The sequence below is a fragment of the Blautia sp. AF32-4BH genome (assembly GCF_003460565.1).
GTDB classification, from domain to species: domain Bacteria; phylum Bacillota; class Clostridia; order Lachnospirales; family Lachnospiraceae; genus Fusicatenibacter; species Fusicatenibacter saccharivorans.
On record NZ_QTVL01000016.1, the window covers coordinates 1 to 57,671 of the forward strand.

A 57,671-nucleotide genomic window follows, 5' to 3' on the forward strand; every position below is an offset into this window, starting at 1 on the left:
GTCTGGGAAGTATACAAATTCATACATGTTAATACAGTTGCTCCGTTCGGAACCTTTAGAACCAAGATTAGAAAATGGAAAAAGATTGCACTATAACTTCAAGTTTACAGAACTGAATCAAAAGAGCTCGAAGGAGCTCTTTTTCCTTTTTTATAATAGTATCATTATGGTATAATAGAGACATTAAAATCGGAATTTGAAGCGGAGGTATGTATTATGAATATAGGATTTTGGTCGTGTATAATTTTGGTAATACCATTTCTGATTATAGGTGTGTTATTTGCGATTTTTAAGGAAAAAGCAACAAAATTTGTTTCGGGATTTAATTCATTTTCTAAAGAAGAACAGGCATTGTATGATAAAGCTTATATCTCTCGTGATATAAGAAATCAGTGCTTTATGTGGGCTATTATAATGTTGGCAGGAGCATTATTATCCTGCTTTTTAACCCCATATATAGCTATACCAACCTATATTATTTGGTTAGTTCTGTTTTTTAGAGAAGTCCACTTTGATAATCATAAAGCGTTTGAAAAATATTTATTAAAGTAAATTCTAGTTTGTTGAACTGAATCCGAAAAGCATTAGGGCGCAGAGGAGATAGAATCCTTTGCGTAAAAGACTAACGAACATATTTAATGAAACATCGGAACCATCTTCTTTTTGTTGTTTACCTATAATAACGATTGGAGTAGTCGATTATAAACACTGCAATAAAAAAATCTGAAAATATATTTATCAACATTACATAAAAGTGTGTAGATGCACATAAAATGGGAATACATATTGAAATTCAGGTCGTTCTGTGATGGAATCTCATTACTAAAAAGTGTGCAGATGCACGGAAATGGGGAGTATAACAATGGAGATTAAAAGAGACGTTTACCTACTCTGCATTTAAGCCGATATGTTCTGCAATTACTTCTTCGTCCAATGGAAAAGAGAACCAGTCCCCGACCAGTTCTTCCTCATTGTACTTGCCAAGATTGGCTATATAGACTTGCATATCATCAATCATAAGCGGTCACTTCCTTTCACTCATCGTATTCATAAAATCTGCCATAAGCAATACCCACCATCAGAGCTTGAACATACCATTGTTGCAGACCGCATAACGTCCTTTTTCTTCCGGTTCATGGACGTAGGCTTCCAGATTAAAATATTTCTTTCCCTTTTCGGAGAGAGCAAAAAAATCAATGTTATGTTCCAAGCGGTAACGGGCAACGTCCATGATGTTGTGGCACTCTGGATAAAACAGAAATTCTTCTGATTTCTGCAATAAATCCTCTACACCGCCACAATAGGAAATCAACTCTTTATAAGCCAGCTGAACTTCTGGCGATAAATCCGTGTAAGCAAAGTACAGCTTGTTTAACCGTCTGACAGATGTTGTCCTTACAATGTCGCCAGCAAAGGGGAGCTTCATATCAATGATTTGATAATCGCCACTGTCAGCTTCCACGCCGAGCAGGTCACGGAACAGCTCATAATCAATGGGTAAATCGAACCAGCGAGAGGTTTTATCCTCTGCTGATTTGGTCGTTTCAATCAATACGCTACATTCTTCCATCGTAATTCAGCCCTTTCTTTTTAATTTTGAATATGAAAAAAGCAGTCGATCATAAATGAAAGGCTGCTTTAAATCATATCCTTTATTGCTTTGTGTGGAGATTTAACTGATTGTCTATGTCCCGTCCGGCATACATTACTCTAAGTATTGTTACAACTTTTTTATCGCTGTCTGGAATATAAAGTACCACATAATTGTCTACTGGTAATACACGAAGTCCACGACTTTTCCACGGTTCTTTTTCATATTTTCGATAACGCTCCGGCATCGTATCCAGACTTAATATCTGTTCTTCCAGACGGTCAAGCTGTCCGCTTGCATTTTCCGGCGATTGTAATTCAAAAGAAATATATTCAAAAATCCCTCTCAAATCACTGTCAGCCTGTTCGGATAATTCTACTTCATATATCATAAGCCATAATCCTTGCGAATGTCAGCAAATGCTTTCTTCGCATTTTTTGTCCGTCCAGCCTGCATATCCGCATATCCTTTCTCCAATTCTTCATTGAACTCTGCTTCTGATAATGTGCTGATATCAACAGGTCTGTCAGATGGTATTTTTACTTCAAACGGAAGTCCTCTCTGTAAGATAATCTGTTTATAAAACATATTGATAGCACTGGAAGCAGGGATACCAAGTGTAGACAGGATACTTTCTGCTTTTTCTTTGACATCTGGTTCAATCCTTGCATATAAATTTGCTGATTTTGTAGCCATATAAAACATCTCCTTTCGTGAGTAGTATTTCCATCTATCTTTATTATATGCAAATGTCCGCACAATAGCAATACTAATTTTATGCTCCAATAATCTTATTGAATAACTGTAACAATACATCTTTTACGCCGGACGCATTGAATACAAGACCAACGGCTACTAAGGCAACTACCAAGAATCCGATAAGTTTGGAAAACTCACGCTTACAGGATAATCGAACTACTGCATACTAACCGCCACAGGGAACTCCTAATCCCTTGCTCATGAGGGGAAGAATAGTTTATCATATTGTAAAAAAATATAAAAAAATATAAAAAGTTTTTGTGTTTTTAAATGATTTGTTAAGGTTAGTTGTTTATATATAGAGAAGAATAATTAAGAGAAAAGTGATGGATATGATACAAGACTGGATGATAATAAACAAAATTAAGATGGGAGATCCTGATGCATGGGATATTTTAGTACATAAATATTATGATAGTGTGTATTTTTATTGTGTTCGCAGATGTTATGGAGACTGCGATATAGCTTCTGATTTAACACAGGATATTTTTTTAAAATTGGTAGAAAGTTTACCTAGATACCGATTCATAGGAAAATTTCAAAATTATCTATACACTATGGCTGTCAATACTTGCAATAATTATTTGAAAAAAAGACATATTGAGCAAATAGAACTCACAGATAATTTTACAACTGATTTAGACACTTCATTGATTGATGAAATATTACATGATGAGAGAAAAGAAACGGTTCAAAAAGCACTTGATTTACTTCCTGAAATACAACGAGAGGTTGTGATACTACGGTATTATCACGATTTAAAGGTAAAAGATATTGCGACAATTACTGGCGTGGGGGTATCTACTGTACAGTCACGTATTTATCAAGGCCTTAGAAAATTAGAAAAAGTTTTAGAAAGAGAGGAATTTTATGATGGATAAAAAAGATATTATATCGAAATTGGCTGGTTATAAATTAGAAGGTGATATAGAAGGACGTGAAAAAACCATCGAATTAGGATATGAAATAATGATTAGACTTGGAATGTGTCGACATTCTTACTTTGAGCTATTCCTGTCAACTTTTCGCTTCATACATGTTCATACTTGGATAATTCAATTATTCATCTTTCTATCAGGGATAACTATGGCATTAAATTTTAAAAATTTACAGCCGATAAGTGAAATAATGTTATGCATTACAGGTGTAATATTCATTTCGGCTTTATTTTTTTTAGATGAATTATTCAAAAGTTTTACTACAGGAATGTGGGAATTGGAACAGACATTCAAATATGATTTGCGACAACATATTATGATGAAATTATTGATTTTTGGCATTATTGATATGGTAATTGTTATTTTGCTTTCTCTTATGACTAAATCTATAGTATCTTTGCCTTTGTATCAGATATTAGTCTATGTACTTGTTCCATACAATATTGTTTGCATTATTTTATTTTCGCTTATAACTATATGGAGAAAGCAATTACATAATTATTTCCTATGGTGTATATCGGGAAGTATTTGTGTCGCAGTTATTTTAATTGCAAATATCTTTAAAATATATGAAATCCGAATGCTTTATTGGGGAATAGCATATTTCATTACAACGACAATATTAGGGATTATCTTATATTCTCAAACTAAAATAATCAAATGGGAGGTAGCTTCAGTATGGAATTAACTATTAATAATATAACAAAACAATATGGGAATGTAACTGTGCTTGATGATGTGTCGTATCGATTTACTCCTGGAATTTACGGAATATTAGGTGCTAATGGGGCGGGTAAAACAACTTTATTTCGTATTATTTGTGGACTGATGAGAGCAAATTGTGGAAATATACAATATGACCATAAAGATATTGCTCTGCAAGCAGAATATTATCGCTCGATTCTTGGATTCTTACCACAAGATTTTCGATACTATCCTGATTTTACAGGATTAAATTTTATGATGTATATCGCTTCATTGAAAGGCTTAAATGGGAAAATAGCAAAAAAGAGATGTTTAGATTTATTGATTCAGGTTGGCTTAGATGATGTGAAAAATAAAAAAATCAGAAAGTATTCTGGCGGAATGAAACAGAGACTAGGTATCGCTCAAGCAATGATTAATAATCCGGAAATTTTAATATTAGATGAACCTACGGTAGGGCTCGATCCCAAAGAGCGAGTTAAATTTAGAAAACTGATAAGTTCGTTTGCATCAGAAAAAATAGTATTATTGTCTACACATATTGTATCAGATATAGAATATATAGCAGATGAAATCATTATTCTAAAAAAAGGTAGAATTGAAAATACAGGCACAATAAGATATTTGTTGAAAGATATTAACAAGTGTGTATGGGAATGCCTGGTTCCAGAAAAAGAAGTAAATCGAATTGAGCAAGTATATACAGTAAGTAATCGTAAATATGGAGAAGACGGAGTTGTTCTTCGACTTATTTCAAGGGAAAAACCTTTTGCAAATGCGAAACAAGTTGATCCGGTTTTAGAAGATTTGTATTTGTTTTATTTTAGAGAGGGGGAATGAGAGTATGACATCGCTAATTAAGTTTGAACTTGGGAAAATATTGAGAAACCGAACTGTATTTGGTGGGATTGTTGTAGGATGCTTAGTCCTTCTGGGGATTTTTTTTGTTGGGTATCACTATTCACAGCTATCAATGAGTGAAGCGAGTAATAAGAAAAAGGGGTTTGAAAAGAGCCTCGATGTAATAATAGATGAAAAATATTCTGGAGAGTTTACAGATGAAAAAGTTAAAATGATTCTGTCTGATTCTATGAATAATTTCCAAGAGAATGAAGAGCAAAAAGTTGTTAATAAGCCTTTTTATCCATTTTATTGGGAAATGGGAGATACTTTTTTTTCAAAAGATGCCGAAAATGTTTATTCAGAAATGATTGAACAGGTTAATAAAGGCCAAAGATTAACAATAGAAGACGTGGATTTATATTCATTGGACGAGGTTGGATTTAAAAAATTTGATACTCCTTTGACATTAGGAAATTATGTTCCATGGACAGACTTATATCGAGTACTTGGATATATATATGCTCTTTTGTCCATAATTACAATATTGGTATCTTCCATAGTGTTTTCAGATGATAATTCTAAAAATATCAATCAGATTCTGTTAGTTACAAAATATGGAAGAAACAAAATGATATTTGCTAAATTGATTGCGACAAGTATTATTACAGTGAGTTTATTTATTATTTTTCAATTGGTCAACATAGGTGTTTTCTCTACAATGTATGATATGAGCGGATGGAATTCAGACATACAAACAAATTTGTCGTTGGGATTATTTGACTTCCCTTTGCAATATAACCATATTCAAATATACTTTTTAATTCTTGTCATGCAATTAGTTGGTATTGGATTTGTTGAGAGTGTAACATTGTTAATATCAGCTCTTATGCATTCATCTATGTCAGTATTAGCTGTTTCATTAGGGGTATATATATTACCATTATTGCTGGTGCAAATGATAAAAACAGGGGTAGGTAACAAAATTTTGTATTTGTTTCCAATAAATAATTTGAATGTACAAAATATATTAGGTATTCTATATTCAAAAGATGCTTTTTTCTTCCATTCCTTCTTCATTAATATAGGATTTATATTTATTTTTCAGCTCTTAATACGAGTAGGGATGCAACTATATTGCTTTATTTATATTAAACATTGGAAGTTTTAATGATTTTTTCAATGAAAATGCAATTGAAGAAAAAATATGATATCATGTGAGTAACAAATCGGAATTTATAAAGGAGAATATTGATGAAACTATTTTTATGTTCGCACTTTTCAAGTGTGGGAAGTCTGATAAAGGAAGAAATTGAAAATAAGAAAGTCGCATTTATTCCAACAGCTTCGCTGCGTGAAGGCTACACCGGTTATGTCGGCTCGGCTCGAAAATTATTCAAAAAGTTGGGAGCAATCGTAACTGAAATTGATATTTCAACGGAGGCTTATTCAACGATACAGTCTGTTTTTGAAGAAGCAGATGTGATATATTTTACCGGCGGAAATTCTTTCTTTCTTATGGACCAGCTCCGTAAAACGGGAGCTGATGGGCTACTGAAAAAGGAATTGGCAAATGGAAAATTGATGATCGGCGAGTCGGCAGGCGCAATTATATGCGCTCCAAGCATCCAATATATCGAGCAAATGGATAAAAAGCCAGAGGACTACTCACAAGAAGATGATGCAGGGCTTGATTTGATTGATTTCTATGTTCTTCCGCATTATCTTACAGCACCATTTAAGAAAGTTACCGAGAAAATAATGACTGAGTTTTCGGATTTGAATCTATGCCCAATTAACAACCGTCAGGGAATTGTAATTGATGGTGAAGGTTCAAAGGTTATTTGCAAAGACTAATTTGAAAATTCAAGTTTGTAGAATTAAGAAAATCGAAACTTGCACAATTCTTGAACTCAACACAAACTGCCGTCAGTGTTGTTCCGTTACTCGTTCTTTGCTGGTATCATAGAACCATCAAATGAAGGAGGAAACAAGCCATGAATACAGATAAAATCTATGCAGAACAACTCGCAAACGAATATGCACCCAAGGACACTTCCAAGGTGGTCGCTCTTCGCAAGCTGGATGCAAAAGCCAAGCTTCCCGCAAACGTTTTTACCTACACCTTCGGTATTATCACAGCGTTGGTAGCCGGTGTCGGGATGTGCCTTTCCATGAAGGTTATCGGCAACGGTAGTACTGCTATGTTTGTTCTCGGCGTGATTGTCGGCATTATCGGGCTGCTGGGTATGGGCGTTAATTACCCCATCTACAAAAAATTGCTGGCTCAGGGCAAGCAGAAATACGCTTTTGAAATCATAGAACTGGCAAAAGAAATCAGTGAGAAGTAAACAAAAACACGAAAGAAGGTGGGAATGATTGAATAGATCAGAAAGCAGATATTTTGCTACTGCAGCCAGAATGGACGAAGCCTTTCTGACACTTCTGGCAAAAAAAGATTTTGAGTATATTACAGTCAAAGAAATCTGTGAAGTAGCAGAGGTCAATCGTTCCACCTTCTATCTTCACTATGAAACGATGTCAGACTTGCTCTCGGAGAGTGTCAGTCGTATGAACGAGCAATTTCTTGCTTGCATGGAGAAAGATTCAGATGCCTTTTCTGCAAAGCTGCGGAATTGCCCGAGAGATGAATTATATCTAATTACGCCGGATTATTTAACACCTTACCTCTGCTACATTAAGAACAACAAGCGACTGTTCCGCACAGCAACAGAAAATGCGGCGGTGTTGGGGATGGATAAAAGCTATGATAAGATGTTCCGTTATGTGTTTACGCCAATTCTTGACCGTTATGGTGTACTACCACAGGATCGACCTTATATCATGGCCTTTTATATTCGGGGATTGATGGCGATTATCTCAGAATGGCTCAAGAACGACTGCACCGATTCCATTACGTATGTTACAGGTGTGATTCAGCAGTGTGTAAAAATGCCACAAAGCGAAACAACGAACGCTGTTTGACAACTTCCAGTTTGTTGAATTAAAAATGAAATAAAGTTCCAGTAATCATAGAGTGTATGGATTCAATTCCATATGCTCTTTTTCTTTACTTAATTTCATGAAAAATGTAAAAATCTAATGTTACGAGTTGCATTAAAGAAAACTCGTAAGAAAAAAGTAAAAAAATTTGCTTTTGACCACTGTAAAACATGCTCTGAGCGTTTCGTTATATGAAGGGATAATTTTTCTTTCATATTTCAAAGAAAAGAGGATAAAGAAATGTCAGAAAAAAGATGTTATACAGTTCAAGAGTTACAGGAAATCTTAGGAGTCAGCAGACCTACTATTTATAACCTTTTAAAGAAAAAGGAATTCCGGTGGATCCAGTTGGATGGCGGAAAGTATCGCATCTCTAAGAAGAGTTTCGATGACTGGCTCGATAACTTGGAACAATAAAAAACAGGGTGTTGATCAGGCAGATTTTGTCTGCAATCGACATCCTAAATTTTTATCTGGATTTGAGATATGATATAAGAAAAAAAACTAACACTAAAAAAGACAGGAAGTGAAGAATAAATGGCAACAGCAATTATGAAACAAAAAGAAGTTCCGGAAATGGACGATGTTGAAGAGATCATTTCAAAGATATCAGAAGACAGTCCTTACAAACGGCGTCCGACACAAAAGAGAACCTGGATGACCGTGCCGGAAATGGGAAAGCTGCTGGGATTAAAAAAGACAGATCGATACTGGCTGGTGCATAAAAATGTTTTTGAATCTAAAGAGATTGCTGGAAAGATACGAATCAATATTGCCAGCTTTGAAAAATGGTACGCCAATCAGATTAAATACCATAAAGTTACCGGAGAAGAACCAGGGAAAGAATTGAAATCCTGGTCCTATTCCGTTAAGGAAGTTGCGGATCTGTTGGGTGTTGATGAGTATCTTGTTTATGATTTACTCAAGAAAAATCAAATGGAAGCTGTTATTGTCGATTACTGGAAACGAATACCAAAAGAATCTTTTCAGAACTGGTATAAAAGCCAGTCCCGGTATCGAACAAAGGAAGACAGAAAAAAAGACGCTCTTCTGGAAGATGCAACAATTACGATGCCTGAGATGGCACAGCTGCTTGGAACAACCAGAAGCGCAGTATATACAATTCTTGATAATCCAAAGTATAGTCATTTTTTTGAATTCATTGTGATTGCAGAAAAGAAAAGGATCACAAAAGAGAGTTTTCGAAAATTCCTGGAAGGTCAGGATCGGTATAAGCTGGATCCATCGAATGATTATGAAGAACTTGCACAGGAACAAAATATTGCCCTGGCTAATTTCCGGCGGAAGAAATTATCACAGACCGGAATACGAGGAAGCAATGGAAATATAAAGTATCTTACTTTTGATGAAGCTTCCTATCTGGCAAAGGTCAGCAGAAGCATGATCAACAAGTGGGCGGATAAAGGAAAGTTCACAGTAATAAAAGTTGGCAGTCGAGTTAGGATCCGTCGGGATGAATTTGAGGACTGGATGGAGCAAAGAGATTTGGAAAGGAGTATGCAATAATATGGCATCTATAAGAGAACGAAACGGAAAATTTAATGTAATCTATTCTTATACGAATGAAAAAGGTGAGAGGAAACAGAAGTGGGAAACCTATGAAACGAAAGCCGAAGCAAAGAGAAGAAAAAAAGAAATTGAATATAAAAAAGAGATGGGATCATTTGTCGTCCGTAAATGCAAAACACTGGACGAGCTTATTACAGAATATGTTGCACTTTATGGCAAAGAAAACTGGGCGCTTTCTACATATGAAGGAAATGTCTCTCTTATCAATAACTATATTCTTCCGATCATTGGTGATACGAAACTCTCAGAGATCAATACCCGTTTCATCGAAAGATATTATCAGAGTCTTTTGAAGAGACGTGCAGTTATCAATCCATTGAATAAAACCAGTCGAAATGAATTTGTATCTTCCAGTACGGTCAGGGATATTAATAAGCTGCTTAGAAACTGTTTTGAACAGGCAGTGAAATGGGAGTTGATGGAGAAGAATCCTTGCACCCATGCGACTGTACCAAAACATAAATCACAAAAAAGAGACATCTGGACAGCGGATACATTGATGTATGCGCTCAGTGTCTGTGAAGATGAACGATTAAAGCTCGCAATTAATCTATCTTTCTCATGTTCCCTGCGACTTGGTGAGCTGCTTGGTCTTACCTGGGATTGTGTAGATATTTCTCATGAGGCAATTGAAGAAAACCGTGCATATGTCTTCATCAACAAAGAATCACAGCGTATAAGAAAAGAATCTTTAAATGCATTGGATGGAAAAGATGTGTTGTTGGTATTTCCGACAAATCATAAGAAGAATTCTACGGTCCGTATTCTGAAAACACCGAAGACAGAAAGTAGTGTACGTAAGATATTCTTACCGAAGAGCGTTGCTAATATGCTTGTAGACTGGAAAGCTGAGCAGGATGAAATGAAAGAAATCCTGGGTGACGAATATATGGACTATAACCTGGTTATGGCAAGTACCTTTGGTCTTCCTCTTGGTGATGGAGCAATCCGTGGCCCTTTAAAGAAATTGATCGAGGACTATAATCTCCCACCGGTTGTATTTCACAGTTTTCGTCATAGCAGTGTTACTTATAAGCTGAAACTGAATGGTGGAGACATCAAGGCGGTACAGGGTGATTCTGGCCATGCTCAGGTCAATATGGTTACAGATGTGTACTCTCATATTCTGGATGATGACAGAAGGAAAAATGCAGAGCTTTTTGAAGAAGCATTTTATGAGAAAAAGAATCTGGATCCACAGATGCATGTACAGCAGGAAAATAATAATACTACTGTTGCTGATGAAGTCGATCCGGAACTTCTGGCAAAAGTATTGGCGAATCCAGAGATGCGGGCATTGCTCAATTCACTGGCGAAGACGATGAAGTAATGAAAAATAGTGAAAAAATAGTGTAATTTTAGTGAAAAAACGATTCATAAAACGATATAATATATGGATGAAATGAGGATATTTATTGTGTATATGGATATTCTATCTCCATCATTTGATGATAGAATGACGGAGATAAATCTGAAATGAAGGAGATTCCTATGAGAGACTTTGATTTTATTGTAAGTCCTGCGAAGTTGTTAACACCTGAAATTGTTCAGATGGTTAGCAGCATCCATGAACATAAAGGCAAACAGGAATTATTTCTCGAAGCCAATGTAGATGAATTGAAAACACTCTTAGAAGTTGCATTGATTCAGAGTACGGGAGCATCCAACCGAATCGAAGGTATATCTACTGGTTATGTCCGTGTTTAAAAATATGAAAGCAGCTTATAAATTTGCCAGTCAAAAACGCATGGACAAACCGTCTCGTATGCGTTATATTATTTATAGACAAGAAAATATCTTGTACTTATGATAGGAAAGTTTAATTGAATACTGTTTACCATGATCGAACGTACGAAGCATGGTGGTCATATAACAGATGTCGATGGTAATATCAAGGCATTCCCCGATTATTAGCTGGGGCAAACAATCAGCTAACTTTCAGAGCTTTACAGAGCTTGACAGAGGGGGTATTCAGAATAACTCGAATTGAATCGGAAACAGTTTTATATAGTGTCCCATATGGGTTTACCTTACCTCAGATTGACAGAGAGTGACAATAGGTTGGAGCTCTCCTAAGCGAGGGGTCGGAGGTTCAAATCCTCTTGGCGACGGGCTTCAAAGCGTTCGAAAATGTTAGCTGGATTAGCTGACAACGAACGCTTTTTTTGTTTTCTAATCACGTTCGTGACATGATTTTCCATTCAAAATGATCAATTACCAGCTAACGCAATCCGATTTTTGTTAGCTGACGGCTAATCAAAATCACCTGTTTGCAAACATGGGTTTCAGGAAGTCCAGCTAACATTTGGGTTTCGCTCTGTTGTCACCCCTTATTTGGGGATGGATACCTGGTTTGAAAAACTGATGGAGAAATAATCTGGGAAAATAGTTTAAAGTTTACATGTTATGATCATGTATGAAGTTGGAACAAAATAAAAGAATTGTGCTATACTATTGTTCAAGAAAAAACTCATTGACATATTTCAATCTATTTAGGAGGATAACAGCATGATATTAAAGTTATTGAAATAAAAGATTATATAAAAAATCCAAAATCGAATGGTTATCGAAGCTATCATATGATTGTTGAAATACCAGTATTTTTTGCTAAGGGTAAAACACCTATGCGTGTAGAATTACAGATTCGAACCAATGGTATGGATTTCTGGGCAACATTGGAACATCAACTTCGCTATAAAAAAGGAATTGAAGAAATGCCTGGCTATGATGAGATAAGTGAAGAATTACTTCATTCTGCAAGAGCTATCATTGAAGCAGATAATGAAATGCAGAGAATAAAAGACAAAATTGGTATGTTACACGAAATTTAGGGAGAAAACTGAGCAAGTAGGAAGGTGGAATATATATGAAACAAGATACTTTAGAGGGCAAAGCAAAAACAAAAAATGGGGTAAAACGGCTGTGCTTTTCCATAATCTGCATTCTTCTGGAAGTGATTTTTATTATTACTATCGTAACACGCTTGAATGAATATGCAGAAATCATAAATTTATTTACAAGGATTTTGAGTGGGATCTTGGTTTTGGGATTGTACGCATCAAATAAGACATCCTCTATGAAAATGCCTTGGGTCATCTTAATTCTAATTTTCCCAATTATGGGTGTAGGCCTGTATTTGTTGATTGGTTTGAATGGCGGCACACATAAAATGCGTGAGCGATATGCAGAAATTGATAGCAAATTGTTACCAATGCTCCCGGACAGTCAGGAGTGTTTGAGCAGAATAAAAGAAACAATTCCGAAAGCAGGAAATATAGCAAGTTACATACAAAGAAATTCGCAGTATCCAATCTATCAGAATACGGATATTGTGTATTTTGATGAAGCAGTGAAAGGATTAGAGGCACAGCTTAAGGATTTGGGGAAAGCACAGAAGTTTATCTTTATGGAATATCATGCGATAGAAGACGCTGAAGCATGGCATAAGATTCAAGATGTTCTGGAAGAGCGAGTAAAAGCAGGTGTGAAAGTTAGAGTATTCTACGATGATATGGGTTCTATAGGCTTTATTAACACAGATTTTGTGAAAAAGATGGAGGCAATAGGAATTCATTGCCGTGTATTCAATCCGTTTATGCCAGGCTTAAATCTGTTTTTGAACAATCGTGATCATAGAAAAATAACAGTTATTGATGGAAAAGTCGGATTTACAGGTGGATATAATCTAGCAAACGAATATTTTAATTACACACACCCGTATGGACAGTGGAAAGATACAGGTATTCGTTTAGAAGGAGATGCTGTTCAGTCGCTTACGGTGACATTTTTGGAAATGTGGAATGCAGTAAGTGATAAGGATGCTAATGATTCTGATTTTAGTAAATACCTTTTCCACTATGATTATGCGGCACAGCAAACTGGGTTTGTTCAACCTTATGCAGACAGCCCTATGGATAATGAGCAAGTAGGAGAAGAAGTTTATATCAGTATGATAAATAAAGCTGAAAAATATTGTTGGTTTATGACTCCATATCTAATCATAACAGATGAAATGACGCATGCGTTATGTCTGGCTGCTAAGCGAGGGGTAGACGTAAGAATTATCACACCTGGTATCCCTGATAAAAAATTCATTTATAATATAACTCGTTCTTTTTATCATGGATTGGTTAAACATGGTGTTCGTGTTTATGAGTGGACTCCTGGTTTCTGTCATGCAAAAATGAGTGTGGCAGATGACTGTATGGCAACTTGTGGAACAATTAATCTGGATTATCGAAGTTTATATCACCATTTTGAAAACGGCTGTTTTATGGCAGATTGTCAGGCAGTTGTGGAAATAAAAAATGATCTGATAAGAACGATGGGAGAATGTCGTGATGTGACAGACCAATATCAAACCGGACGAAGTGCATATTTGCGACTGGGACAATTATTTATGAGATTATTTGCTGGATTGCTATAAGAATCTGATGAAACGACCTTTCAAAAAACAGTTGATTTAGAAGTTAACTGTTTTTGAAAGGCCGTTTTTACTATATCTAACAGTCTGTTGTACAAAGAAGATTTTGCATTGATGAAAAAACAAACCTTGTTGAGGTTAAATTGAGATTGACTTTGTATTGTATAAGTATGAAATAAAAAGGAATCAGGTGATGTACAATGAAAAAGTATAAAATATGTAAAATCCTTCTTGTTATACTGGCAATTTTTTTATGTGTGGCTTTTTATGAATTGCTCGGAATCCGCGTTGCATATAAAAAGCAGCCGGAAGTGTCCAATACAACCAAAAAAGAAACAAAAAATGTGTCATGGAACGAATGCAGTGAAAATACAGAACGGGCAGTAATCATAGAAAAGAATCCAGAAGCGCTTTTACAAAGAGTGCGTTTGATCAAGAATGCAAAAAAGGAAATTATTCTTTCTACTTTTGCATTTCAATCCGATGAAAGTGGAAAATTGATTTTAGGAGCACTGCATGATGCGGCAGACAAAGGTGTACATATTCGTCTGTTAATAGATGGAATGGAGAGCTGGATTGATATGGAAGGAAATCCGTATTTCTATGGATTATCTTCCCATGAGAATGTTGAAATTAAACTATATAATAAGGCCAATCCGTTGAAACCGTGGAAAATGATGGGTAGAATGCATGATAAATATTTGATTGCAGATGGAAAAAGATATATTCTTGGGGGAAGAAATACATACAATTATTTCCTGGGTGATTTTCCGGGACATAAGAACTATGACAGAGACGTGTTAGTGGTTTGCGATGAACCTGAGAAAGAAAATTCAGTTAACCAGTTGTTAGAGTATTTTGAAACGATATGGGAACAAGAAGACAGTGGTTATTTTCATGACAATAAAAAACTGGCAAATAGAAAATCTGTAAAGAACGCAGTTTTAGAACTGCAGAACGGCTATCAGAAATATTTTGAAGAGAATAAGGAAAGAATCTGCGATACCGATTACACGGACGAAACTTTTGAGACAGAAAAGATTGCATTAGTGTCAAATCCTATCCACACAGGTTCCAAGGAACCAGTAGTCTGGTATCAACTGGGAGAACTAATGAAAAATGCAAAAGAGCGCGTGAAAATTCATACACCATATATTATTTGCAATGATATGATGTATAATACATGGAAAGAGATTGCGGAGAGAGTTCCGGATTTTTCTATCATGACCAATTCGGTTGCCAACAATGGAAATCCGTTTGGTTCTGCTGATTATGCGAGAAACAGAAACAGAATTTTAAATACAGGAATTGATATCTGGGAGTATGAAGGCGGCTATTCTTACCACGGAAAAAGCATCCTGATTGATGATGATCTATCCGTAATCGGTTCCTTTAACATGGATATGAGAAGCACGTATCTGGATACGGAACTGATGCTTGTAATACGTAGCAAAGAGATTAATAAACAGTTGGAAGAAGGCATGATGGAATATGAAAGAGTGTCCCGACAGGTATTGGAAGATGGAACCTATCGTGATCCATATCATGTAGAGCCAATCGAATTAACAAAGAAACGTCAGAGAAAAATATTTTTGGTACAGCATCTGCTTGGATGGGCAAGGTATCTGTTTTAATAAGGAGGAAGGAAAACGTGTTTCAAATATTGATTGTAGAAGATGATAAAGAATTAAGCCAGCTATTCCAAAAAGTGCTTGAGAAGAATGGATATCAGGTCAAAAGTGCATCGGATGGAGCACTGGCATTAGAAATATTGGATAAAGAGTATATTGATCTGATCATTTCCGATATTATGATGCCGGTTATGGATGGTTATGAACTGGTGTCGGAACTCCGTTCAGCAGGATATCAGATACCGGTACTTATGATCACTGCGAAAGGTTCCTTTGATGATATGCGCCAGGGATTTCTTTCGGGAAGTGACGATTATATGGTAAAACCGGTAAATGTGAATGAAATGGTTTTAAGAGTTGGAGCACTGCTTCGCCGTGCACAGATACTGAATGAACACAAAATTGTGATCGGTTCAACAGAGTTTGATTATGATGCAATGACGGTTACAACTGATAAGGAAAGTCTTGTTTTGCCTAAAAAAGAATTCCTGCTTTTATATAAGCTTGCAGCTTCGCCAGGCAGAACATTTACAAAACAACAGTTGATGGATGAAGTATGGGGATACGAGACGGAGGCAGACCCACATACGATAGAGGTACATATAGGAAGAATCAGAGAGCGTTTTAAAGATAACCCTGATTTTGAAATCGTAACAATGCGTGGAATTGGATACAAGGTGGTGAAAAAATAATGGAACAAAAGAAAGAAAAAGGATTGCGGATCCGATCCTGTCTGACTGGTGCAATCTGGCTGGCACTTGTATTTTCAACAGTCATATCTGCTTTATTATTTGCTTTTTTGAATCATTTTTTTAATCTGCCGGGCAGCATATCTGTGCTTGGCTGGCTTTTGATTTTCAATACATTGATTGCCGGGCTGATCACTTCCTTTATTAATGCAAAGTTACTGGAACCAATTACCAGACTTAGTAAAGCAATGAAGGAAGTTTCTCAGGGAGATTTTGAACAGCATTTGGAAACGAACAGCCGTATAGCAGAAGTTGGAGAATCTTATCAAAGTTTTAACGTTATGACAAAAGAACTTCGTGCAACAGAGGTGCTGCAGATGGATTTTGTATCTGATGTTTCTCATGAGTTTAAGACCCCGATTAATGCCATTGAAGGATATACAATGCTGCTTCAGGGAGAAGAACTGTCTCCGGATCAAGAGGAATATGTAGAAAAAATCTTATTTAACACCCAAAGACTTTCCGGATTGGTTGGTAATATTTTGCTGTTATCCAAGTTAGAGAATCAGAATATACCAATGAAAAAAACAGAATATCGTCTGGATGAACAGATCCGCCAGGCATTTCTTTCATTGGAAACAAAATGGACAGAAAAAGAAATTGGTTTTCAGGTAGAATTGGAGGAAGTTAAATATACTGGGAATGAAGGACTTTTTATGCATATCTGGATAAATCTTTTGGATAATGCGATTAAGTTCAGCCCTTCAAAGGGGACAATTACGATGTTTCTGAAACAAGAACAGGATTCTGTTAAGTTCATTCTGGAAGATGAAGGACCAGGAATAGAGGATGATGTAAAATCCAGAATATTTGACAAGTTCTATCAGGTAGATGGATCTCATAAAGCAGAAGGAAATGGCCTAGGTCTTGCACTTGTAAAACGGATTGTAGATAGTGCCGGAGGAACAATCAAAGCAGAAAACCGTGAATATGGTGGATGCAGATTTGTTGTAGAGCTTCCAATCCAGAAAGATAAGGCCATATAAGTTTAAGAAAAACAGATAGAGGAGGAATTACATGACATTTTATCAGGAGTTGCAGTTAAATCAAGCAGGTTCTAAAAACCTGTTGAAAAAGAGTGAAACACTAAAAGAAAAATCATATCATATGTGGGTATATCTGGTGAAGATAGCTGCTACAATGGCATTTTGTTTTTGCTTTGTTAGTATTTTCAGTATCCTATTTGGAAATGAGAACAGCATTGTAGGTGTAGTAGTCTTATTATGTCTCATGGTGTTTAGAAATGCGGATCTGGGGATCCACACCGGACAATCTACGATGCTTTTGGCTTTGTTCTTTGTAATTATGACTGTATGTCCGCATTTAGCAAATCAGTTTTCACCGGTATTGGGAATGCTGTTAAATATTGCGGCACTGGCTGTGTTGATTCTGTTCGGATGCCATAATCCATTCATGTTTAATCAATCTACATTGGTTCTTGGGTATCTACTGCTATATGGTTATGATGTTACGGGAAAAAGCTATCAGATGCGATTAGTCGGAATGGCTTTAGGTGCAGCACTTACCTGCTTCGTATTTTATCGAAATCATAAAAACAGAACCTATAAAAGAAATCTGAAAGATCTGATACAAGAATTTGATATCACTTCTTCCAGAACAAAATGGCAGATATGTCAGATTTTATGCGTACCGATTGTCCTTTGCATTGCAGAACTTTGTAATATGCCACGTGCAATGTGGGCTGGTATTGCGGCCATGTCCACGATTTTGCCGTTTATGGAAGATATGCACTACAGAGTCCGTAAAAGGATTGTCGGAAATATTGCAGGTGTTATATGTTTTACAGTATTATATTTTCTGCTTCCTTCGTCAATCTATGCATATATAGGAATTCTTGGTGGAATCGGTGTAGGATTTTCAGCACAATATGGCTGGCAGGCAGTATTTAACACATTTGGTGCTTTAGCCATTGCAGCAGAGACTTATGGACTACAAGGAGCGGTTAGTCTTAGAGTGATTCAAAATGTTTTTGGTGTTGTGTTTGCTTTAGCATTTTGTGTTATATTTTATTGGTTTATGTCTAAAAAAAAAGGAAAGTAAGGTGACCGTACATGCAGAGTGAAGTGAATCAGGAAGAAAATTTGAATAGAATTATTACGGTTCCTAATCTTCTTTCTTTTTTTCGGCTTTGTCTGATTCCGGTAATTATATGGAGTTATTGTGTAAAGAAAAATCCTCTGTTAGCTGGTGAAATCTTATTGCTGTCTGAGCTTCCCGATATGTTCTGGTAAAGACTTGGACCATGGCAGAAGCTCTGTTAGAAAATCAGTTTTTTTATCCTCCACATGTTTAGGGATTTCTCTGAGCAGATGTCGAACTTTCCTATTATATAAGAAAATTCCGCATAGCCGCTGATGATAATGAGCTACATATCTTCCCGGATTTTTCTCAGCACCGAGCAGACTTCCAGTCCAAGTTCTTCCCCCAGGATCCTACCTTCCATCCTTTCTTTTCTGTCATACCCTGCTGTAAGTATAGCATAGACTTTTGTTTCCGACATTAAAAATTCCATCGACATCCGTTTCTGCACACGGTATAATAGGTATCATGTAAAGAAAAAGGAGGTTGTTTTCTTATGTTATCCTGCACCTACGAAGTAGTCGCCATCGATGGTGATTACGCGCATTTACGCCGCAATGACATCGAACCGGAGGACAATGAAATGAAACTGGTTGCCCGCGCACTGCTGCCGCCGGAAATTATGGAGGGCAGTATTTTGAAATACGAGATGCTGCAGTATGAAATCATTGGCTGATGCTGTTTTTCCGGCCGAGGTGTTTTCTCTCCCGCTCTTTCATGGCATCTCGGAAACCGGGCGGACGGCTCTTGTTTCGAGCGGGTGGCTGCGGACGTGTTCGTTTGAGAAAAACCAGACCATTTATCACATGGGTGACCGCGTGTCCGAACTGGGGATTGTGCTGTCCGGCAGCGTTTTCGTGGAGAATACGGATCTCTGGGGCAACCGCAGTATCTTAAGCAAGATCACCCCCGGCCAGGTATTTGCCGAAACGTATGCCTTCTGTCGGGAGCCGATGATGGTGAATGTCACGGCAGCCGAAGCCTCGACGGTTCTCTTTTTCAATCTTCGAAACCTCGACCAGACCGCCGATGGTGATGATGCATGGCTGTCCCAGCTTCGCAGTAACATGCTCCGCATCTCCATGCAGAAAAATCTTACCCTCTCCAACCGCATTTTCTGCACTACACCAAAGACGATCCGCGAGCGCGTGCTGGTCTACCTCGCCGCGCAGTCTGCCAAAACCGGCGCCGACACCTTTACGATCCCCTTCGACCGCCAGGGCCTCGCCGACTACCTGAACCTCGACCGGAGCGCCCTCTCCAAAGAACTCGGAAAAATGCAGAAAGAGGGAATCCTCGAATTTCATAAAAACAAATTTACGCTGCGTCATCCGTCTCTCTAGGCGGTACCGCAGCGTAAATTTTTTACCGTTTCATCGTTTCAAATGCTTATTTTTCATAAACGAATATACACAAAAAGTATTTTCCGTGGTTATAACCACATACTTTTCCTGTTATATCCGATATTCTGTACGTGTAAATTATGAAACTCCGCGCAGATCTGTTTTTCCCTCTGCGCTTAACCCCTCGGAAATACCCTACAGGAGGAACTATTTTTATGGAACAGAATATGTTTTGCTACCAGTGTCAGGAAACTGCCGGCTGCTCCGGCTGTACAAAATCCGGTGTCTGTGGAAAGCGCCCGGAGACAGCGGCGCTGCAGGATCTGCTGATCTGGACGACGAAAGGACTTTCCGCCGTGACGACACAGCTCCGCCGCGAAGGAAAAACCGTCGATGCCAGCGTCAATCATCTCATCACCGAAAACCTGTTTACGACCATCACAAACGTGAACTTTGATGATGATACGATCCGCGCACGAATTGAGGCAACGCTTGAGACCAAAGCGCTTCTCGCTCAGCTTGCCGACTGCTCCGCTCTGCCGGAAGCCGCCCTCTGGAACGGCACAACCGATGAGTTTGCCGCAAAAGCAGTAACCGTCGGCGTACTTTCCACGGAAAATGAGGACATCCGCTCTTTACGCGAGCTCATCACCTACGGTCTGAAAGGACTTGCCGCGTACACCAGCCATGCCAATGTTCTCTTAAAAGAAAACGAGGAAATCGATGCCTTCCTGCAGCGTGCTCTCGCCGCAACGCTCGACGATTCCCTCTCCGCAGAGGAACTGACGGCTCTCGCACTCGAGACCGGCTCCTACGGCGTGCAGGGAATGGCACTGCTCGATGAGGCCAATACTTCCGCTTACGGCAATCCGGAGATCACCACCGTCGATCTCAGTGTCGGCACCCGCCCGGGTATTCTCGTCTCCGGCCATGATCTGCGCGACCTCGAGATGCTGCTCGAGCAGACCGTGAACACCGGCATCGATGTTTACACCCACTCCGAAATGCTGCCTGCACACTACTATCCGGCGTTCAAAAAATATGAACATTTTAAGGGAAATTATGGTAACGCCTGGTGGAAACAGAAAGAAGAATTTGAAGCCTTCAACGGCCCGATTCTGATGACGACGAACTGTATCGTGCCGCCGAAGGACAGCTACAAAAACCGTATTTACACAACCGGAGCGGTTCGTTATCCGGGATGCCCGCACATCGACGGCGTCATCGGTGAGACAAAAGATTTCTCTCTGCTCATCGAACAGGCAAAGCACTGCGCACCGCCGACGGAACTCGAGCAGGGAACCATTGTCGGAGGCTTCGCCCATGCACAGGTACTCGCCCTGGCAGACCAGATCGTCGATGCCGTGAAATCCGGCGCGATCAAAAAATTCGTTGTCATGGCTGGATGTGACGGCCGTGCAAAGAGCCGCAGCTATTACTCTGATTTTGCACAGGCACTGCCGAAAGACACCGTGATTCTGACCGCCGGCTGTGCAAAATACAAATACAACAAGCTGAACCTCGGCGACATCAACGGCATTCCGCGCGTCCTCGATGCCGGCCAGTGCAATGATTCCTACTCTCTTGCCGTGATTGCACTGAAATTAAAGGAGGTCTTCGGCCTCGACGATATCAACGATCTGCCGATCATCTACAATATTTCCTGGTACGAGCAGAAAGCTGTGATTGTTCTTCTGGCACTGCTGTCTCTCGGTGTCAAGAACATCCACCTCGGCCCGACACTCCCGGCATTTTTAAGCCCGAATGTTGCAGCTCTTCTCGTTGAAAACTTCGGCATCGCCGGAATCGATACCGTTGAAAACGATATGGAATTGTTTTTCGGGAAATAAAGAAAACCCCTTGCTTTCTTTCATTTTTCCACGTATACTGTATATGTTCAGACAAAAATATCTTTGAATTTGGGCATATCAGAAAACGGACCGCAGATTCCATTTCTATACACGCCCGACACTGATGAGTCATCTCATCTTAATCACACATTTTTAGAACGTGCCTGGGAATTTTTTCAGACACGTTCTCATTCTATCACGGAGATTTATGAACTATGAGCATCATGAAAAATATCAATAAAGCCAAGGTTATGGTCTTAAAAGATCAGGTTTCCTACCAGGAAGGCCAGATCGTCAGCAAAACACTGGTACAGAATGAATCCGTCAGCATCACCTTATTTGCCTTCGACAAAGGCGAAGAAATCAGCACCCACGAGTCCGGCGGCGACGCCTTCGTCACCTGCCTCGACGGAACCGGTGAAATCACCATCGACGGCGTAAAATACGAACTCCACGAAGGCGAATCCATCGTCATGCCGGCAAAACATCCGCATGCAGTGTATGGCAAAGAGCAGTATAAGATGCTTCTGGTAGTGGTATTCTAACGTATCCTTTTTGAACCAATTATTGATATGCCTGGCAAAATAAGGCAGCATGTCTCAGGATTTCCTGTGATATGCTGCCTTGCCTTTTTATTCATTTACGCCTTTTCTATCAGGCATTCATTCTTTTTGGTCTTTTTATCATAATTAATTCCAACCAGTAGAATATCTCCAATATACGGTTCCAATGATGCAATGTACTTTTTCTCTTTGATCTGATCCGTCTCCACCCACAGATGGGCTATGAGCTCCTCAGCAAATGGGATTCCACAAGACCATACGCCGAGGCGGCGCTCTACCACCATCTCTGGTACGACGAAAAAGGCGGCTATCCGCGCGAGTATACCCATAAAGGCAACGACAACGCTATTCTCTACCAGATCCTCACCTGCGCCGATTGTCTCGGTGCGGCAACCGATTCCGTCGGGCGGCTGATCACCGCGGAACGCGAACAGTTATACCGCGAAGTCTTCGGTAAAAACGTGGAGCTGGTTCTATAACTTTGGTTTCTGTTTATGACACTAATTCGTATATCCGTATATTGTAGTTCTTTTCAAGGTTCTGTCCGTCTCGCGTGGACACATTGTAGAATGCACAAATTTCATTCAGCTCACATGTTCATTTTGTTAATTTATTAATGAACGTATTTTTTCAATTTTATGTTTTATGTTAATTTATGTTCATTTATCGTTCATCATTTTGTGAACTCCAAGTTGACATCATTAAAAGAAAATAGTTTACATTTTGGAAAAAATATACTAAAATAACAGAAACGGTCAAATCTCCGCCAAAAAACGGCGGAGATTTTTCTGGAAAGAAGGGCGAAAAACGTGTTGGAAAGACGATCGAAAAATTTCGAAGGAAATGCGTAGAAAATCCGCCCGAAAAGGTGAAAAGCCAAGCATAAATCACAGGGAGGAACTCATACTATGAAAGAAATCATCCAGGGCTTCTACCAGAAGAAACATTTCTGGACCCGCCTGATTCTGGTCATCGCTGCCGTCATCCTGATGGGCTTTGCGCTCTCATGGCTGCTTCTCGTCGATCTCGGCACCGATCCGTGTACCTTGTTAAACCAGACCATCTCCACCCGCCTCGGCATCAGCATCGGAAACTGGCAGGCGCTCTTCAATACCGTCCTGCTCATCTTCGTTATCATTTTCGGCGGCAGAAACTTAGGCTTCGGAACCCTCGCAAACATGTTTCTCGTGGGATATTCCATCGACTTTTTCTCCTGGATCTGGGCGAAAGTCCTTCCGGCAGACCTCTTCACCTCGATGGGTGTGCGAATCGCCGTGCTGATCCCGGCGCTGATCCTGTTTATCCTTGCCGCATCCTTCTATATGGATGTTGATATGGGAACTGCACCATACGACGCAGTATCCTTCATTATCTCCACCCACCTGCCGAACGTTTCGTTCCGTGTGATCCGCATCGTCTACGACTTCGTTGTCACCGCGATCGCCGTTCTGCTCGGCGGAAAACTCGGCATTGTCACCGTGCTGATGGTTATTACCCTCGGTCCGGTCATTGAATGGCTGGGAAATATCATGAAACAGCATCTGAATATTTTTGATGACTGAAATCATTGCTTTTCCGCGCTTTCTATACTACAATAGAACTACCAGATGATCTTTTTTCTAAAAGAAAAGCCTGCCTCCGGGACTCACATCTCTGTGGCAGGCTTTTCTTCCCTAAAAATAGCCGAAAAAAGACTCAAAAAGCAGAAAATCATTTATATTAAGGAGGTTTTTCCTATGAGCAACACCCCAAACCCTGTTTACGAAAAACTGATGAAATGCTACGAGAGCTTCCGCTCCCAGATCGATTTCCAGCCGGAAGTCGCACTGATTCTCGGTTCCGGCCTCGGTGATTTTGCGAATGATATCCGCGTTACCGCAACCCTCGATTACCACGATATCGAAGGCTTCCCGGTTTCCACTGTTCCGGGCCACGCGGGCCGTTTTATCTTCGGCTACGTCGGCGATGTGCCGGTTGTCTGCATGCAGGGCCGCGTTCATTATTATGAAGGCTATCCGATTACCGACGTTGTTCTCCCGACCCGCCTCATGAAACTGATGGGCGCAAAAGCACTGTTCTTAACCAACGCCGCCGGCGGCATCAAACAGGGCACAAAGCCAGGCTCTCTGATGCTGTTAAACGGCCAGATCGCCTGCTTCGTTCCATCTCCGCTTATCGGACCGAACATCGACGAGCTCGGCACCCGTTTCCCGGATATGAGCCAGATCTACGACCTTGAATTCCAGAAAATCGCACGGAAAGCCGCAGCCAGCCTTGATATCGACCTGATGGAAGGCGTTTATCTGCAGCTCACCGGCCCGCAGTACGAGTCCCCGCAGGAAATCGCCATGTGCCGCACCCTCGGCGCAGACGCGGTCGGCATGAGCACCGCCTGTGAAGCCATCGCTGCACGCCATATGGGCATGCGCGTCATCGGTATTTCCTGCATTACCAATCTTGCCGCCGGCATCTCCCCGCAGCCTCTGTGCCATGCGGAAGTTCAGGAGGCAGCTGACATGGTTGCACCGCAGTTCAAAAAACTCGTTGCCGCAACGATTCAGGGCATCGCAAAGACACTGTAAACACACAGCGGCCGGGGTCTGTCAAAAAAACAGGCCCCGGCCGCTGAAAACAGCACGTAAAATAAAGGAGAGATCTTTTTTGAATACACGTTTTTACAACGCCAAAATTCTCGTACTCGACGCTGAAAACCATTTTTCCATCGCCGAAGACGAACTTCATGTCACCGGCGACACCATCACCTATATCGGACCTGGTAGAAAAGCAGATCCAGATGCCGCAGAGACCACTGTCTTCGACCGCGAAATTGACGCCCGCGGCAATCTTCTGATCCCGGGCTTTAAAAACGCACACACGCACACCCCGATGACCTTCCTCCGCTCCTACGCGGACGATCTCCCGCTCCACGAATGGCTCGAGCGCCAGGTCTTCCCGAACGAGGCAAAGCTCGCCGGGGACGACGTTTACTGGCTCAATATCCTCGGCATCATGGAATATCTGACGAGCGGCATCACCTCCAATTTCGACATGTACATCCAGCAGAAAAACAGCATCGCTGCCACGGTCGACACCGGATTCCGCACCGTTCTTACCAGCGGTCTCAACAACTTCGTCGACAGCCCGGAAATTCTCGAAGAGATGTATAACTATGTCAACAAACTCTCCGACCGCACCTCGTATCTGCTCGGTTTCCACGCCGAATATACGACCGGCGGCCCGCTTCTTGAATCCGTTGCCAAACTCGCCGAAAAATACCATTCCCCTGTCTGGACACACAACGCCGAAACAAAAAGCGAAGTCGAGGGCTGTAAAGAGCGCTGGGGACTCACCCCGACACAGCTGATGGAACGCTTAGGCATGTTCCAGTACGGAGGCGGCGGCTACCACTGCATCTGGATGGAGGACCGCGATTTTGAGATCTTCCGTGACCGGAAACTGACGGCCGTTACCAATCCCTCCTCAAACCTGAAGCTCGCCTCCGGCATCTGCCCGCTGAAGCGTTTTTACGATAACGGCATCAACCTCGCCATCGGCACTGACGGGCCAGCCAGCAACAACTGCCTCGACATGTTCCGCGAAATGTTCCTGACCACCGGTCTTTCCAAAGTCCGTGAGATGGACGCCGCAGGAATCCCGGCTGATGCGATACTCTACATGGCAACCGCAGGCGGCGCACACGCGATGCAGCTTACTGACTGCGACCGTCTCGCTGCCGGCAAAAAGGCCGATCTCGTCATGATTGACCTCCATCAGCCGAACATGCAGCCGGAGAATAATCTGATCAAAAACCTCGTTTACAGCGGCAGCAAACAGAACGTAAAGCTTACCATGGTAAACGGTCAAATCCTCTACGAAAACGGCGAATTCCATATCGGCTTTGACCCGGAAGAAATTTATGCAAGATCCAACGCCATTATCCGAAGAATTTCCGGCTCGCATGCAGATAATTAGTGGATTTCACGCAGTTTTTCCTTTGCTTGACATACTTTTTTCTTTTATATTATAATGTAGCCATACACGCAAAAACGCTGTACCTCTTGAAAGGAGAATACTATTATGAAAAAGAAAGTAGTTAGCTTACTGCTTGCAGCCGCCATGACAACTGCTGCACTCGCAGGATGCGGTTCCTCCAACGGCTCCTCTTCCTCCGACGCATCCACAAGCGCCGATTCCACCAGCGCAACTTCCGCTTCTGCTTCCACAGATGGAGAAAAAAAAGACGCCGCAGGTGAGAAAATTGCCATGATCACAGACTCCGGAGATATCACCGACGAATCCTTCAACCAGATCACCTGGGAAACTGTATGCGCCTACGGCGATGCAAACGGCGTAGAGTACGAGTACTACAAACCGGCAGAGGATACCGATGAAGAGCGTATCAACTCCATCGATCTTGCTGTTTCCGAGGGTGCTACCGTTGTTGTAATGCCAGGTTACCTGTTCGGACCTGCCATCGCTGAAGAGCAGGACACCTATCCGGATGTAACCTTCATCGCAGTCGATGTTACCGAAGGTGATATTGTAAAAAACGGCAAAGCTGTTGATCTCGGAAAGAACGTGTACATCTGCTCCTTCGAAGAAGAGCAGGCCGGCTACCTGGCTGGATACGCTGCAGTAAAAGACGGCTACACAAGTCTTGGTTTCCTCGGCGGTATCGCTGTTCCGGCCGTTATCCGTTTCGGTTACGGTTATGTACAGGGTATCAACGCTGCTGCTGAAGAAGACGGCGTAGATGTAAACGTAAAATATTACTATGGCGGCCAGTTCTACGGCGATGACTCCATCACCGCCCGTATGGAGGGCTGGTATGCAGACGGAACACAGGTTGTATTCGCCTGCGGCGGCGGTATCTGGACATCTGCTCTGGATGCAGCTGAGACACACGACGGAAAAGTTATTGGTGTAGACGTTGACCAGCGTTCCAAAATCGGCGAGCGCTGCCTGACTTCCGCTATGAAAGGTCTTCCAAGCGCCATCAACAACGCTCTGGATTCCTACTTCAACGGAAACTTCTCTGAACTTGGCGGAACTGCTCAGCAGCTTGGACTGAAAGACGGAGATTACATCGGCCTTCCTACCGATTCCGAATCCTGGGGATTCACAACCTTCACACAGGATCAGTATGAAACTGTACTGGCTGGTATCCGCGATGGTTCCATCGAAATCTCCAGCGATACAGAAAATCAGCCGGAAGTAGGTTCTCACGTAACCGTTGATTACATCAGCTAATGTGCATACTGTTTCTGTAACAATATGCCTTTTGGGGAAGAGAATATTATTTCTCTTCCCCTTTTTTTCTGTCACACAAAATGCTATACTAGACATAATGAAAGCCCGCAGTTCTGCCCTGTTTTCCATGCCTTCGGCAGTCCTGCCAAACCACGCTTGAAAGGGAATATGTATATGGAAAATGAGTACATTATTGAGATGTTGAACATCACCAAAGAATTCCCGGGTATCAAGGCGAACGACAACATTACGTTACAGCTCAAAAAAGGAGAAATCCATGCTCTGCTTGGAGAAAACGGTGCAGGAAAATCAACCCTGATGAGTATTCTTTTTGGTCTGTATCAGCCTACCTCCGGAATCATCAAGAAGAATGGGCAGGAAGTCCATATCAACACGCCGAACGACGCCAATGATCTCAACATCGGTATGGTGCACCAGCACTTTAAGCTGGTCGAATGTTTCTCGGTTCTCGACAACATCATCCTCGGCGTAGAGCCGACCAAAGGCCTTTTCCTCGAGAAAAAGAATGCCCGTGCAAAAGTCATGGAACTGAGCGAGAAATACGGTCTGATGGTCGATCCGGACGCTCTGATCTCGGATATCACCGTCGGCATGCAGCAGCGTACCGAAATTCTGAAAATGCTCTACCGTGACAACGAAGTCCTGATCTTCGACGAGCCGACCGCGGTTCTGACGCCGCAGGAAATCGACGAGCTGATGAAGATCATGAAGAACCTCGCAAAAGAAGGAAAATCCATCCTCTTCATCACCCATAAACTCAACGAGATCATGGAAGTTGCCGACCGCTGTACGATTCTCCGCAAAGGAAAATACATCGGAACCGTCAACATCAGCGAAACTTCCAAAGAAGAGCTCTCCCGCATGATGGTCGGAAGAAACGTCAGCTTCTCCGTCAACAAAAAGCCGTCAAAACCGGGCGACACCGTTCTGAAAGTAGAGCACATAACCGTACCGAGCAAGGTGCACGGAAACAACGCCGTCAAAGATGTTTCCTTTAATGTAAGAAAAGGCGAGATTGTCTGCATCGCAGGTATCGATGGAAACGGCCAGTCCGAGTTCGTTCAGGGCCTCACGGGACTGGAAAAAGTATCCGGCGGTAAAATTCTGTTCAACGGACAGGACATCACGAAAGCTTCCATCCGCGACCGCTCCAAGATGGGCATGAGCCACATCCCGGAGGACCGCCATAAACACGGCCTCGTGCTGGATTACTCCATCGAGCAGAATATGGTGCTGCAGCGTTACTGGCAGCCGGAATTTGAATCCTTCGGCTTTATCAAATCAAAAGCCGTGCGCGAATATGCCGAGCGCCTGATCGAGCAGTACGATGTCCGCAGCGGCCAGGGTCCTGTGACCATCACCCGCAGCATGTCCGGCGGAAACCAGCAGAAAGCGATCATCGCGCGTGAGATCGACAAAGATCCTGATCTTCTCGTTGCGGTACAGCCTACCCGTGGTCTTGATGTCGGAGCCATCGAATACATTCACAGCCAGCTCGTTGCACAGCGCGACAAGGGAAAAGCCGTTCTTCTGGTTTCTCTGGAACTGGATGAGGTTATGGATGTTTCCGACCGTATTCTTGTTATGTACGAAGGAGAGCTGGTCGGCCAGCTGGATCCGAAAACCGTTTCTGTCGAAGAACTCGGTCTCTACATGGCAGGTGCAAAACGGGATCCGGTTCCCGAAGAAGTATAAAAGAGAGGTAAGAAAAGCATGAACGAAAAAATGAAAAACGCTCTTCTATCCATTGTCGCTTCTCTTGTATGTATTGTGATCGGTCTTCTTGTGGGATTTATCATTTTATACTGCATCAACGCGGAAAACGCAGTGGATGGATTTACACGAATCATCAAAGGCGGCTTTTACTTAAAGCCGAAGGGAATCGGAAGTGAAATCGCTCAGTCCGCTCCCCTGATTATGACCGGACTTTCGGTTGCATTTGCTTTTAAAACAGGTCTGTTCAACATCGGTGCTGCCGGACAGTACACCGTCGGTGTCTTCGGCGCCCTGTATTTTGCCATCATCCTCCACATGCCATGGTATGTATGCCTTCTGGCTGCTATGGTCTGCGGAGCCATCTGGGGAGCAGTTCCTGGTATCTTCAAAGCATACTTCAACGTAAATGAAGTTATTACTTCCATCATGTTCAACTGGATTGGTCTTTATCTTGTCAATGAGCTGATGTACAACACCATCCCGGGCATGTATGATCAGAAGACCACACGTACTTACAAATTAAGCTCCGCTTCTCCAAAATCCCTGATTCCGGACTGCGGCATGAACTCCATTTTCCGTACCAGTTCCACAACGATTGCGATTTTCATTGCGATTGCCATTGCGGTCATCATCTACATCGTTCTGAACAAAACAACCTTCGGCTATGAGCTGAAAGCCTGCGGGTTCAATAAGGATGCTGCCAAATACGCCGGCATCAACGAGAAGAGAAACGTTGTTCTCTCCATGACCATCGCAGGTGCGCTTGCCGGAATCGGTGCAGGCCTCTACTTCCTCTCCGGTGCATCCGAGTGGAACCCGCAGGTATCGACAGCACTCCCGGCCATCGGATTTAATGGTATCCCGGTTGCGCTTCTTGCACTTAGCAACCCGATCGGCGTTATCTTTGCTGCTCTCTTCGTTGCTCATATTTCGGTCGGCGGTGCTTACCTGCCTACGAAATATTATCAGCCGGAGATCGCGGACCTGATCGTTGCCGTTATCATTTACCTTTGCGCATTCGTTACCCTGTTCAAGGGCATCGTTGCAAACCTGTTCAAGAGCAAAAAAGAGCAGAAAGCAAATGCCAATGCAGACAACGGAAAGGAGGAGAAGAAATAATGTTCCTTTTAATTAAATTTACCTTACTGTACGCCGTTGTTCTGATGCTCGTTGCGATGGGCGGTATGTTCTCCGAGCGAAGCGGTGTCATCAACATCGCGCTGGAAGGAATCATGGCGATCGGCGGCCTTGCCGGTGTCTTCGTCCTGGTTCTGTTCCCGGACCTCCCGGCTCCTGCACTTGTGGCACTTTCCATTCTGGCGAGCGCCGTATCCGGTATGATCTACTCTCTGCTGCTTGGCTTCTCCGCCATCACACTGAAAGCAGACCAGACGATCGGCGGAACCGCGCTGAACATGCTGGCTACTGCCATTGCCATCGTCCTGGTAAAAGCATTCAACAACGGCTCGGATGCCGGAAACGGTGCAGCTTCCGCAAAGCTGAACTACACCAACGCCGCTTTCATTTACAAGATCGGACCATTTACCGTGAACATCTTCCTGTTCATCGGCATCATCCTTCTGATCTGCAGCTACGTGTTCCTCTTCAAAACGAAATGGGGACTGCGCCTGCGTGCCTGCGGTGAGCATCCACAGGCAGCCGACTCTGTTGGTATCAACGTATACCAGTGGAGATACACCGGTGTTATCATCTCCGGTGCACTCGGCGGTATCGGCGGATTTGCCTACATCGTTCCGTCCGTTACCACCTGGAACTTCGAAGTCGGCGTAGCCGGTGCCGGATTCCTTGCCCTCGCTGTTATGATCTTCGGTCAGTGGAAACCGTTCCACATTGCCGGAGCAGCCGTATTCTTTGCGGTATTCCGTTCCCTGGCAAACATTGCGGACTCCACCGTCCTCTCCCATCTGGGACTGTCCAAGAACATTTACAACATGATGCCGTTTATCGCATCCATGATTATTCTCGCCTTCACATCCAAGAATTCCCAGGCTCCGAAAGCCGAAGGTATTCCATACGATAAGGGCGCAAGATAATATGTAACTATTCAGAGCCATGTGAAATGGAAGAAAAAATTGCGAATCATGCTTGCATGAATGAGCGGTTTTTTCTGGAATTTCATATGGCGAGCAGCCACATCGAGATGCAGCGCAGCGGAATCGAGATGTGGCTCTGAATAGTTACAATTTTTAAAGGCAGAGCCGTTAAATCCGAACTGTGTTTTTTCGGCTCTGCCTTTTCTCTATCATTCTGATTTATTTTTCATAAAAGAAAGGAAAAAATTATGCTGAACACCAAATTATTTGACCACACTATCTTAAAAGCAGACGCAACCGAAGCACAGGTTGCAAAGATCTGCGACGAGGCACTTGCACATGATTTTGCTTCTGTCTGCGTCAACCAGTACTACACCAAATTCGTTGCTGAAAAGCTCAAAGGATCTGACGTCAAAGTCTGCACCGTTGTCGGCTTCCCTCTGGGCATGTCCGATACCCGTGTAAAAGCGTTTGAGACCCGTGCGGCCATCGAAGACGGTGCACAGGAGGTTGATATGGTCATCAACGTCGGAGCCCTCAAAGACGGCAAATACGACTTCGTACGCTCCGATATCCAGACCTTAAAAGAAGTATGCGGCAAGGACATCGTTCTGAAAGTCATCATCGAGACCTGCCTTTTAACCGATGAAGAGAAAGTAAAAGCGTGCGAGCTCGCAAAAGAAGCCGGCGCTGACTTCGTAAAAACCTCCACCGGATTTTCTACCGGCGGTGCAAAAGCGGCTGATGTTGCCCTGATGAGAAAGACCGTAGGCCCGGATATGGGCGTAAAAGCTTCCGGCGGAATCCACAACGCAGACGAGGCACAGGCTATGGTAGATGCCGGCGCAAGCCGTCTCGGAACAAGCGCAACACTGGCTATCATCGGATAAAAAGGAGTTTCTTATGGATACGATACTGATAGGAATTGCCGGAGGAACCGGCAGTGGAAAAACGACACTGGCAGATAAGCTGGTAGAAGTTTTGGACGCGATGAAGTGAGCATTCTGCGCCATGACAACTATTACAAACGCCATGACGATATTCCTTTTGAGGAGCGTGCCAAATTAAATTACGATCATCCCGATGCCTTTGATACCGACCTGTTATGCCAGCACATTCTCGAGCTGAAAGCCGGAAAATCCATCGAGATGCCGGTTTACGATTATGCCATGCATAACCGCTCGGATAAAACGATTCTGGTCCATCCTGCCCCGGTTATCGTGCTCGAGGGCATTCTCCTCTTCGTTGAGAATGATCTCTGCGATCTGATGGACATCAAAGTCTTTGTCGATACCGATGCGGACGTGCGGATTCTCCGCCGGATCCTGCGCGATGTAAAAGAGCGCGGCCGTTCCCTGGACAGCGTTGTAACGCAGTACCTGACGACCGTAAAACCGATGCACGAGCAGTTCGTAGAGCCGAGCAAGCGCCGTGCCGACGTGATCATCCCGGAGGGCGGACAGAACACCGTTGCGCTTGAAATGCTGATCGAGCGGGTACGTAAGCATCTGAATCTGGTGCAGAACCAGTAAACATCCGTTTATCGCTATAAAAATCTGCAAAAAAAGAACGAGGACTGAATTTTCTCTTTTTCCGCCCTCGCTCTTTTTATTTTTCCCTTACAGATGTTCCAGCATTCCCTGCAGCCAGATCTGGCCTTTGAAACGTCTTCCCACTTCCGGTACTCCAAATAAATCCTTTTCGTTGATACAGATGTCTATCGGCACATCGTTGCAGACGAGGCCGAGCTCATACACCCGCTCGCCCGTTACCGCGTTCTTCGTTGTATTCATCTCCGTAATTTCACCCATCACGCTGTACTGGTCACATTCGAGACCGCTCGGCATGAAAAAGCTATCTACAATAGAAAAGACATCTTCCTTCGTCAGACGCTGGGAAATCATGGCATATGTGTCAATATCATCCATGGTGAGACTTTCCATCGCATCCTCATCCCCGTTTCTGGCAGCCGAGATCAGTGAATTCTTCTGCTGCGTGCTGCGACGCTCCTTCTCGACCTGTTCCGGGTCTTTCTGGATCGGAAGCAGAATTGTTCCTTCCGCTGCAAGACCGGAGACAGAAAGCGGGAGCGGAAGCGGCTGCAGCGCATTTTTCTGTTTCATCTCAAGATATTCCGCTGCATGCGTCAGATAAAAGATCATCGTGATGCCAAGCCGCATATCGTCGCAGGCGCCTGCAAACGATTCCTTATCGACGTGGCGCTCCACCGATACCTCCTCGTAGGAACTGATCTGTCCGCCCTCGAAATAGGGATAATAATATTCCATCTGGAAACGGTTGTTCTCATCAATTTCCCCACAGACCGTGATACCACAGTCATATGCATATTCTTTCGAAAATTCAGCAAAAAGGTGGTGTTCTTCTGTTTCCACAATCTTTTTACGGTCGTAGTTTTCTACTACATCACGAAGAAGCTCCTGGAGTTCTTTCGTCGTCTTGATCTTTGAAAATCCAATGGTTTTCAGGTAAGCGTGCATAAGAACACCTCCTCTCATTCCTTTGTATTTCTTATGCGATTAGTGTTTCGGAACCAGTTTCTCTTTTCCGCCCATGTACATACGAAGAACTTCCGGAATGCTTACGGTTCCGTCGGCATTCAGGTTGTTCTCCAGGAATGCGATCAGCATACGCGGCGGAGCAACTACGGTGTTGTTCAGGGTATGTGCCAGGTATTTCTTTCCGTCCTCGCCGTTGACACGGATTTTCAGACGTCTTGCCTGTGCATCACCAAGGTTGGAGCAGCTTCCTACCTCGAAGTATTTCTTCTGACGCGGAGACCATGCCTCAACATCGACAGATTTTACTTTCAGGTCAGCCAGGTCACCGGAGCAGCACTCCAGAGTACGAACCGGGATATCCATGGAACGGAACAGGTCTACGGTGTTCTTCCACAGTTTGTCATACCACATCATGCTGTCTTCCGGTTTGCAGACAACAACCATCTCCTGTTTCTCGAACTGGTGGATACGATAAACACCACGCTCCTCGATGCCGTGTGCTCCTTTTTCTTTACGGAAGCACGGAGAGTAGCTGGTCAGGGTCAGAGGCAGTTTCTCCTCCGGGATGATGCTGTCGATGAATTTACCGATCATGGAGTGCTCGCTGGTTCCGATCAGGTACAGATCCTCGCCCTCGATTTTGTACATCATGGACTCCATCTCAGCGAAGCTCATAACACCGTTTACGACGTTGCCGTGGATCATGAAAGGCGGTACGCAGTAGGTAAATCCGCGGTCAATCATGAAATCTCTTGCATAAGAAAGGATGGCAGAGTGGAGGCGTGCAATGTCGCCCATCAGATAATAGAATCCGTTTCCTGCAACTTCTCTTGCTGCGTCCAGATCGATTCCGTCGAAGGACTCCATAATGTCGGTGTGATACGGGATTTCAAAATCCGGTACAACCGGCTCGCCGAAGCGCTCTGCTTCTACGTTCTCGCTGTCATCTTTTCCGATCGGTACGGAAGGATCGATGATGTTCGGGATCACCATCATGATCTTCTTGATTTCTTCTTCTACTTCTTTTTCTCTTGCAGAAAGAGCCTCGATGCGGGAACCGTCAACAGCTACCTGTTTCTTTACTTCCTCAGCCTCTTCTCTCTTGCCCTGGCCCATCAGTGCGCCGATCTGTTTGGAGATTTTGTTTCTTTTTGCACGAAGTGCTTCTACTTCCTGTTTGATGTCACGGTTTTCTTTATCCAGCTCGATGACTTTATCAACCAGCTCCAGTTTCTGATCCTGGAATTTATTTCGGATATTCTGTTTTACAACTTCCGGGTTTTCTCTTAAAAACTTAATGTCTAACATAATTTCCTCCTAGTAGATCTTATCCCCTCATTTTGGCGGGATTCTTTTTGTTCTTTCCAGCCCGGAACCACTGCCGTTTTTCCAGCATTTATGCGGGTTTGGCGCGTTCCAGTACCATCATATAACAGTATATGCATTTTTTCAAGCGTTCTTTCATGCTGTTTTTCTGCGGTCCGCTTTTACATCAGATCGATCGAATTCATCGTAATTGCCTGGCGCAGCGCGTCGATTTCCTCGGCGCTCAGCATGATATAGGACTCGCCTTTTACGATCTCTTTCAGATATAAAAAACAGTTGTCACGGCTGTGGATTGCATTCAGGATAAAACCTGTGTTTTCTTTGTCGAGCATTGCCAGCGCAAAACTCATCTTTCCGCCCACATCGTCAAACGCATCATATTTTACGATTCCGTATTTGTTCAGCGTCATGCCCTGGATCTTTTTCAGATCCGCAAGATTTTTTTTCGTCAGCTCATTCTGCTTGTTCAGTTTGTCAATTTCCTTGAACCGCTGATGAAACAGCTTTTCGAGTGACTGGGCGTCTTTTCCCTTCATAAAGCTTCTGTACTTCTGGTTCAGTCTGCTCAGACGCAGCGACATGCTGACCGTCATAATCATCATCACGATAATCAGTACAATCAGAAGAAGTACAACAACGCCAAGGTCAATTCCTACCTTACTAAATAAATCGCTCATTATTCTACCTCTTACTGTATTGATTCAAACAGATCCATGATTCTCTCGAGCTCTTCCTGGGAATAATACTCGATCTCGATCTTTCCTTTGTGCTTTGCCCCGCGGTGAATGGAAACCTTGGTACCGATGATACTCTTGATTTTCTCTTCCAGTCCCTCGTAGATGGCTTCCTCTTCCAGGTTGACTTTCTTTTCTTTCTTCACCTTTGGATTTAAGATCTCTTTGACCAGGCGCTCCGTTTCACGGACGCTGAGCTTTTCATCGAAGATTTTCATGGCCGTATTGTACTGGAGTTCCTTGTCCTCCAGTGCCAGCAGTGTCCGTACATGACCCGTTGTCAGCATTTCATCGACAACCATCTGCTGTACTCTGTCATCCAGCTTTAAGAGACGCATCGAGTTCGTAACCGCCGTTCTGCTCTTGGAAACCCGCTCTGCGATTTCGTCCTGGCGAAGATGGAACTCTTCCATCAGGCGTTTGTATGCGTGTGCCTCCTCAATTGGATTCAGGGATTCTCTCTGAATATTTTCAATCAAAGAAATCTCTACGACTTCCTGCTCGGTAAAGTCCTTGATAATCACCGGAACTTCTTTGACACCGGCAAGTTTTGCCGCTCTCCATCTTCTCTCTCCGGCGATGATCTCGTAGTAGTCATCCTTTTTCTGTACCAGAATCGGCTGCAGGATACCGAACTGTTTGATGGATTCCGAGAGCTCGATGAGGCCATCCTCGTCAAAAGACTTTCTCGGCTGTTCCCGGTTCGGCTCGATATCAGAGATTTTCAGTTTCATCTCGATCGGTTTTTCAACAACTTTTTCAACAACCTTCTCGACAACCTTAATTTCCGGTTTTGCCTTTTTCTCTTTTGCTTCTGCTTTAGATGGGAGTCCTGGTGAAATCAGTGAATCCAGGCCTTTCCCTAATCCTCCTCTTCTTGCCGCCATTACTCTTCATCCCCCCTGTGAATCACTTCGTCTGCCAGGAGACGGTAGCTCTCTGCACCGGTGGAACGCTTATCATAATAGTTGATCGGCATGCCATAGCTCGGTGCCTCTGCAAGACGGACATTTCTCGGAATAATGGTCTTATAGATATTCTGTTTCAGGATATCCTTTACATTTTCCACTACCTGCAGAGAAAGATTGGTTCTCGCATCGTACATGGTAAAGACAACGCCCTCCATCTCCAGATCCGGATTCAGACGCTCCTGCACCAGCTCAATCGTATGCATCAGCTGTGATAATCCCTCCAGTGCGTAATATTCACACTGAATCGGCACCAGAACGGTGTCCGCGGTGGTCATCGCGTTGATCGTCAGCATATTTAAGGACGGCGGGCAGTCGATGATGATGAAGTCATACTGATCGCGGACCTGATCGATTGCTTTTTTCAGAATGAATTCTTTATCATCCACCCCGATCAGCTCAATTTCCGCTCCGGCCAGATTGACATTGGAAGGAACGAGGGAAAGATTGTCGAATTTCAGCGGAATAATACAATCCTCCAGTTTCGACTCTCCCAGAAGCAGTTCATAGATTGTATTTTCTACTTCGTTTTTCTCCACTCCCATTCCGCTGGTTGTATTTCCCTGCGGATCCATATCAATGGTCAGAACTTTTTGTCCCATTTCCCCTAAACAGGAAGAAAGGTTGATTGCGGTGGTAGATTTCCCTACGCCGCCTTTCTGGTTGGCAATTGCAATTGTTCTTCCCAAAATATGTATTGCCTCCTTTCATCTTTTTGTTTTCCTTTTTTTACTGTTTTTCCCTTTTACAGGAAATGACCTGCCGGCATTTTTTCGGGAAACAGGAAACTATGCGGCAGGTATTTCGGCGTGTTCAAGGAAATAATTTTTCTCTTCATGCGCCAGTATATCTGAGGATTTCTTCAGATTTCTATCTAAAATTGCCCCAATTTGGGACAAGAATATTCTATCATACTACGCCGGATTTTACTACTGGAAATGTTTCACGTGAAACATTTTCTGCATTTTTACATGATCGCGGGACACCAAACCGGTGAATTTTGGAGATTTTTGGCGATGTTTCACGTGAAACATTTTTAAAAAGATGCTGTTTCACAAAGGGATTTTTCTTTTTTTAACGTTTTTCAAGGCTTTTTCATGTTATACTATATCTATTCCGGCCATTATTTTTTGACCGAACTTGCTCACAACCGAAGAAAGGAGGTTTTCGCCATGTTTGAAGATGATTATCTGCTGCGTTTGATCAAAGAAATGGTTCGAACGGTTTTAAAACTGCTTTTTCATATTGATTTCAAAGAGGAGGATCCTGTATCTGTTGTTTTTGAGTCAGAGGATGCAGAAAAAACGTTATATTCGCTGATTCACCTCGCTGATCAGGGATTTATTAACGATGCAGAAAATCAGTTATATGATTTCACACAGAATCCAGAAAATATGGAATCGTTAAAGACTGCACTTCTCTTCTATTCACATTTGAATCAGCTGGACAATGACTTTCTGGAAGACCACAACTACAGCAGGGAAGAAATCGTTTCCGGGGTGAAAGATGTGTTGAACAGGTATCATTTAGATAGTATGAGTGCTCTTTTTTAGAAAATTTTGGATTATGTTTCAAAATACTTTTTACATCCAGGAATTCATGCTTTATCCAGCCGACAATCCGTTTTTCAGTACTAATATTTTTTCTGTAGGGTAAAAAAAGAGACATTACGCGTCATGTCGACTAATAAGAGCAAAATATATTGCAAAGCTGCCATACATCCGAGGGGAACTTTCCGTAACAGATCCCTTCGGATGTATGGCAGCGCATAGACTCAGAAATATTTTTTCAAACGTGCTCTAAACCATTATTTCTACAAAAAATCAGCAAAAAGAGATGTTTACAGGCCTTCCAGGATCGTAAACATCTCTTTTTTTAGCAAAGAAAAAGCTTTTGAGCGTGATTCAGATCCCATTTTTTACATTTTAGTGCTTTTTCTATGAGATTTTACTATTTTTCTGTTTTTAAGTTCCATCAGTAAGAAGCGCGAGCCGTGCAACATTTTTTTCTCCCTTTTTTACTGTTTTTTCTCTTTCTGTTCCCCTTTTTATTACCAGTAGCACATTTTTCTGTTTTTTTTACCATTTCTCTTCCATTTCACGCTACATCCCAATCCCCCTCTTCGCCTATGTCTATTGTTCTTTTCAGCCAACGTCTCTATTTCTTCTTCCGCTGTTGCTGCTCCATCTTTACTTTCTACGTTTTTTCTCTTTTTGTCCGTCGTGCTGTCCTTTCCTTTCTTCTACCCTTCTTCTACTCTTTTTCTCTTTTTTTACTCATATTTTGCTTCATTTGCCTTTCTTATCCTTTTTCCTCTTTTTCCTCTTTTTTCTCCTTTTTTGCCTTTTTTCATCTTTTTCACTTTTTACTTATGTAACTCTCTCACTCCCTCTTTTTCATATTTCACACCTCTCCCAATGTTTCACGTGAAACATCATTTTTCACATTTTCCAGTTCTCATTCTTCATGGAGAAGCAGTTTTCTTATCCTCTTCCTTCGTTCCCCAGCTGTTTTTCGTCTTTCAAACTTTTAAAACATTCGTATTTTTTCTTCCATTTTTATATTTTTATTCTTTTCTCTTGTTTTTCCCATATTTTCGCATGTTTCACACCGTTTTATACTTTCCATTTCTTCGTTTTATTAAATTATTTAATTATGTTTTTGTATTTTTATATAAATTGAACTTTTTAATTCGTTTTTTCGTATTTTCCGAACCATTTACTAAACCCGATCTTGGCCCTCTTTTTTCGGTTTTTTCACCCGTTTGTCAGGATTTTATTTCGTTCTCGTATTTTCAGGTTTTTGTAGTCATCAGGTTTGCTTTTTTTCTCATTTTTCATAGTTATGTAAACTATTTAGTAACGCGTTTTATCTTTGGTTTACATAATCATTGTTGTCCACAATTGCCGCTACAATTTGCTCAATTATCCTCTGTTTTTTCTCTTTTTCCCATCTTTCCCTTCATTTTTGCATTGTATCTTTCTCCTTTTTCGCTTATAATGGGTAAAAAGCACCACATTTTCCCCGAATCCATCCCCTTTGGGAGAACCCTGAAAGGAGTTTTAGATATGAAACACAGCAAAAAACTGGTTACGCTCAGTGTATTAACCACGATGTCCGGTGCAGCGATTTACTTTTTAAATAAGACACTCGATACCGCTGCCATACGGAAAAACCTGCTCGCAGCGACCGAAAAAGAGATCTTCTCCTGGCAGTTCGGCGATATTTTTTACACAAAAAAAGGCACCGGAACCCCGATGCTCTTACTTCATGACTTACATTGTGCCTCCAGCGGCCGCGAATGGCAGTATATTGAGGATACTCTCGCAAAGGATCACACCGTCTACACACTCGATCTTCTCGGCTGCGGCCGTTCCGACAAGCCGGCGATCACGTACACGAACTTTTTATACGTACAGCTCATCGTCACCTTCATCAAGCAGGTCATCGGATGTCCAACCGACGTAATTGCATCCGGTTTATCCGGTTCTTTCGTCGTAACCGCCTGCAATACAGCCCCGAAATGCTTTGGCCGAATCATGATGATCAACCCGACCGACCTTGCCAAGCTCAACAAAATCCCGGATAAACGCAGCCGCTTCCTGAAACGCATGATCGAGCTCCCGCTCGTCGGCACGCTGCTGTACCACACGCTCACCGGCCGCTCCAACATCGAGCTTTTATTCACTGAGAGCTATTATCACAACCCATTCCACCGCTCACCGGAGGACGTAGACGCCTTCTACGAGTCCGCACACCTCCAGAACAGCGCCGGAAAGTACCTTCTCGCAAGCCTCGTGGGCAATTACGTGAACCTCAACATCGGCCACGCCTTAAAACACATCGACAACAGCATGTTCCTCATCGGCGGTGAGGAGGAACCGGGCATCGCAGAAACCTTTGCGCTGTACACAGCGCTCAACACCTCCATCGAAACCCAGATCCTGCCGAAAACAAAGCACATGCCGCAGATGGAGGCCCCGCAGGCCCTCTTAGACCAGATCCAGATCTTCTTCGCACCGGTACAGTAATACCCCCTTCTGCTCCCGGCCTCGAGCGAAAAAAATGAGACAAAAAAACAGAGAATTTACTGATATTTCCATGTCAGTAAATCCTCCGTTTTTCCATTTTTAACCCGGCTCACAGTCCATTTCCAACGCATCTTCCTCTGCGCCCGGATAATCCGTTGGCGGCGCTGTATACGTTTCCATTCCCTCTTTTATTTCATCCATCGTATAAATATTAATTCTCTCCTCCGGCGCTGCATCCGGGTCAAATTCCACCGTTTCTCCCAGTGCAAGCATCATTGGCTCATCCGCATTTCTTTTCTCATCTGCAATCTCATACGCGTTTACATATTCACCCGACGCAGTCTCTACATACTGTCCAAACCCGTCGCAAAGCCGGTAATAAAGCTCCTTTTCCGCATCTTTCTCCAGAAAATACAAGGATTTCTGCCCGATCACCGGATCAAGGTCGCAGAAGCTGATCTGTATATAGTTCTCCCGCCGTTCCTCCTCCGAATACTCCGCTTTCAGCTCCTCTGCGTTCCAGTACGTAATTCCCGCATCCTCCATGGACTGCAGATACTCTTCCACCGTAACTGCTCCGCCCGGCTTTCGAACCGTAATATGTTCTCCGGCTTCCATATCACCTTTCAAAACGTCATCCACCCGCAGTGAAATATCGGTTGCAATCTCAATTCCCCCGGCAAAACAGCTATAATCCTCTACCGTTCCTAGAACAATGAGATCGCTTCCCTCTTTCTGCTCATAAAAGCTATTATAAAACCGATCCCACTCCTTCAACCCTCCGTACTGCATATTTACCTTTGCCGGATCCAGATTTTCAAACCGCATTTTCTCCTCTGTTTCCGCCGTTTCTGCATTACCGCAGCCCACCAGCAGAATACACAATACTGTCAAACAAACCTTTTTCATCCTTTCACCCCCCCATCCACCGTCTTTGTTATACTCCCATTATACTTCTTCCGCTTTCATTTTCCCATAAAAAAGCGGAAGACTTACTGATTTTTTCACTCTCAGTAAATCCTCCGTTTTCAATTTTAACCAGATTTTAATGACTCTTTATTCCGCTGATTCTGACGTGCTGTCTGAAGAACTGTCATCTTCCGTCTTTGCCGCAAGCAGTTTCCCGTAATTTTCCAGCATGGTCTTCACGTTATTTTTATTCACAAGAGACGGCACTCCGTCCTCATCTACCGTGTAATAGAAGCTCGAATCATACGGGCTGTAAGCAAATGTCAGGTCGCCGTCTGTCATATGGAAGACTGCGGTAAACTCGGTATCCTTGGCCTGCACGAGGCTTTCATCCTTCGTCTGCGCCTTCAGGCCAATGAGCGAAGAATAGAACGTGGTAAACGTTGATTTATCAATCGTTTCATCGCCGCAGATGTAACTGATTTCCTGTGTTGTGGAATCGCTGTCGTCATCCTTTTTCTCTTCCACATGGCGTACATACGTCTTCGTCTCGCCGTTATACGTAATATCAAGGCTCGTCAGATCCGATACATTTTCCATGCCGATATACATGTTCCAGAAATCAGATGCCTTCTTTCCGGTGAAGGTTTCAACATTCGAAGCCGTCATCAGATGAACTTCATTCGAGCCGTCCAGCTTCACGTAATAAGAACCGCCGTCCTCATTTGCATTGCCGACATACAATACCAGATCTTTCTCCACCGTAACGGTTGTCGTTTCGGAAGAAGAGCTCGTTGCAGTGCTGTCGCTTGATGCAGAATCTGCCGCAGAATCCGAAGAAGTATCGGCCGTCGTCGCATCATCCGAAGCAACCTCCTGCTCTTCTGTGTAATGCACGCGGATCGTCGTCTTTGGCTGATCCAGTCCATACTGGGAAAGATCCGATGCGTTGTACGTAACAAGATCTCCAAAGCTAAGAGATGCCACTGCACTTGTCATGGTGCCGATCGAATCCGCATCACCGCCATGTGCCGCTCCATCTGCGTCCACAACCTGCCATTCATCCGTCTGAAGTGCCGAATCAGCAGCGCTTACTTCTTTTGTCAGCGTATATCCGTTCTCACCCTCCACCTGCAGCTTTGTAATGTTTTCCGCCGTCACAGATGGCATGGATTCCGTTGTCGCCCACTCCATCATATCGGACGGGAACATCGTTCCAAGCGATGTGCTTACCAGATAAACCTTACTCGTATCATCGTTCAGATAAATATAGTATCTGCTCGAGCTGTTCTTATCTCCGACATGAATCGTCGTTTTCTCGTCTCCCGCAGTCACTACAACCTCCTGAGACGGCGTCTCGAGCCCAAAATCGGCCATAGAATCGATTTCATCGCCTTCAATGACTCTTTCTGCTGTCATGCTGCTAAGAGAGCTTAAAACGTTCGTTATCTTGCCCTCATCCAGTGGGAATCCATCCTCCTGATCGTATGTCCAGATATCGGTATCATCGTCTCCTGCTGTTTTCGTAAAGGACACCGTCTCTCCGTTGATCTGGAACGAAAGCGCTGTTACATCATCTTTTGAAAAATCAACCACTTTTTCGGCGTCTGCACCAGAATTCGAACTGCCGCTGTCCGCATCGGCGGTGCTGTTTTTCTTCGTCAGCACCACCAGTACGGCAAGAAGCAGTACCAAAAGGATCAGGCAGGCCGCCATCTTTCCTTTTTTCTTCATCACTGTTTTCTCCTCTTCATCCAGATCATCACGCCAATCACAACAAGTACCAGCGGAATTCCCGCAATGGTAATAATAGACCAGGTGTTAACTGCCCCCTGTGTAAATACCAGGTTTGTATAGCTTGTGCTCTTGCTTGGAATAACAACGGTCTGCTCCACATCACACATGGAGGTCAGTGCAGTCGCTGCCAGCTTCGAGTTCGCACCGCTGATTGCCTGATCAATCTGGCTGCTCAGCATCGATGCACTCGAGAAATAAATGATCTGTGTCTCTTTATCATCTACAGTTTCTGTAATGGAAACGCCAAGGTCAAATGCGCCCGTCTCACTGTCCGCACTCTTCGACCAGGTGCTGTTCTCCGGGTCATTTTCAATATAAGCGTCCTCGGTGGTCGTCAGAAGGCTCTTGATCGTAATGGTATCACGATAAGAATCGAGCTTCTGAATTGCCTGTGCAACCGGCATCAGAATGTAATTACTCTTTACTTCGGTTGTAATGTCATCACTCTGAATGTTCGGCAGCAGATAATACGGCATCTGCGGATAATAATGCTGGGAATCGGTCTCCACAACAATTCCGCTGGAGCGTTTCACGCCGTAATTTTCCAGAATGGAATCCAGATTTGGCATATCCGTTCCGGTATAGCTGGTGAACATCAGAAGTTTTCCGCCGTTTTCCAGGTAGGTAATGACTTTATTTGCCTCATCCTCTGAAAAATCGGTGGTCGGGGACATGATTACAAGCTCCTCGGCATCCTCCGGGATATCGTCTGTCATCAGGGCAAGATCACTAATTTCCACATTGTTTTTATTAACTGCATCACTGAAGTTCGTAGAAAGATCGCTCTCGGAAGCCTCGCCGTGGCCGGTTACCCAGTAAACCTTCGGGTTGTTTTCACTCGTCACATACGTGATGGCGCTGGTAATCTGACCCTCGCCGTCAAAGCCGGTCGTCTGTGTCTGATAGGTCTGATAGTTTGTGGAAGTCTCCCACATATCACTGTTGCTGACCACCTTGCTCTTATCGCCGCATACGACAATTACACTGTTTGCAGCTACCGTCTGATCGGTATACTGACTCGTAAATTTCGGATACAGATCCGGGTCTTTTGTCTCTACTTTGATATGGTCAGAAAGCTCATCGTAGTGCTCCAGCAGCTTCTCGATCGTATCGTTTTCGCTGCCTTTCTGTACGATATAGTACAGGGTGACGTCTTGATCGAGGTCCTTTAATGCCGTTTTCGTCTCATCTGTAATGGAGTACATTTTCTGGGTACTCAGGTCAATCTGCGTTTTACTGGTCGGAATCTGTGCCACAATCAGGTTAATAACTACAATCACGGCCAGAACAATCACCGTCATAATCGAAGAATAAGAGCCCTGTTTCAGATGCTTTTTCTGCTCCTCGCCGGTAAACACTTCCTTCAGATGTTCTTTGGAGAACGTCTTTTTCAGCTTTTCTTTAATATTAAAATTCATTTTATGCTGTTTCTTTTCTTTCTTTTCGCTGCTCATCGTCTCCACCTCCTAATTCCAGCGTTTCTTCTGCAGGGACTGCATTGCAAGGAAAGTGCAGATTGCAATGACGGACAGGTAGTAAACAACACCGCCAATGTCCAGAATACCGTTCACAAAGTTATCCATATGGCCTGCCATGTTGAATACACCGAGCAGATCCTGGATTTTGCCCTCGAGAAGGGTGGATTTTGTAAAGTAAACTGCCGTCAGCGCGCCTTCGCCGATCACGGCAATCACACCGGTAATGATCGGGTTTTTAATCATACTGCCGATCCAGAGGCATACCAGTGCAATGATGATAAAGAACGCAAAGAAAGAGCTTCCGGCTCCTTCCGGGAAGAAGTTTGCGATACCACTCTCCACGTAGCACAGGAACAGGATCACAAAGCCGACAACGGCTGCGATGACCTGGCTCTCGGTGATGGAGGAAACGAACACACCGACCGAAATATAGGCTGCTCCCAGCAGGAAATAGCCAAGGATCGAAGTGTAGGATACAGCGTAGGAAACTGTTCCGTGGGTTCCAAGAAGCAGCGGATACAGGCACATAATCAGCACTGGAATCACATAAATGGTGAGAAGTGCCAGATATTTTCCAAGGATAATATCGGAAATTTTTACCGGTGCGGTAAGGAGCAGCTGATCCGTCTTATTTTTCTGCTCCTCCGACAGGACACGCATTGTCAGAACCGGTACTGCGATCAGCAGAATAAATGCGGAATTCTGCAGCGCGTATCCGATCTCCGGGTAACCCTGCTGCAGATTGATGGCCGTAAAATACAGGCCGAACAGCGCCAGAGTAAACGCCATAAACAGATATCCGATCATGCTTGTCAGATAGCTTTTTAACTCTTTTTTATAAATCGCCGTCATTGTGCGTCTCCCTCCTCCTGTTTTGTTTCAGCGGCTGATTCCGCTGCATCTGTGCTTTTTTCTTCAGACGTTTCCCCGACAGCCGTTTTGTCTGCTTCTGGTTCACATTCTTTTTCACATTCTTTTTGTTTCAGCTGTTCTTTCTCTGCTTTTTTCAGCTTTCTTGCAGCCTTTCCGGAATCATCGGTCAGCTCCAGGAAGACGTCTTCCAGAGACATCGAGGAGGAAGTCAGCTCGAGGATCGGGCAGTTGGCCTTTGCCAGTGCATAGAACAGCTCCTCGCGGATATCCTTATCCTTTTCCGTGGTAATTTTTACCTTAATCTGCTCCTCATTCGGCGTATTTTCATATTGGATCTCTTTTGCATCGAGCGCATTAAGCGCCGGAACCAGCTGCTTTCTCGTTCCGTGAACGGTACATGTAACCGTGTTTGATCCAAGCATCAGTTTACTTAAGTTTTCCGGGGTATCACTCGCAACGAGCTGTCCCTTTGCAATAATCATGACGTAATCGCAGACAGCGCTGACCTCGGAGAGGATGTGGGAACTTAAGATAACGGTATGTTTTTTACCCAGTGATTTGATCAGGTCGCGGATCTCAATGATCTGCTTGGGATCCAGGCCTACCGTCGGCTCATCGAGGATGATGATCGGCGGATAACCGAGCACTGCCTGTGCCAGTCCGACCCTCTGTCGGTATCCTTTCGACAGGTTCTTGATCAGACGGTTCTGCATATCGGTGATCTTCACCAGATTCATGACCTCAAGAATCTGTTTCTTTCTCTGATCCTTTGGAATTTTCTTTAATTCCGCCACGAATTTCAGATATTCCAGAACGGTCATGTCCGTGTAGACCGGCGGCAGCTCCGGCAGATAGCCGATGCATTTCTTTGCCTCCTCCGGCTCCTCCAGGATATTGTGGCCGTTGATCAGCACCTCGCCCTCCGTAGATGCCAGATAGCCGGTGATGATGTTCATGGTCGTTGATTTTCCGGCACCGTTTGGGCCAAGAAAACCATAGATCTGGCCTTCTTCTACGGTAAAACTCAGGTTGTTGACAGCTACGTGGTCGCCATAGCGTTTCACCAGATTTTTAACCTCTATCAATGTTCCTTCCTCCTTGTTTCTTAAAGCAGTCCCAGCCCGCCCTTGGGGGTGAAAGAGCCGGAGATGCTCTCATTTTCTAAAGACACTTTATCTTATTCTGAAAATGTGATAATTTGCTGGAAAATTTGTGAAAAAACAGTGAAGCCATGGAGCAGTTTGTTTGTTTTTCGACGAAAAATCAATTTCTTTTACCATAAGAATCATGTATACTATAACGTATCCGCGGACGGACGCTTTTCCATTTTTGTTCCGCCGCAAAATATTACGCCGGACTTTTTCCCGTCCGGGACTGGAGATTTTAGGAGACTCTATGAATAAAAAAGACTACTACTGGGCCAAGTATATGCTGATTTTCGGCTTTTTCTGCATCTCTTTTGGCACCTCGATTTTCCTGAAAACCGAACACGCCCCCGATGAGGCGATGCGGATGCTGATTCCGGAATACATCGTCTCACACCACACACTGCCGAACGGCATGGAAGAATCGGTGCGCCATCCGCTGTGGGGATTCTCCTATGCGCTGTATCCGTATCTGACCGCGATCATCAGCTCCGTGTTTATGGCCATTACATCGCTGTTTACGAAAAGTGCAGCGGCTCTTTTAACTGCCGCCCGCCTCACCAGCGTCCTTTCCGGCACCGGCACACTGATCGTTGTCTTTCTGATCGGAGAAGAGCTCTTTGAACGCCGCGAATCGGCACTGCTTGGCGGTATTTTCGTCGGTTTCCTGCCGCAGTTCGTGTTCCTCTCCTGCTATGTAAACAACGACTCGTTCGCCGTTTTCACGGTCGCACTGATCATCTATTTCTGGATTCGCGGCATGAAAAGCGCATTTTGTAAAAAAGACTGCATCGGCCTTGGAGCAGGCTGCGGACTCTGCGCGCTGTCGTACTACAACGCCTACGCGTATCTGCTCTGCAGCATTCTTCTATTCTTCGCGCTGATGATACATTTCAGGAAACCGGCAAAGGAGATCTTCGCCAAAGCTCTTCTGGTCTTTGCCATCGCCTTCCTGATCGGCGGCTGGTTCTTCATCCGCAATGCCGTCATCCACGACGGAGACCTGCTCGGCATGCGCACCACAAAGGAATCCGCATCGCTGTATGCCACTGAGGAGTACAAACCGAAAAACCGCCAGACACCGGCATCCGAAGGCTGGAGCTTTAAGCAGACGTATTTACAGACCCCGGAGGGACGCACCTCCAACTGGCTGTTCTCCACCGTCAGCAGCTTCATCGGCTCGTTCTCCTACATGACCGTCCATCTTCCGATGGTGCTTTACCTGCTGTACGGTGCGCTGATGGCGTTCGGATTCCTGCTGTTTCTGTTTCTTGCCATGATCCCGCACTGGCTCCGCAAAAAGCCGCAGCTTCTCCTCTTTGTGATGCTGCTCCTCGCCTGCCTGATCACGCTGTTCATGGACATGTACAACACGTATTTCAGCGACTACCAGTCGCAGGGCCGCTACCTGATGCCGGCGCTTGTCCCGCTGATGGTCTGGATCGATGACGGCTACTCTTCTCTCACCGCGAAACTTCCCGCTGAGTGGAAACGCGCCTCCTGCCATCTGACACTCCTGCCGGGAGCAGTCTGGCTTGTACTGTTTCTCATCAGCTACATCGGATTTCTGATTCCGGGCTGCTGTGGATAACGAAGAAACAGGTGCTATCTCTTTTTCTCAGATAGCACCTGTTTCTTCGTTACAAGCTTTTAGTTTTTAGATATGTTTCATCCGGTCTTTCCTTTCACTTTCTTTGTTTCCTTTTAATTGCTAAAATAGCTATAACACCAATTGCCAGAATCCCAATTCCTAAAATAATTACCAACATCTTATTTTGATGTTTCACCGGCTGATCTGCAACATCAAGGACAATATTGGTTTCTCCTTGTGCATCGTCAGTTTCGATATAAGACGAATCAGCAACTGTGGAACAGTAAATCTCCAGTGTCTGGCTGATCGGAATATTTTGTTTTCATAATTCTACACCATAACTGGATATGACCTTTATTTGCTTTTTTATACTTGATTTAATACATTCTTTTTTTGTTACACAATGCCCTACAATTTATTTTTTTCTTTTCCTCAAATATACTAATATTCCAGCAAAAACTAAAATGCTTAATATTACTAACATAATCTCTTTTCTTAGACTCTCCTCTATCAATGTATAAACGCTAAAATGTGATGTTTCAAATATAAATTCTCCATTTTTTATTTTCACATCCATTTCTGTTAAGGATCCATCCGCTTCCACCCTGTAAATTTTTGTTTTTCCAAGATAGGCAAAAAGCTTCATTTTTTCTGGAATTGGAATATATACCTGCACATTTTGTTCTGGCTGTATTTCTTCTCCGCTTTCCATAAGTGAAATATTGTATGTGTAAGATGTTCGATCTTTAATCGCATTGTAAGCCGCTAAATTTGTTTTCTTTAGTTCCTCCAATTTTTCAGAATCCAACTCCACTTTAAAAACGCTCAACGATGTTTCATCTGAAAATCCATTTTTGCTCTCCACCCTGATCTGCTGCGATGCCCGAAATCCTTTTTGATTTTGAATATAAACAGAACCCACGCCCTGCGACCTGATAAAATTCATATGCTGCAAAAATTCATTTTCAACTTTTCCCATAACAAATATTGCATCTAAAGCTTTTCCTGCCGGACCAGATACAAAATGAAATATTTTTTCGCCAATACTCACACCGAAATCTTTAGCTGTATCCTCAATGACCTCCATCAAATCAAATTCATTTAAATTTTTTATAATGGTTTCGCTAAATGAACCCAACGATTCTGTCGAAAAAAATACTTTATCTGAAACACCTTTACATAAATTTTGCGGAAGCTCGCTTCCATCTTCAATTAAAGTCACAAATGTTTTACTTTCCAGCAGTTTTTTAGTCAATGCTTTGCTAAATACTTCACTGTCCACATCAAAATTTTTGATCGTCTTTGCCAGTTTGCCAATGCCAATCAGGAGATCCGCTGAATTTATAATATTGACCACTGCCGAATCCTGTGGATCATTGCTGATTTTAATATACCCATCTTTTGGTATTTCTATCTTGACTGACGTCTTTTTTGAAAATCCACTTTTCTGTCGATAACTTCCTATTGTTCCATCTTTCAAATCAGAAATCAACCCACTTGTGTTATCCCACAATGCACCTTTCATACTCGTATTACTGGAACTCATCTTTTTAATCAAAATCACATCTTTTAAACGTCCATTTTCATCATACGTCTCTACACTTCCATATATGTAACTGCTGTTGTATACATCAAACGATACACTTGCTGTCCTATTATCTTTATTTATTTCATATGCATAATTGTCAATATATAAACCATTCATATTATAAATATTGGTAGCATATTCTTTTTCAATATATTGTACAGGCACAGCATTTACCGTATAGGAATGCTCATGGTCTTTATACACTGTAACTGGAATCTCACTCATATACCCTGTATTTGTGTCTTGAAAAAACACATGTGCCGTTCCCGTCTGAATTCCTTTCCATTCTGTATAACGTCGTTTATCTGCCACACCTGTTTTTTTTAGTTCAAGAACTGATGAATCATCTACCCAAAATGTAATTCCGGAAACATCATCCATCAGTTCTCCATTGTTGAAAATTCCAGCACTTAACGTAATGATATTATCTTTACAAATACTCAGACTGGTATAATCTGAATAAACCGCTAATCCATCTTCTGGTGTGCTTTCCTCCTCATTCTTCTGCTGTTCCGTTTCCTCTGCTCCACCCTGATCGAGACTTAAAAATTTATATTTTACTGTATACTGCATATCCGCATCATATCCCTGATACTGCATAGATGCCTGAAAGTCCATAAGAATTTCATCAATCTTTCCTGTTGTTTTATCTATGGTTATTTTTGTTTCTACATCGCTGTATTTTAAATTTTCTACTCCCTCTACCATCTGAGCAGCGGCTACTCCTATCTCATTCGCTTTCTCTGCCGGAATTGTAAAGGTAATCTCATTTCCAGAAATTTTACTCTTTTTCATCATATTCTGCGTTAATGAAGAGAACTGAAAATAATTTGGATTCATCTCAACATCTACCGTTTTGCTTACTGGTTCCTTATATTCATAATGAGCCGTCCCATCTCGATACGTCATATTCCATATATATTTTTGTCCAAGTACAGCCATACTGGCAGAGCCTGTCATTTGAACTGCAGAACTGTCATTCTCATCATAACCAGATACCTCTGTAACTGCATCCAATGTAACTTTCGTTTTCGTTTTTGCTTTTCCCTGGATAATTGTCATATCTGCATCCATATCCAGTTCTTCTTTCCAGTTTCCTGACACGACTGTTTTCTGCATTGCTTCCTGATACGCCAGAAAAGCATCTTTCCCTTTTCCATATACCGTAATCGGAAATACTTGAAACCCTATTATCAACGCGATCAAAATATTCCTCATTTTCTTTTCCATTTGTGCTCCTTTCAAAAAAGGACCCCGTATAAAACATACAGAGTCCTTTTTCATCTGATTTTTCTTCTAAAACAGGTTTCCCATTGTATACAGATCTAAATACCAAGAACGATCTACTTTTATTACAGATATTTCCAGAGAATTGCTTACTTCTGTTTCATCTCCTTTCAAAGTAAACTCAACCTCTACAGTTTTAGCTGCAGATACTTTTACGTTTATATCTTCATAATTGCTTTTTAAATCATCCAGGTCATCATCTGTCACATCTTCAACATTTGTCATTTTATAAGACAGTTTCCAGTCATCTCCCAGCGATTGATCCAAGGAATCCACTTGTTTCTTGAGAGAATCATTCGCCTCATCTACCAACTCTGTTTTGCTATATCCTGTCTCCTCTAATGCTTTATCTACTACCTTTTCCGGAAGCAATTCTACAATAGATTGTGCATCTACCGCAAACTGCGACGTTACAAATGTATCTATTGTCTTTTTGTAGCTTCTTCCCCCAAGTGTATAAACAAGAAGTACGACTGCTACAATCACACACACTGCTAATACAATACCCTTTTCTCTGTTTTTTTTTGCAGGTGACTTTTCATTTAGCGCTTTTCCACATTTACTGCAATATTTTGCCCCATCTGGATTTTCTGTTCCGCATTTTTTGCAAAGCATTTATTTCCCTCCACATTTTGAAATTTTTATCACGAACACTATTTTATTTGGATCCAGATTGCCACATTCTTTGCATCCCTTCCATAATTTCGTTCAGCTCTTGTTTTCGGCTCTGAACTTGGTATGCAGATACCCGCATACATAAAATAAATGGTGCATCCAGAATCAAGAAAAACAATGCCATGATTCCGATTCCATTAATGAGCATTCCTGCCGCCGCTACCAGCATCAATACTGACATTATTATTCCTACAATTTTAAATCCTTTAGCCCGTTTTTGGTATGCTTCTATCTCTGCCGTAAGTTCATCTGGATTTCTAAATTTTCTTCCACATTTTTTACAGATCCAATATATCTTCTGTTGTAAACCACTCGCTCCGGCTAATACTCCAGCTTTCGTACCAGCAAATACAGAAACACCCATTCCGCTTGCTACAGCACCTCCTATATCCCGATCTCCTATAATATTTAAGTCTTTTTCTCCACACCGTGGACAACAAATTTTTACATATGTAGCTGTTCCCATATCCTTCCTTCTCTCTTAATTTATTTTTTTATCTATTTTTTTGCTGTTAATGGCCGAAACGATTGAATTGTAATTCCCCGATATTCCAGGATGCCTTCATCTCCTACTGCAATAAATATGGTGTCTGCATGAAAACTTCTAAGCTTTTTACGCTCTCCATTTTCAAATTCAACCACATACCATTCAATGTTTCCTTTTTGTACTGGTTTCTCAAGAATTTTTACTTTCGATTTTTCCAGTGGCTTGGAATTGTCCTTTGATTTCAAAATAAAGTATCCAATCCAGGAAGCGATTCCTATCACTAAAACAACTATAACAAACGCAAAAATATCTTTATCAGAAAAACTGCTGCCACCGATACGTATATATGTCATTTAATTTTTCTCCTTCTTTTCAAACATGAACCATAAATTATTCTTTAAATTCGCTATAGGGAATCGGATCATCATCAAGCCTGTTCGAGTAATATATCACACTTACATCTTGGGCTTTTCCTTGCAGATACAGAAAAACTGAATCTGATTTCCATACTACTGAGTTGCCGTTTGCCAAATTTCCCACATGAATTATTCCACTTGCTGCACCACTTAAGCTGATATTCTCTGTAGATGTAAAATCAAATAAACTCTCTACAGTACTGCCCTCTGGAACTTGAACCACAATGCTGCCATCTGTAACTTCTTTGGTTCCCGATGTTGACTTACCACATCCAATTAGCATCATCATGCTTAAGACCATTAAAAACAAATACATCTGTTTTTTTCGTGTCATAACACATTCCTCCTGCTTCTATATCTTTGGTTTTGGATTTCGATTTTTTCTTTTTCATCCCCCCTACCTAATCCCCCGTTTTCAGAAAGTGTACTTTTGCAGATCAGAAAATACATTCTATTTCTTTATATATTTTCACTAAAATACATTGTTTTTTTCTTCCTAATATTGTATAATACAACAAAGTAACTTGAATTTTCAGAATTTGCAAAAGTACACATTTACAAATTCTGCTCTCCTGTCATTTGCTTTTCATCTTCCATTTTTCTTATCTTCCCATAAAACGTCCCAACCGGCATGTCACATGCTTTCGCAGCTTCCTTTAACGTTATCTTTTTTTCTCTCCATTCCCTATGAACTTCATCAAAATTATCCGGTACCGACCGCGACGGTCTGCCAAATTTCACTCCTTTTGCTTTTGCAGCTGCAATTCCTTCTGCCTGCCGTTGACGAATATTTTTGCTTTCACTTTCTGCCACAAAAGACAACACCTGTAAAACAATATCGCTCAAAAAGGTTCCCATCAGATCTTTTCCCCTTCGAGTATCGAGCAATGGCATATCAAGGACAACAATATCAACACCTTTTTCTTTTGTCAGCACACGCCATTGTTCCAAAATTTCCTCATAATTTCTTCCCAGTCGATCAATACTTTTTATATACAACAAATCATCTTTCTTTAATTTTCGTATCATTTTACGATATTGCGGACGGTTAAAATCTCTGCCCGACTGCTTATCCAGATAAATATTCTTTTCCAAAACACCAATTCGTTTCAACGATAATAACTGCCGATCTTCATTTTGATCTCGGCTACTTACTCGTATGTAACCATAAATATTCATAGCGTGTTCCCTTCTTTATAAAATTTTGCATCACAGAAAATTTTACATGCTCGACGTGAATCTTGTGATCACAAAATTTCATCAACTTCTCTTTTCAAACACATTATAATAAAGCATCTCTGGGAACACATATTTTTTATATGATGGTCTATTATGTTCACTTATCTGACCATTATTCTCCCAACAAAAAAGCAAGTCAGCATGCCACAAATTTCTCTGTGGTATGCTGCCTTGCTTTTTTATTCAAAATTTTGCGCGTCTAACTCATCATTGAAGTAACGAGAATGCGACTCTCAGTTTTCAAAATATACTATTTTTTACTGAATCGGCTCCTTCGCCGGTGTTCCCGCTTTTCTCGGGTACTTTTTCGGCGTTGCCTTCCCCTTCTCGATGCAGACAAACGATCTCTCATCCTCTGTTCCCGTAAGCTGGAAATAAACCGGCTCTTTTGCCTCGCCGCCAAGCACATGAATCGCTTTTTGAGCTGCGGCAAGCTCCTCATTCAATTTGCCCGATTTATACGAGACAAACCGTCCTCCCACCTTCACATATGGCAGACAATATTCCGAAAGGGAGCTTAAATTCGCCACTGCCCGCGATACCACGAGATCAAACTGCTCCCGGTAATCCTTCTGGCGTGCGAAATCCTCGGCTCTTCCGTGAACCGCCGTGATTTTCGAAAGGCCAAGCTGTCCGATCACCTCATTCAGGAATTTCACTCTCTTATTCAGTGAATCCAGCAGTACAACTTCCACCTCCGGAAACGCGATTTTCAGCGGGATTCCCGGAAAACCGGCTCCCGTTCCCACGTCGAGAATGCGTCCCGCCTGTTCCACATCACAGACCTTCACCAGCGACAGACTGTCGAGAAAATGCTTCGTAATCACCTGATCGAACTCCGTAATCGCCGTCAGATTCATAAACGAATTCCACTCTACAAGCAGCTCATAATACTGCAGAAACTGCGTTTTCTGCTCCTCGGAAAGTGTGATTCCAAGCTCAAAAAGGCCGCGCTCAAATCCTTCAAGATTGTATTCTTTCATGTTGTTCTCCGTTCTACTCTATTCTTCCAAGTGCCCGCTGCACTTTTTGTTCCTGTCCACGCAGTATCAAAACACTTGCTGTTTCGCTGCATAAGAATGTAATTCAGCCATGCATATCTGTCCTTTATTTATGTCCCAGATACACCAGCAGAACCGAAATATCCGCCGGGGAAACGCCCGAAATACGGGACGCCTGGCCGATGTTGATCGGACGGTACAGGTTCAGCTTCTGTTTCGCCTCGATGCGCAGGCTCTGGATCTCGTCGTAATTGATATTCTCCGGGATCTTCTTCTCTTCCATCTTCTTGAACTGCTCCACCTGCTTCATCTGGCGCTTGATGTAGCCGTCGTACTTGATGTTGATGTTGACCTGCTCCTGCACATCCTCCGGCAGCTTGGGTCTTTTCGGATCTACTTCCGCCAGCATCTTATAATTCAGCTCCGGCCGGCGGATCAGCTCTGCGAGCGAACTTCCGCCGGAAAGCAGCGTTGATCCATACTCTTCCAGAAGCTCATTGATGTTCGAGCTCGTTCCCACATACGTATTCTCCACGCGCTCAATCTCTTCCTGAATCTGCTGTTCTTTTACTTTCAGTGCCTCATACTGCTCCTCGCTGATCAGACCCACGCGGTAGCCGTATTTGCGCAGACGCAGATCCGCGTTGTCCTGACGGAGCAGCAGACGATATTCCGCGCGGCTCGTCATCATTCGGTACGGCTCGTGGTTCTCTTTCGTTACGAGGTCATCGATCAGAACACCGATGTACGACTCGGAACGGTCGAGCACAAGCTCCTCTTTTCCCTGCACGCGGAGCGCCGCATTGATGCCCGCGATCAGGCCCTGTGCCGCAGCTTCCTCGTATCCTGAACTGCCGTTAAACTGGCCGCCGGAAAACAGATTTTTGATCGCCTTGAACTCGAGGGACGGCAGAAGCTGTCTCGGGTTGATGCAGTCGTACTCGATCGCATACGCATTCCGCACGATTTTCGCGTGTTCCAGGCCCGGCACGGTGTGATACATCGCAATCTGCACATCCTCCGGCAGTGAACTCGACATGCCGCCGACGTACATCTCGTTTGTATATCTTCCCTCCGGCTCCAGGAACACCTGATGGCGGTTTTTATCCGCAAATTTTACGACCTTATCCTCAATCGAAGGACAGTACCGCGGACCAGTTCCCTCGATCATGCCGGAATAGAGCGGCGACCGGCTGAGATTTTCGCGGATGATTTTGTGCGTCTCCTCGTTCGTATACGTCAGCCAGCAGGATTCCTGATCAATCTGTACGCTCTCCGGATCGGTCGAGAAGGAGAACGGCACAACACGCTCATCACCGAACTGCTCTTCCATCTTGGAAAAATCGATGCTCCGCTTGTCAATACGCGCCGGAGTTCCTGTTTTAAAGCGCACCATCTCCACGCCGTTTGCCTTCAGCGAATCCGTCAGATGTGTTGCCGCCTGCAGGCCGTTCGGTCCCGTATATGTGCTCACATCACCGTAAATACACCGTGCATTCAGATAAACGCCGGTACAGAGAACGGCAGCCTTACAGTGGTAAATCGCGCCGGAAACGGCTTTTACGCCCGTCAGAACGCCGTCTTCCACGATCAGCTCCGCAATCTCCATCTGGCGGATCGTCAGATGATCGGTATTTTCGAGAACCTCGCGCATCGACTGGCTGTACGCCCGCTTGTCTGCCTGCGCACGCAGCGAATGCACCGCCGGTCCCTTTGATTTATTCAGCATTTTCGACTGAATAAACGTCTTATCAATATTTTTACCCATCTCGCCGCCGAGCGCGTCGATCTCTTTTACGAGGTGTCCCTTCGAGGTTCCTCCGATGTTCGGATTGCACGGCATCATCGCGATGCTGTCGACACTTACCGTAAATACAACCGTTTCCAGCCCCATCCGCGCTGCCGCAAGTGCTGCCTCGCATCCCGCATGGCCCGCACCGATGACGGCAATATCAATTGTTTCTTCTAAAACTGCCATTTTTCCTGTCCTTTTCTATCTAAACTCTACGAACTGTTTCGTGACTATTTACCTGTACAGAACTTGCTGAAAATCTCATTCACAAGGTCCTCTCCCACCGCTTCACCGATGATCGAACCCAGCTCCTCATACGCATTCATAAGATCAATGGAAAAGAAATCCTCCGGCATACCCATTTCGATGCTTTCTGCCGTCAGTTCCAGACTCTTTTTTGCTGCAAGAAGCGCCTGCTTGTGGCGCGCATTCGTGATGTAAACCTCATCGTTGAACGAAATTTCGCCCTGGAAAAACATCTTTTTCATCTGTTCCTCCAGCTCTTCCATACCCGTCTCTTCCCGCGCGGAAATGCTGATGACCGGAGCGCCTGTCTTTTGCTCCATCTCCTCTTTTTCGATCACCGCAGTCAGATCCGACTTATTCAGCAGCACAATCGCCTTGCGCCCTTTCAGGATTTCCATGATTTTTGCATCATTCTCATCGAGCGGCACGGATGCATCCACCAC

The 57,671-nt window shown here is 43.1% G+C and carries 56 protein-coding genes and 4 pseudogenes (1 of these 60 running past the window's edge); 36 read left to right on the forward strand and 24 right to left on the reverse strand.

Translation table 11 applies throughout. The features are described from left to right. Positions 1–96, forward strand: a 96-nt coding sequence (locus tag DWZ44_RS15085) for a ClbS/DfsB family four-helix bundle protein (RefSeq protein WP_117699133.1), incomplete at its 5' end; no start/stop codon positions are given. Positions 97–216: 120 nt separating this feature from the next. Further along, positions 217–552, forward strand: coding sequence for a DUF3784 domain-containing protein (locus DWZ44_RS15090; protein WP_055267398.1), 336 nt, complete (start codon positions 217–219; stop codon positions 550–552). A gap of 337 nt (positions 553–889) precedes the next feature. On the opposite strand, the pseudogene DWZ44_RS15095 reads toward DWZ44_RS15090, so the two are convergent. The 4 genes and pseudogenes from DWZ44_RS15095 to DWZ44_RS15110 form a co-directional block, all read right to left on the reverse strand. Then, positions 890–1,018, reverse strand: a pseudogene (locus DWZ44_RS15095) (antirestriction protein ArdA); the annotation flags it as partial. 60 nt (positions 1,019–1,078) lie between these two features. After that, the gene (locus DWZ44_RS15100) at positions 1,079–1,570 is read right to left on the reverse strand and encodes an antirestriction protein ArdA (protein ID WP_117805231.1); all 492 of its coding nucleotides are present in this window, start codon (positions 1,568–1,570) and stop codon (positions 1,079–1,081) included. Between the two features lie 82 nt (positions 1,571–1,652). Beyond that, the gene (locus tag DWZ44_RS15105) at positions 1,653–1,982 is read right to left on the reverse strand and encodes a type II toxin-antitoxin system RelE/ParE family toxin (RefSeq protein WP_005334765.1); all 330 of its coding nucleotides are present in this window, start codon (positions 1,980–1,982) and stop codon (positions 1,653–1,655) included. Further along, positions 1,979–2,287 (reverse strand): type II toxin-antitoxin system RelB/DinJ family antitoxin, encoded by a 309-nt coding sequence (locus DWZ44_RS15110; RefSeq protein ID WP_029471590.1) that lies wholly within the window; start codon positions 2,285–2,287, stop codon positions 1,979–1,981. Before DWZ44_RS15110 ends, DWZ44_RS15105 begins: the two co-directional genes overlap by 4 nt. 389 nt (positions 2,288–2,676) lie before the next feature. Between DWZ44_RS15110 and DWZ44_RS15115 the strand changes: the two genes are divergently transcribed. From DWZ44_RS15115 to DWZ44_RS15225, 22 genes and pseudogenes are all read left to right on the forward strand, one after another. After that, positions 2,677–3,231 carry an RNA polymerase sigma factor gene (locus tag DWZ44_RS15115; RefSeq protein ID WP_005334762.1) on the forward strand — a complete coding sequence of 185 codons (555 nt, stop codon included), beginning with the start codon at positions 2,677–2,679 and terminating at the stop codon, positions 3,229–3,231. Continuing rightward, positions 3,221–3,976, forward strand: a complete 756-nt coding sequence (locus DWZ44_RS15120; RefSeq protein WP_117805232.1) for a hypothetical protein — start codon at positions 3,221–3,223, stop codon at positions 3,974–3,976. The genes DWZ44_RS15115 and DWZ44_RS15120 overlap by 11 nt, the downstream gene beginning before the upstream one ends. Then, complete coding sequence (locus DWZ44_RS15125; protein WP_005334760.1) at positions 3,967–4,833, forward strand: ABC transporter ATP-binding protein; 867 nt, start codon at positions 3,967–3,969, stop codon at positions 4,831–4,833. The genes DWZ44_RS15120 and DWZ44_RS15125 overlap by 10 nt, the downstream gene beginning before the upstream one ends. A gap of 4 nt (positions 4,834–4,837) precedes the next feature. Beyond that, on the forward strand, positions 4,838–6,004 hold the full coding sequence (locus DWZ44_RS15130) for an ABC transporter permease subunit (protein ID WP_092073365.1): 1,167 nt from the start codon (positions 4,838–4,840) through the stop codon (positions 6,002–6,004). A gap of 83 nt (positions 6,005–6,087) precedes the next feature. Then, entirely contained in the window at positions 6,088–6,690 is a 603-nt protein-coding gene (locus DWZ44_RS15135) for a Type 1 glutamine amidotransferase-like domain-containing protein (RefSeq protein WP_117805233.1), read from the forward strand. Positions 6,691–6,830: 140 nt separating this feature from the next. Next, a complete protein-coding gene (locus tag DWZ44_RS15140) occupies positions 6,831–7,184 on the forward strand; it encodes a dihydropteridine reductase (protein WP_117805234.1) in 354 nt (117 codons plus the stop codon). Between the two features lie 28 nt (positions 7,185–7,212). Then, positions 7,213–7,818, forward strand: a complete 606-nt coding sequence (locus tag DWZ44_RS15145; protein WP_117805235.1) for a TetR/AcrR family transcriptional regulator — start codon at positions 7,213–7,215, stop codon at positions 7,816–7,818. 258 nt (positions 7,819–8,076) lie between these two features. Next, the gene (locus DWZ44_RS15150) at positions 8,077–8,253 is read left to right on the forward strand and encodes a helix-turn-helix domain-containing protein (protein ID WP_003864535.1); all 177 of its coding nucleotides are present in this window, start codon (positions 8,077–8,079) and stop codon (positions 8,251–8,253) included. A gap of 120 nt (positions 8,254–8,373) precedes the next feature. Continuing rightward, entirely contained in the window at positions 8,374–9,363 is a 990-nt protein-coding gene (locus DWZ44_RS15155; protein ID WP_044954635.1) for a helix-turn-helix domain-containing protein, read from the forward strand. A 1-nt stretch (position 9,364) separates the two neighbouring features. Continuing rightward, positions 9,365–10,756: a tyrosine-type recombinase/integrase gene (locus tag DWZ44_RS15160; RefSeq protein WP_171027973.1), complete on the forward strand. Its 1,392-nt coding sequence runs from the start codon at positions 9,365–9,367 to the stop codon at positions 10,754–10,756. A 161-nt stretch (positions 10,757–10,917) separates the two neighbouring features. Next, on the forward strand, positions 10,918–11,133 hold the full coding sequence (locus DWZ44_RS15165) for a hypothetical protein (protein WP_226977413.1): 216 nt from the start codon (positions 10,918–10,920) through the stop codon (positions 11,131–11,133). 797 nt (positions 11,134–11,930) lie between these two features. Continuing rightward, positions 11,931–12,257: pseudogene (locus tag DWZ44_RS15175) on the forward strand (GTP pyrophosphokinase); the annotation flags it as partial. Positions 12,258–12,292: 35 nt separating this feature from the next. Continuing rightward, positions 12,293–13,852, forward strand: coding sequence for a cardiolipin synthase (gene cls, locus DWZ44_RS15180; protein ID WP_055225912.1), 1,560 nt, complete (start codon positions 12,293–12,295; stop codon positions 13,850–13,852). 197 nt (positions 13,853–14,049) lie between these two features. Further along, the gene (locus DWZ44_RS15185) at positions 14,050–15,483 is read left to right on the forward strand and encodes a phospholipase D family protein (RefSeq protein ID WP_117805236.1); all 1,434 of its coding nucleotides are present in this window, start codon (positions 14,050–14,052) and stop codon (positions 15,481–15,483) included. After that, positions 15,462–16,172 carry a response regulator transcription factor gene (locus DWZ44_RS15190; RefSeq protein ID WP_044024695.1) on the forward strand — a complete coding sequence of 237 codons (711 nt, stop codon included), beginning with the start codon at positions 15,462–15,464 and terminating at the stop codon, positions 16,170–16,172. The genes DWZ44_RS15185 and DWZ44_RS15190 overlap by 22 nt, the downstream gene beginning before the upstream one ends. Next, positions 16,172–17,215 carry a sensor histidine kinase gene (locus DWZ44_RS15195; protein WP_055225915.1) on the forward strand — a complete coding sequence of 348 codons (1,044 nt, stop codon included), beginning with the start codon at positions 16,172–16,174 and terminating at the stop codon, positions 17,213–17,215. Before DWZ44_RS15190 ends, DWZ44_RS15195 begins: the two co-directional genes overlap by 1 nt. Positions 17,216–17,246: 31 nt before the next feature. After that, positions 17,247–18,290, forward strand: coding sequence for an FUSC family protein (locus tag DWZ44_RS15200; RefSeq protein WP_117802674.1), 1,044 nt, complete (start codon positions 17,247–17,249; stop codon positions 18,288–18,290). Between the two features lie 11 nt (positions 18,291–18,301). Then, positions 18,302–18,472, forward strand: a pseudogene (locus DWZ44_RS15205) (CDP-alcohol phosphatidyltransferase family protein); the annotation flags it as partial. Between the two features lie 353 nt (positions 18,473–18,825). Then, positions 18,826–19,005, forward strand: coding sequence for a hypothetical protein (locus tag DWZ44_RS15210; protein ID WP_055225919.1), 180 nt, complete (start codon positions 18,826–18,828; stop codon positions 19,003–19,005). Continuing rightward, positions 18,989–19,672: a Crp/Fnr family transcriptional regulator gene (locus DWZ44_RS15215; RefSeq protein ID WP_055225921.1), complete on the forward strand. Its 684-nt coding sequence runs from the start codon at positions 18,989–18,991 to the stop codon at positions 19,670–19,672. Before DWZ44_RS15210 ends, DWZ44_RS15215 begins: the two co-directional genes overlap by 17 nt. A gap of 215 nt (positions 19,673–19,887) precedes the next feature. Then, entirely contained in the window at positions 19,888–21,522 is a 1,635-nt protein-coding gene (gene hcp / locus DWZ44_RS15220) for a hydroxylamine reductase (RefSeq protein ID WP_055225922.1), read from the forward strand. Positions 21,523–21,737: 215 nt separating this feature from the next. Then, a complete protein-coding gene (locus tag DWZ44_RS15225) occupies positions 21,738–22,067 on the forward strand; it encodes a cupin domain-containing protein (protein ID WP_022462474.1) in 330 nt (109 codons plus the stop codon). 95 nt (positions 22,068–22,162) lie between these two features. Here the strand turns inward: DWZ44_RS15225 and DWZ44_RS18495 are convergent, their stop codons facing one another. Next, positions 22,163–22,414, reverse strand: coding sequence for a hypothetical protein (locus DWZ44_RS18495; protein WP_118697722.1), 252 nt, complete (start codon positions 22,412–22,414; stop codon positions 22,163–22,165). Positions 22,415–22,993: 579 nt separating this feature from the next. Between DWZ44_RS18495 and DWZ44_RS15235 the strand changes: the two genes are divergently transcribed. From DWZ44_RS15235 to udk, 9 genes and pseudogenes are all read left to right on the forward strand, one after another. Next, positions 22,994–23,647: a YczE/YyaS/YitT family protein gene (locus tag DWZ44_RS15235; RefSeq protein WP_022461580.1), complete on the forward strand. Its 654-nt coding sequence runs from the start codon at positions 22,994–22,996 to the stop codon at positions 23,645–23,647. Positions 23,648–23,821: 174 nt separating this feature from the next. Next, a complete protein-coding gene (locus DWZ44_RS15240) occupies positions 23,822–24,667 on the forward strand; it encodes a purine-nucleoside phosphorylase (RefSeq protein WP_117805237.1) in 846 nt (281 codons plus the stop codon). Between the two features lie 79 nt (positions 24,668–24,746). Further along, positions 24,747–26,057: an amidohydrolase family protein gene (locus DWZ44_RS15245; RefSeq protein ID WP_055225930.1), complete on the forward strand. Its 1,311-nt coding sequence runs from the start codon at positions 24,747–24,749 to the stop codon at positions 26,055–26,057. 105 nt (positions 26,058–26,162) lie between these two features. Further along, positions 26,163–27,335 (forward strand): BMP family lipoprotein, encoded by a 1,173-nt coding sequence (locus DWZ44_RS15250; RefSeq protein WP_117805238.1) that lies wholly within the window; start codon positions 26,163–26,165, stop codon positions 27,333–27,335. Positions 27,336–27,503: 168 nt separating this feature from the next. Beyond that, entirely contained in the window at positions 27,504–29,051 is a 1,548-nt protein-coding gene (locus tag DWZ44_RS15255) for an ABC transporter ATP-binding protein (protein WP_416388191.1), read from the forward strand. Between the two features lie 18 nt (positions 29,052–29,069). Further along, positions 29,070–30,191, forward strand: coding sequence for an ABC transporter permease (locus DWZ44_RS15260; RefSeq protein WP_117805240.1), 1,122 nt, complete (start codon positions 29,070–29,072; stop codon positions 30,189–30,191). Further along, positions 30,191–31,126 carry an ABC transporter permease gene (locus DWZ44_RS15265; RefSeq protein WP_055225933.1) on the forward strand — a complete coding sequence of 312 codons (936 nt, stop codon included), beginning with the start codon at positions 30,191–30,193 and terminating at the stop codon, positions 31,124–31,126. Before DWZ44_RS15260 ends, DWZ44_RS15265 begins: the two co-directional genes overlap by 1 nt. Positions 31,127–31,374: 248 nt before the next feature. Continuing rightward, the gene (gene deoC / locus DWZ44_RS15270; protein ID WP_022461750.1) at positions 31,375–32,016 is read left to right on the forward strand and encodes a deoxyribose-phosphate aldolase; all 642 of its coding nucleotides are present in this window, start codon (positions 31,375–31,377) and stop codon (positions 32,014–32,016) included. A 13-nt stretch (positions 32,017–32,029) separates the two neighbouring features. Continuing rightward, positions 32,030–32,658, forward strand: a pseudogene (gene udk / locus DWZ44_RS15275) (uridine kinase). Between the two features lie 87 nt (positions 32,659–32,745). Here the strand turns inward: udk and DWZ44_RS15280 are convergent. The 5 genes from DWZ44_RS15280 to DWZ44_RS15300 form a co-directional block, all read right to left on the reverse strand. Beyond that, positions 32,746–33,624 carry a DUF3881 family protein gene (locus tag DWZ44_RS15280; protein ID WP_022461752.1) on the reverse strand — a complete coding sequence of 293 codons (879 nt, stop codon included), beginning with the start codon at positions 33,622–33,624 and terminating at the stop codon, positions 32,746–32,748. 39 nt (positions 33,625–33,663) lie between these two features. Next, positions 33,664–34,953: a serine--tRNA ligase gene (gene serS / locus DWZ44_RS15285; RefSeq protein WP_022461753.1), complete on the reverse strand. Its 1,290-nt coding sequence runs from the start codon at positions 34,951–34,953 to the stop codon at positions 33,664–33,666. A 179-nt stretch (positions 34,954–35,132) separates the two neighbouring features. Next, positions 35,133–35,648, reverse strand: coding sequence for a DUF4446 family protein (locus DWZ44_RS15290; protein ID WP_022461754.1), 516 nt, complete (start codon positions 35,646–35,648; stop codon positions 35,133–35,135). Between the two features lie 11 nt (positions 35,649–35,659). Continuing rightward, positions 35,660–36,592, reverse strand: a complete 933-nt coding sequence (locus DWZ44_RS15295) for a ParB/RepB/Spo0J family partition protein (RefSeq protein WP_055225940.1) — start codon at positions 36,590–36,592, stop codon at positions 35,660–35,662. Then, on the reverse strand, positions 36,592–37,362 hold the full coding sequence (locus DWZ44_RS15300; protein WP_055225942.1) for a ParA family protein: 771 nt from the start codon (positions 37,360–37,362) through the stop codon (positions 36,592–36,594). The genes DWZ44_RS15295 and DWZ44_RS15300 overlap by 1 nt, the downstream gene beginning before the upstream one ends. A gap of 483 nt (positions 37,363–37,845) precedes the next feature. Here DWZ44_RS15300 and DWZ44_RS15305 point away from each other — a divergent pair, with 483 nt between their 5' ends. Together DWZ44_RS15305 and DWZ44_RS15310 are read left to right on the forward strand one after the other, a co-directional pair. After that, complete coding sequence (locus tag DWZ44_RS15305) at positions 37,846–38,226, forward strand: DUF6483 family protein (RefSeq protein ID WP_055225943.1); 381 nt, start codon at positions 37,846–37,848, stop codon at positions 38,224–38,226. Positions 38,227–39,741: 1,515 nt separating this feature from the next. Continuing rightward, the gene (locus DWZ44_RS15310; RefSeq protein WP_117805241.1) at positions 39,742–40,704 is read left to right on the forward strand and encodes an alpha/beta fold hydrolase; all 963 of its coding nucleotides are present in this window, start codon (positions 39,742–39,744) and stop codon (positions 40,702–40,704) included. 99 nt (positions 40,705–40,803) lie between these two features. On the opposite strand, the gene DWZ44_RS15315 is transcribed toward DWZ44_RS15310, so the two are convergent. From DWZ44_RS15315 to DWZ44_RS15335, 5 genes are all read right to left on the reverse strand, one after another. Further along, complete coding sequence (locus DWZ44_RS15315; protein WP_055266712.1) at positions 40,804–41,613, reverse strand: hypothetical protein; 810 nt, start codon at positions 41,611–41,613, stop codon at positions 40,804–40,806. A 147-nt stretch (positions 41,614–41,760) separates the two neighbouring features. Then, complete coding sequence (locus DWZ44_RS15320; RefSeq protein ID WP_117805242.1) at positions 41,761–43,347, reverse strand: DUF4340 domain-containing protein; 1,587 nt, start codon at positions 43,345–43,347, stop codon at positions 41,761–41,763. Next, the gene (locus DWZ44_RS15325; protein ID WP_243002116.1) at positions 43,347–44,864 is read right to left on the reverse strand and encodes a GldG family protein; all 1,518 of its coding nucleotides are present in this window, start codon (positions 44,862–44,864) and stop codon (positions 43,347–43,349) included. Before DWZ44_RS15325 ends, DWZ44_RS15320 begins: the two co-directional genes overlap by 1 nt. A gap of 12 nt (positions 44,865–44,876) precedes the next feature. Next, positions 44,877–45,740 carry an ABC transporter permease subunit gene (locus tag DWZ44_RS15330; RefSeq protein ID WP_022462025.1) on the reverse strand — a complete coding sequence of 288 codons (864 nt, stop codon included), beginning with the start codon at positions 45,738–45,740 and terminating at the stop codon, positions 44,877–44,879. Beyond that, positions 45,737–46,846 carry an ABC transporter ATP-binding protein gene (locus tag DWZ44_RS15335; RefSeq protein WP_022462026.1) on the reverse strand — a complete coding sequence of 370 codons (1,110 nt, stop codon included), beginning with the start codon at positions 46,844–46,846 and terminating at the stop codon, positions 45,737–45,739. The genes DWZ44_RS15330 and DWZ44_RS15335 overlap by 4 nt, the downstream gene beginning before the upstream one ends. A 310-nt stretch (positions 46,847–47,156) precedes the next feature. Here DWZ44_RS15335 and DWZ44_RS15340 point away from each other — a divergent pair, with 310 nt between their 5' ends. Then, entirely contained in the window at positions 47,157–48,497 is a 1,341-nt protein-coding gene (locus tag DWZ44_RS15340) for an ArnT family glycosyltransferase (RefSeq protein ID WP_158565088.1), read from the forward strand. 415 nt (positions 48,498–48,912) lie between these two features. Here DWZ44_RS15340 and DWZ44_RS15345 read toward each other — a convergent pair whose 3' ends face one another. From DWZ44_RS15345 to mnmE, 9 genes are all read right to left on the reverse strand, one after another. Next, positions 48,913–51,315, reverse strand: coding sequence for a hypothetical protein (locus DWZ44_RS15345; RefSeq protein WP_117805244.1), 2,403 nt, complete (start codon positions 51,313–51,315; stop codon positions 48,913–48,915). A 66-nt stretch (positions 51,316–51,381) separates the two neighbouring features. Next, a complete protein-coding gene (locus DWZ44_RS15350; RefSeq protein WP_117805245.1) occupies positions 51,382–51,987 on the reverse strand; it encodes a zinc ribbon domain-containing protein in 606 nt (201 codons plus the stop codon). 43 nt (positions 51,988–52,030) lie between these two features. After that, positions 52,031–52,513 (reverse strand): hypothetical protein, encoded by a 483-nt coding sequence (locus DWZ44_RS15355; protein WP_117805246.1) that lies wholly within the window; start codon positions 52,511–52,513, stop codon positions 52,031–52,033. Between the two features lie 32 nt (positions 52,514–52,545). Then, positions 52,546–52,887: a hypothetical protein gene (locus DWZ44_RS15360; protein WP_117805247.1), complete on the reverse strand. Its 342-nt coding sequence runs from the start codon at positions 52,885–52,887 to the stop codon at positions 52,546–52,548. Positions 52,888–52,924: 37 nt separating this feature from the next. Next, the gene (locus DWZ44_RS15365) at positions 52,925–53,284 is read right to left on the reverse strand and encodes a hypothetical protein (RefSeq protein ID WP_117805248.1); all 360 of its coding nucleotides are present in this window, start codon (positions 53,282–53,284) and stop codon (positions 52,925–52,927) included. A gap of 221 nt (positions 53,285–53,505) precedes the next feature. Further along, positions 53,506–54,129: a recombinase family protein gene (locus DWZ44_RS15370; RefSeq protein WP_117805249.1), complete on the reverse strand. Its 624-nt coding sequence runs from the start codon at positions 54,127–54,129 to the stop codon at positions 53,506–53,508. A gap of 317 nt (positions 54,130–54,446) precedes the next feature. Next, on the reverse strand, positions 54,447–55,172 hold the full coding sequence (rsmG, locus tag DWZ44_RS15375) for a 16S rRNA (guanine(527)-N(7))-methyltransferase RsmG (protein WP_117805250.1): 726 nt from the start codon (positions 55,170–55,172) through the stop codon (positions 54,447–54,449). Between the two features lie 124 nt (positions 55,173–55,296). Then, positions 55,297–57,168, reverse strand: a complete 1,872-nt coding sequence (gene mnmG / locus DWZ44_RS15380) for a tRNA uridine-5-carboxymethylaminomethyl(34) synthesis enzyme MnmG (protein WP_117805251.1) — start codon at positions 57,166–57,168, stop codon at positions 55,297–55,299. Positions 57,169–57,212: 44 nt separating this feature from the next. Beyond that, on the reverse strand, positions 57,213–57,671 hold the end of the coding sequence (gene mnmE / locus DWZ44_RS15385; protein WP_199608705.1) for a tRNA uridine-5-carboxymethylaminomethyl(34) synthesis GTPase MnmE. 930 nt of this gene lie beyond the right edge of the window; 459 of the gene's 1,389 nt are visible here — the last part of the coding sequence; the start codon falls outside the window, past its right edge — the gene reads right to left on this strand; its stop codon occupies positions 57,213–57,215.

Excerpts from the sequence above, each read along its gene's own strand:
- DWZ44_RS15090 (WP_055267398.1), top strand. The coding sequence starts at position 217 with ATGAATATAGGATTTTGGTCGTGTATAATTTTGGTAATACCATTTCTG.
- DWZ44_RS15100 (WP_117805231.1), bottom strand. The coding sequence starts at position 1,570 with ATGGAAGAATGTAGCGTATTGATTGAAACGACCAAATCAGCAGAGGAT.
- DWZ44_RS15105 (WP_005334765.1), bottom strand. The coding sequence starts at position 1,982 with ATGATATATGAAGTAGAATTATCCGAACAGGCTGACAGTGATTTGAGA.
- DWZ44_RS15110 (WP_029471590.1), bottom strand. The coding sequence starts at position 2,287 with ATGGCTACAAAATCAGCAAATTTATATGCAAGGATTGAACCAGATGTC.
- DWZ44_RS15115 (WP_005334762.1), top strand. The coding sequence starts at position 2,677 with ATGGATATGATACAAGACTGGATGATAATAAACAAAATTAAGATGGGA.
- DWZ44_RS15120 (WP_117805232.1), top strand. The coding sequence starts at position 3,221 with ATGATGGATAAAAAAGATATTATATCGAAATTGGCTGGTTATAAATTA.
- DWZ44_RS15125 (WP_005334760.1), top strand. The coding sequence starts at position 3,967 with ATGGAATTAACTATTAATAATATAACAAAACAATATGGGAATGTAACT.
- DWZ44_RS15130 (WP_092073365.1), top strand. The coding sequence starts at position 4,838 with ATGACATCGCTAATTAAGTTTGAACTTGGGAAAATATTGAGAAACCGA.
- DWZ44_RS15135 (WP_117805233.1), top strand. The coding sequence starts at position 6,088 with ATGAAACTATTTTTATGTTCGCACTTTTCAAGTGTGGGAAGTCTGATA.
- DWZ44_RS15140 (WP_117805234.1), top strand. The coding sequence starts at position 6,831 with ATGAATACAGATAAAATCTATGCAGAACAACTCGCAAACGAATATGCA.
- DWZ44_RS15150 (WP_003864535.1), top strand. The coding sequence starts at position 8,077 with ATGTCAGAAAAAAGATGTTATACAGTTCAAGAGTTACAGGAAATCTTA.
- DWZ44_RS15155 (WP_044954635.1), top strand. The coding sequence starts at position 8,374 with ATGGCAACAGCAATTATGAAACAAAAAGAAGTTCCGGAAATGGACGAT.
- DWZ44_RS15160 (WP_171027973.1), top strand. The coding sequence starts at position 9,365 with ATGGCATCTATAAGAGAACGAAACGGAAAATTTAATGTAATCTATTCT.
- DWZ44_RS15165 (WP_226977413.1), top strand. The coding sequence starts at position 10,918 with ATGAGAGACTTTGATTTTATTGTAAGTCCTGCGAAGTTGTTAACACCT.
- cls (WP_055225912.1), top strand. The coding sequence starts at position 12,293 with ATGAAACAAGATACTTTAGAGGGCAAAGCAAAAACAAAAAATGGGGTA.
- DWZ44_RS15185 (WP_117805236.1), top strand. The coding sequence starts at position 14,050 with ATGAAAAAGTATAAAATATGTAAAATCCTTCTTGTTATACTGGCAATT.
- DWZ44_RS15190 (WP_044024695.1), top strand. The coding sequence starts at position 15,462 with ATGGGCAAGGTATCTGTTTTAATAAGGAGGAAGGAAAACGTGTTTCAA.
- DWZ44_RS15195 (WP_055225915.1), top strand. The coding sequence starts at position 16,172 with ATGGAACAAAAGAAAGAAAAAGGATTGCGGATCCGATCCTGTCTGACT.
- DWZ44_RS15200 (WP_117802674.1), top strand. The coding sequence starts at position 17,247 with ATGACATTTTATCAGGAGTTGCAGTTAAATCAAGCAGGTTCTAAAAAC.
- DWZ44_RS15210 (WP_055225919.1), top strand. The coding sequence starts at position 18,826 with ATGTTATCCTGCACCTACGAAGTAGTCGCCATCGATGGTGATTACGCG.
- DWZ44_RS15215 (WP_055225921.1), top strand. The coding sequence starts at position 18,989 with ATGAAATCATTGGCTGATGCTGTTTTTCCGGCCGAGGTGTTTTCTCTC.
- hcp (WP_055225922.1), top strand. The coding sequence starts at position 19,888 with ATGGAACAGAATATGTTTTGCTACCAGTGTCAGGAAACTGCCGGCTGC.
- DWZ44_RS15225 (WP_022462474.1), top strand. The coding sequence starts at position 21,738 with ATGAGCATCATGAAAAATATCAATAAAGCCAAGGTTATGGTCTTAAAA.
- DWZ44_RS18495 (WP_118697722.1), bottom strand. The coding sequence starts at position 22,414 with ATGGGTATACTCGCGCGGATAGCCGCCTTTTTCGTCGTACCAGAGATG.
- DWZ44_RS15235 (WP_022461580.1), top strand. The coding sequence starts at position 22,994 with ATGAAAGAAATCATCCAGGGCTTCTACCAGAAGAAACATTTCTGGACC.
- DWZ44_RS15240 (WP_117805237.1), top strand. The coding sequence starts at position 23,822 with ATGAGCAACACCCCAAACCCTGTTTACGAAAAACTGATGAAATGCTAC.
- DWZ44_RS15250 (WP_117805238.1), top strand. The coding sequence starts at position 26,163 with ATGAAAAAGAAAGTAGTTAGCTTACTGCTTGCAGCCGCCATGACAACT.
- DWZ44_RS15255 (WP_416388191.1), top strand. The coding sequence starts at position 27,504 with ATGTATATGGAAAATGAGTACATTATTGAGATGTTGAACATCACCAAA.
- DWZ44_RS15260 (WP_117805240.1), top strand. The coding sequence starts at position 29,070 with ATGAACGAAAAAATGAAAAACGCTCTTCTATCCATTGTCGCTTCTCTT.
- DWZ44_RS15265 (WP_055225933.1), top strand. The coding sequence starts at position 30,191 with ATGTTCCTTTTAATTAAATTTACCTTACTGTACGCCGTTGTTCTGATG.
- deoC (WP_022461750.1), top strand. The coding sequence starts at position 31,375 with ATGCTGAACACCAAATTATTTGACCACACTATCTTAAAAGCAGACGCA.
- DWZ44_RS15280 (WP_022461752.1), bottom strand. The coding sequence starts at position 33,624 with ATGCACGCTTACCTGAAAACCATTGGATTTTCAAAGATCAAGACGACG.
- serS (WP_022461753.1), bottom strand. The coding sequence starts at position 34,953 with ATGTTAGACATTAAGTTTTTAAGAGAAAACCCGGAAGTTGTAAAACAG.
- DWZ44_RS15290 (WP_022461754.1), bottom strand. The coding sequence starts at position 35,648 with ATGAGCGATTTATTTAGTAAGGTAGGAATTGACCTTGGCGTTGTTGTA.
- DWZ44_RS15295 (WP_055225940.1), bottom strand. The coding sequence starts at position 36,592 with ATGGCGGCAAGAAGAGGAGGATTAGGGAAAGGCCTGGATTCACTGATT.
- DWZ44_RS15305 (WP_055225943.1), top strand. The coding sequence starts at position 37,846 with ATGTTTGAAGATGATTATCTGCTGCGTTTGATCAAAGAAATGGTTCGA.
- DWZ44_RS15310 (WP_117805241.1), top strand. The coding sequence starts at position 39,742 with ATGAAACACAGCAAAAAACTGGTTACGCTCAGTGTATTAACCACGATG.
- DWZ44_RS15315 (WP_055266712.1), bottom strand. The coding sequence starts at position 41,613 with ATGAAAAAGGTTTGTTTGACAGTATTGTGTATTCTGCTGGTGGGCTGC.
- DWZ44_RS15320 (WP_117805242.1), bottom strand. The coding sequence starts at position 43,347 with ATGAAGAAAAAAGGAAAGATGGCGGCCTGCCTGATCCTTTTGGTACTG.
- DWZ44_RS15325 (WP_243002116.1), bottom strand. The coding sequence starts at position 44,864 with ATGAGCAGCGAAAAGAAAGAAAAGAAACAGCATAAAATGAATTTTAAT.
- DWZ44_RS15330 (WP_022462025.1), bottom strand. The coding sequence starts at position 45,740 with ATGACGGCGATTTATAAAAAAGAGTTAAAAAGCTATCTGACAAGCATG.
- DWZ44_RS15340 (WP_158565088.1), top strand. The coding sequence starts at position 47,157 with ATGAATAAAAAAGACTACTACTGGGCCAAGTATATGCTGATTTTCGGC.
- DWZ44_RS15345 (WP_117805244.1), bottom strand. The coding sequence starts at position 51,315 with ATGGAAAAGAAAATGAGGAATATTTTGATCGCGTTGATAATAGGGTTT.
- DWZ44_RS15350 (WP_117805245.1), bottom strand. The coding sequence starts at position 51,987 with ATGCTTTGCAAAAAATGCGGAACAGAAAATCCAGATGGGGCAAAATAT.
- DWZ44_RS15355 (WP_117805246.1), bottom strand. The coding sequence starts at position 52,513 with ATGGGAACAGCTACATATGTAAAAATTTGTTGTCCACGGTGTGGAGAA.
- DWZ44_RS15360 (WP_117805247.1), bottom strand. The coding sequence starts at position 52,887 with ATGACATATATACGTATCGGTGGCAGCAGTTTTTCTGATAAAGATATT.
- DWZ44_RS15365 (WP_117805248.1), bottom strand. The coding sequence starts at position 53,284 with ATGACACGAAAAAAACAGATGTATTTGTTTTTAATGGTCTTAAGCATG.
- DWZ44_RS15370 (WP_117805249.1), bottom strand. The coding sequence starts at position 54,129 with ATGAATATTTATGGTTACATACGAGTAAGTAGCCGAGATCAAAATGAA.
- rsmG (WP_117805250.1), bottom strand. The coding sequence starts at position 55,172 with ATGAAAGAATACAATCTTGAAGGATTTGAGCGCGGCCTTTTTGAGCTT.
- mnmG (WP_117805251.1), bottom strand. The coding sequence starts at position 57,168 with ATGGCAGTTTTAGAAGAAACAATTGATATTGCCGTCATCGGTGCGGGC.